Source organism: Paenibacillus sp. LPE1-1-1.1 (assembly GCF_040676435.1).
Taxonomy (GTDB): Bacteria; Bacillota; Bacilli; order Paenibacillales; family Paenibacillaceae; genus Pristimantibacillus.
This window is the reverse complement of record NZ_JBEGHY010000012.1, coordinates 230,687-288,357: the sequence shown is the minus strand read 5'-3', so window position 1 is coordinate 288,357 and position 57,671 is coordinate 230,687. Positions and strand designations below refer to the sequence as shown.

The window sequence follows — 57,671 nt, the reverse complement described above, 5'->3', positions numbered from 1 at the left end:
GCGCCCAAAGAAGCCCAATAGGCGCCTACGCCTTCTTCATTTGCAGCTAATAAGAAATTTTGCACGAAACAAGAGGCAGCCATAACATTCTCGTCACGTTCAAACGAAGTGGGGGCGGATTTGGACAACACTGCAAGAACGACAGGGGCACCCCCAAAGTCCGTTTTATGATTTAATTTCGCTCTCGTTTCTGCACCGATAAACAGGAGCTCCCATGGTTCGTTCAAACGATGATTAGGCGCATAACTAGCCGCTTCCAGCCAAAATAACAAGTCTTTTTCGTTAATCGGGACCGGCTTAAACTGCTTAATATTTCTTCGGGATTTAATGACCTCAATTATTTTCATTTTTTGGATTACCGTCCTCGCTTTTAATGTCGTTAGTAGCTGCGTCTTCGTTAGAAGCTGTGTTATCCGTAGAAATTCTATCGTCAGAAGATAGCTCATGAAGCTGAAACATATGGATAAACTCTTCGATGATCGCCTCTGTTGCTTTTAATTCACCGCTAATGACTTGTTTAATGGATTCAAACTCCGGCTCATTTAACTGCCGCTGCAAGGTCGAACGGTTTACGTTAAGCTTATCCAAAAATGCTGTAGCCCTGCCGCGACGAAAGGTTTGAGCGCTTTTGGGATGATGGTGCCCATGCTCTCGATGTTCCCTATGCTCTCCATGACCGTGCTTGCCTTTGTGTCCATGTCCTTCACGCATATTTTATCCTCCTTATTTATTTTGCTGTATACATTTGTATACGCGAACTCTGTTGTATACAAATGTATACAGAATGGCCGATCTCTGTCAAGTTTTATTCTTAGTAATGCTTTTCCCATCGATCAAAATTTCACCATCACTGATCTGAATTAAGCCAACTACCATACGGATCGACGTTGTTTTCCCAGCGCCATCCGGCCCAAGAAAACCGAATGTGATTTGTTAATCGGGTGGGTGTGCGGGAGAAAGAAAAAGCCCCGGCCATGGTTGCCATGGCCGGGGTTAGTATTTGCGGGTATTTTATAAAAAATCGAGGTCCTTGGCCCGGCGGACTGCTGCCCGGCGGTTGTTCACCTCAAGCTTGTCGTAAATGTTCTTAGTGTGAGTCCGCAGGGTGTTCAAGGACACCCTGAGTTCTCGGGCAATGTCCGGGCCGCTCAAGTCAGTTCCGAGCAGCCGGAGCACGTCACGTTCACGTTCGCTCAGCGGCTCGCTACCAACTTTTTTGGCAGACGGTTTGAGATCAGCCTTGCCAAAGGCTGTCTGGAGGTGACGGGCATAATTCAGGGCAATCCCCTTTTTCACGGCTGCATCCAGCAGTTCCGCCATGGGTCGGCCTTCGTCCACGAAGATGCGGACGTATCCCTCCGGCTCAGCCAGCGTCAGCACGCGTGCCAGCGGCACAAGCGCAGCAGGGATGTTGCCTTGCATATGGTGAGCAAGTGCCTGCAATACCAGGATTTCAATCGCACTTCCCGTCCTCTCACCTTCTTCCGCCGCATGGAGGAGGCGCTCCAAGAGTCCCATAGCCTCAAGCATCGATTCGTCTGTACGGTCACTCTTATACTTGGCCAGGAGCACCCTAGCCAGGGTGATGTGCTCGAATTCGCGCAGATAGCTAAAGTCGTCCCGGGCGGACAAACCTTGCTCCCGCGCCCAGTCGAGAGCTTCACCCAACCTCCCCTGCGAAAGCCACATCCGTGTCTTCATTGCCGCAATAGGACGCACATTTGGGAAAAAGTCGCTCACATACAGCTGCTCTGCCTCGTGAAGCAGCTCGAGCGCAGTGTCCAGATCTCCTTGAGCCTCCCGTATTCGAGCCATTGCGACGGACCAGCGATACCCGTTTTGCGGAAACCCGGTGTGCTCGCCCTGCTCCTTGCTTCGCAGCAGATGCTGCGCAGCGGCATTCAGGTCGTCATGTTCACGGCAGAGCACACTTATTCCCACATACATGTCCGCCGTTCCCCGCATTGCAGGCTCGCCCTGTTCCGTTGCAATCTGCAATCCCCGCTCATAGATACGCCTTGCTTGGCGCAGTCTACCTTGCGCAATCCGTATATCAGCCAGAGCGATTGTGCCCCCGATTGCATCAGAGATACCTCCGGCCGAATGCACACTTGCCATGCCATCGGTAAACGTTTGGTAAGCCGCCTCGAGATCTCCGTTCGTCCAGGATGCTAGTCCGAGGAGCGCAACTGCCGACCCGCGACGGAGAGGGTCGCCCTCCGGGACGAGGTCGAGCACCCGCCGGGCGTATTTGATGGTGGCGGGTATATCACCAAGCGCCTGAGCATGTGCGGCACGGTACAAAGCGATCGTAGCCGGGAGACTGCGAAATCCTTCTTCGTCTACGACTACCATCACGGCCAGCGGGACTTCCCTTCGCTCAAGCAAATCTGCCGTCTCCTCCAACCACCGTTCTGCATCTCGCAATTTTTCCTCAACGGTATCCAGCTCATTGCCTGCCAGTAACGCCCAGGCATGCCCAACACTAAGAACAGGCCTGCAGCGGACCAGCTCATATGGGAGTTCCTTCAGCCAGCCCAGGACGGCAGCCTCCTGTCTGCTCCTCTGCATGGCTGGCATTGCCAGCTCCACCAGGGCCGCCACCCGCGCGAAATCCTCAGCGGCCAACGCGTGGCGGATAGCATCTGTGGTTGAGCCATGCTGTTCGTACCACATGCTAGCGCGCCGATGAAGCTCAGCTACCTGATTAGGCTGATCCGCCCTCAAATGCGCAGAGAGAACCTCGGCAAAGAGGTGATGATAGCGATACCAGCGGCGCTTGTCATCCAGTGGAACGACAAAGAAGTTGCCTCGCTCAAGGGCATCCAACTGTATGCTGCCTTCCTCCTGCCCGGTGACGGCATCGCACAGCGGACCATGCAACCGGTCGAGAATGGAGGTCTGAAGCAAGAAGCTTCGGACATGGCCGGGCTGTCGCTGCAGGACCTCTTCGACCAGATAGTCCACAATGTACCGATTCTCTCCAGCGAATGCCCGAATAAACGCAGGAATGTCCTCGCGCCCGCGCATCGAGAGCGCCGCCAGCTGGAGCCCCGCAATCCAGCCTTCGGTGCGGGTTTCGAGCACAGTAATTTCGTCGTGCGTAAGACCAAAGCCCATCACCTGGTTGAGGAACGCGGCCGCTTCGCCGGGAGTAAAACGAAGATCGGTGGCACGGAGCTCGGTCAATTCGCCCCGAGCGCGTAAGCGGCCCAGGGGAAGCTGTGGATTTTCACGGGTGGAGATGACCAAGTGCATCTGTGGCGGGAGATGCTCGAGGATGAAGATGATGGCATCGTCGATCGGTTTGGCATCAATCACATGGTAGTCGTCAAGAACAAGAACGAATTTATGCGGCAGGGCTGAGATATCATTGATCAAAATCGTTAGAGCCGATTCGTTTAACGGAGGTTGCGGTGAGTTGAGCGCACTAACCACGCCCCCTCCAATATTCTCCGCAATCGTCTGCAAAGCTGCGATAAGGTGAGTCAGGAACCTTAATAAGTCGTTATCCCCTTCGTCTAGTGACAGCCATGCGATAGGTCGCTCACAACCAGCGGCCCATTCGCTGACCAGTGTGGTCTTGCCAAAGCCCGCGGAAGCGGAGATAAGGGTCAGCTTCCGGTCCAGCCCCTCGTTCATCCGTTCGATCAGGTACGGTCGTTGGACAATTTTAGTCCGCGGCGTGGGGATATATAATTTAGTGGATAAAATAGGCATATTCATAAATTAATAATACCACGTAAAATACTCCTGCTCACACTATATTTAAACGAAGCCCCAGACAGTGATGTGAGCCAAAATCCAAAAATAGATTCGTGAAGTAATCCGTATAGCAAATAAGGCCTGTCACCATCCTGTGACTGGCCTTATTTGGCTTCAATCGATAAGAATTACTTGTAAATTTTACTAAATATGATATCATTTCAATATCATTTACCGAAGGATACAAAGATTAAGGAGTGAAGCCAAATGGTGAGCCAAGGCTCTATCACAGCAATGATTGTTCAGGTTATTCTAGGAATTGTAATTTCCTTATCTCTGCTCATTTATTATCGCAGTAAGCATAAAATTTCTTACCGTGCGGTCGGTGTCGGAATTCTTATCTTTATCGTTTTCTCGCAGTTATTGGAGCAAGTGCTGCATACCTATATGTTTTCAGGTAACGCAACAACCTCGGCGTGGCTGAAAAATCCGTGGATGTCCGCCGTCTACGGTGGATTAGCCGCAGGTATATTTGAAAACGGAGGACGTTGGCTAGGCTTCTCGTTTCTATTGAAAAAGCGCCAAGAGCGCAAAGACGGCATTGCTGTAGGGATAGGACACGGCGGTATCGAGGTATTGATAATAAGCGTCGGTATGGGAATACTGGGGCTCGTGTTAGCAACATTGATTAACGCAGGAACCTTCGGGCAAGCTTTTGGCGCCCAAACGCCTTCCGAGCAAATTGATCTGTTCCAAGAGCTCAAAGACCGAATGATCCATACACCGCAAAGTGAATATTGGCTTGGCGCTTTCGAACGCATTCCAGCGATATTTATCCAAATTGCACTTTCATTAACGGTTTTGTACGGGGTTCGGGCACGCAAGGCGGTGTACTTACTTTATGCGGTTTTGATTCACGCTCTAATCGATTTTTTTGCGGGTCTGTATCAAGCAGAGATGTTACCGCTGTGGGTAATCGAATGTATATTGTGGACGTGGGGAGTCGGTTCCGTATTTGTGATCGTGAAGTCAAGGGAATGGTTTGCTAAATTGCCGCCTTTTTCAGAGAAATATATATCCAAGAAACGATTACAGCAACTTTCCAATGGAAATAATAACTGATGCGGGTAGGAGCTGCACCGCTTATATTTCGACTGAGACAGCAAGTACATAAATCGAGAGGTAACTATGAATAAAATTACTGTCTATCAGTTATTTGCGATGACTTTTATTTTCCAATTGGGCACTACCATTATATTCGGCTTCGGAGGCTCGGCCGGCCGGGATGCGTGGATTGGCGAACTGATTTCCTGTTGTCTGGGTATATTCATTGTGATGATCTACATCGCTTTAATGCGTATGAATCCGGGGCTAACCCTTGTACAATGGTTTCCGGCACAACTCGGACGCTGGATCGGGACGCCTCTTGCTTTTCTGTATCCTCTAATGTTCTTGTATATTGTGGGACGGATTATTGCGGATATCCGAGATATGGTTTCAACAACAGTATTGCCTAGTACACCACTTCTGCTAATCTCAGGTTTATTTGCCTTCATCATTGCTTATTGCGTATATGGCGGCATTGAGATCGTTGCTCGACTGGGAGAAATGTTCCTTCCCATCGTATTAATCATGTTTTGTATTGAGGTCATTCTTCTTTGGAGCTCCAGCGTCTTGCATATCAATAATTTACTGCCCGTGTTTGAAAACGGGTTGGAGCCCATTTTGAAGGTCGTATATCCACCGGGCATTACTCAATCCTTCGGGGAAACGCTCGTTCTTGCGATGTTCTGGCCGGAGACCAAACGTCCTGAAAAAGTAATGAAGATTACGCTTCTTGCCATTATTCTGTCCGGAATCATGATAACCTGCTTTGACGTGTTGGCTATTTTAGTTTTTGGAGGTATGTTTTCCGGTCTTCTATACCCTCTTTACACCTTGTTGAGTTTGATCAGTATCGGACATTTCATTGAAAACTTACAGATGTTCGGCGTGCTCTATTTTTTGATGACCGCACTTTTAAAAAGCGTCGTTTATATGCTTGCCGCGGTAAGAGGGATTCAGCAACTTACGAATATGAAGAGTTACCGGGTACTTGTCATCCCGGCTTGCGCTATCTCACTTTTCCTTGGAATGACCATGTCCAAAAACATTGCCGAGCACATTTATCGTCACCATTTTGAAATTTTGGTGCCTTATGTTTGGGTACCCTTGCTCTTAATCGTACCCACGATCCTTCTCATCGTTACTTGGCTGCGGCAATTGAAGAAATGAACGTTCATTTCTTAATCTCGTTTGGGTTCAATTGCAGCGATGGCCCCGTTACACCAATCTGTCGAACCGTCAAATCAGCGTTCACGGAAATTTCGGCTTCCCGAAACTTCGCTTCCCAGTCATTCTTTACGGATTTCCACAACGGTAAATTTTCCCTTCGAATGGCATCGCTGAATCCGAATACATCTGTCCCGTACTTTTGTTGCACTTTGGTGATCGTTTGAAGTACGGTTTCTTCAACGTGTTTGTCCAGCGCTTTTTGCAAAAGGATAATATTATTCATCTGCGTAAGATCCAAACTAGTGTTATTTTCGCGAATCGCTCCTTGCCCAGTTAGCGTGACAAGTATTTTCAACTTGTCCCCTTGGATATCCGGTTGAATCTTATTGCCTATCTTGTAGATGTCTATACTGACGTTGCCTTCCTCTTGCGGTATCTTTGCCGATACCGTTAGCTTATTTAGAACCCCGGCCACCCATCGCATTGACCTACCCTCGTCTACATTCAAAAATCCAACCAATTTCAAATCTTTATTAAATAATGCAGGCCCCGAAATTCGGAACCCTTCCTCATTGGAATTTTTCTGTTTTCTTTCATCTTGTGAAGCAGAGTTCATTCCGATCGTAACCGAAGGTACTGCTGGACAAGAGCCTTCGCTGGTCGCAGAGAGCAGAAAGTTTAATAACCCTATTTCCGTGAGTGTTCCCATCTGGTTATACTCTCCTAAAACTCCCTGACTCGGAATATTTTCTAATGGGTACGATGTTTTTAAGAACTCCTTTGCGGAAGCTCCCCTAACAATAAATATATCGGTTCGCAGCTTGAGGTTCGGATCTCGGGTGTAGGTATCGAATACATCCTTAATTCCTTGCCTAGCCATGGATTCCCCAATCACAATAACCCGCCGATGACCGCGAAACACTAGCCGGGAAAGCTTAGTCTGCATCCGCTGTATCGCATCAAGCGTATTCATCCCATCGCTCGATACGACAAAATAAGGTTTTCCCTTGCTTAATCCACCTGTACCTCCACCCTGACCGCCGCTTATTTTCGACGGGATGACTACCTGTGCACTAATCTTGACTTTATTGTTCGGAGCTTTGTCGATCCCCCACGCGAGTTCAATGGCTATATCGTTTACTTCCGTACTATCCCAACAGCCCGTTGTGAAAAAAAGAGAGAGAATCAGACCGAAATATACCCTCCGTTTCTTATTCATTTCCCTGCTCTCCCTCGCTTTGGACTTGGTTGTTGGCCTTCCGGGATGCGCTTCTTATTCGCCCCGGAGAAGAATGCAGGACGCTCATTCATACTCCATCTGGGTGCGCGTATGAATACATCCTTCAGGTTTTGAGAGATTAGCGGAGCTACCGGACTCATATACGGAATTCCAAACGAACGTAGGCCAAGAAGATGGATGATCATGAGAAGTAATCCGCTTATTATTCCGTATAAACCTAGCATTCCCGCCAAGATCAACATCGGGAATCGAAGAAGCCGGTAGGCTGCCCCGAAATTATATCGTGGGATGGCAAACGAAGCGATCCCGGTAGTGGCTACTACAATAACGACAGGGGCCGATACGATGCCTGCTTGTACGGCGGCTTGTCCAATAACCAGCGCTCCCACAATACTAACGGCCGAACCAACGGCTTTAGGCATGCGAATTCCGGCCTCCCGGAGGCCCTCGAACATAAACTCCATCAACAAGGTCTCAACAAACGTCGGAAAAGGGACTCCTTCCCTGGAATTAGCGATACTGACGAGCAGGTTCGTAGGAATAAGTTGTTGATGGTAGGTAGAGAGCGCGACGAACAAAGACGGAAGCAACAGTGCGATATTTAATAAGGAGTAGCGAACGAATCGAACAAAGGTCGTATAGATGGAGCGTTCGTAATAATCCTCTACCGCTTGCAAGCCAGTCCAAAAAGTCATAGGCAGGATCAGCGCGAATGGGGTGTTATCGACGATAATCGCGACTTTCCCTTCAAGCAGACTGGCACATACGATATCGGGCCGCTCGGTATTTTGAATTTGCGGGAATGGGGACCAAGGGGTATCTTCTATAAATTCTTCGATAAAACCCGATTCCAGTACCCCGTCAATTTGAATTCGCTCGATTCTTTTACGGACTTCCTCCAAGATCGTATTCGAGACAATTCCATCAATATATACAAGCACGATATCGGTCTGAGAAACTTGACCAATCGTAACCGATTCCATTTTCAGCTTTGGGCTGCGGATTCGTCTGCGGATTAAACTTGTATTGATTCGTAACGTTTCCGTAAATCCGTCCCTGGGTCCGCGGATAGAAGCTTCGCCCGCCGGCTCTTCAACAGTTCGTTTTTCGAATCCTTTGAGATCCGCGATTAGAGCCTTATTTTCACCGTCCACTAATAGGACAATATTCGCTTTCAGAATCCCATCGGACACATCGCCCACTGTAGAAACCGTTTGAATTTGCGAAATGGCAACCATTTGCTCTTGGATGATCCGTCCGGAAGTAAGATCACCATTCAACCCGCGGGTAGTTTCATTAAATAGGATTGGCGATAACACAACTTTATCCAACGTTTTAGTATCGATTAAACCATCGGTGTAAATCAGCAGCACTCTGGGGTTGCTGCTGATTGGACGAAATACGATATCGGAGCATGCTTGAAAAATTTCTCTAAGCATCTCCTCGTTTTCTGCGAGTTTTGTGCTTAATCCTTTATTTTGTTCATTAGGGAGTGAGTGATTTGGCGATTCAATATCGTTCGAGCTATGGTTACTAACCGAATATTTCCGACGTTTTATCCGCAGCAAACGTATCTCCCTCCTTCAATAAATTAAGCGGTGCTTCCAGTTGTGTAGTATTTGTGTAGTATATCCAACGAGTTCCAAGATTAATAACGCCCCAACGTGATGAAGGACTTACCTGAATGAAGAATCCAGGATTACATGACCTTAAAGAAGCATCTCTACCTTACTTAGTCAGGATTTTATATAGAACATTTGAATGCACTTGCTTCTGTTAACAATTACAAACTTTATTGGGACTTTTCGCGGAAAGTAAACTACCACAACTACCAACTTGGGATTCCGCGGTAGACATCAATCAAGGAGCTCCATTCTCTGATCGATTAATGTTGTTAAGACATCAATGATTCTTGTGGCCACGGCAGCCTAATATGGAGCAGCTGCTTCTGCAACGCTTCGAAAAGATCTAGGAGCTACATTTGTAAAACTAGCGGGCCAGATGCTATACGCTGAAGACAAAGGTAATCTCATGATCAAGTACGGAATGCTGGATGAAGCCCCTGCAATCGAGCCCGTATCCGATGTATAGGAACGAAAGGGCATAGCCCCGTTGAGACATGGGAGTGAGCTTGAAAAATGATTCATTTCGAGGGAGTTCAATGACTTGTAACCACCACAGTGAAATAATTGGATACTCGGATAGAGCGAAGGAAGTTGGCGGATTAATTGGATAGTATTGTAAATGATATGAATGATCTTCAAGGGGAATATGCTCATTTAGCGATTGAAAATTGGCTTACCGATGGACTATTTACTTGGACAGCAGTAAACCGTCCCCGCGAAGCGTATCGATTCCTCGGTCGGTTTATGGCAGCAGAATTGCGAACACAAACAAAACGCCCCCTTGTTACGGGGGCGCCTTGCCCGCACGGCATCAAATAAAGTTGAGCTTTTCCAGAAGCCGATTGATTACAGTCGCTGCCTGCGCACGATCGGAAGTCTCGCTGGGTGCGAAACGGCCGTTCGGCAACCCTTGCATTAATCCCATGTCAAGCGCCCCGCTGACGGCATCTTTGGCCCAGGAGCCGATTAACCGGCTGTCGCTCAAACGCGTAAAGACTTCAGAGGAAGGCGAGGTTGTTTGACCGGCGAATGCCGCGGCCCGGTTTACCATGACGGCGAGCTGCTCCCTCGTAATAAACGCGTCTGGTCGGAACGTGCCGTCCGAATAGCCCCGGACTAGGCCGGCTTGGACAGCGCCGCCGACGGCGCCCGCGAACCAGTCTTCCGCCTGAACATCCGTATAGCGACCCGCCTCTGCAGTATTCGGCGCAAGCCCGAGCGCCCGTGCAAGCATCGCCGCAAACTCGGCGCGCGTAACCGATTGATGCGGCGCAAACCGGCTGTCGTCGATTCCATCTATAACCAGCTTGTTCGTAAGCCGCTCTATGTCCGTCCGCGCCCAATGTCCTTCAAGGTCGTTGAATGTTTTGTTTATCTCGGCAACGGTATAAATACTGTTCCCATTTCGCTTGATCGTCACGACCGTCTTGCCATCTTTAGTGTCGAATACGGCCGGAACGAACGACATTTCGCCCGTGTCCGGATCTACGACGACCGCCGTCATGCTGCCGTCGGTTTGCCTCTCCAGCGAAATTGTCCGTGTCACGTACGTGCTGCCAAAGTCGTTGATTTCGATGCTTCCCTTATCCGATTCGGCGATGATGCTGAAGTCGTACAAGCCGACGATGAGCTTGAAACCGGAAGTTTCCGCCTTGGCGCGGATTTCGTTCGCTTGCGTTCCTTCAAGTTGCTCCATCTTGACCGAGATGCGGACATTATCCACTTTCACGCCCAATCGCGCTGCGACGGAATCGACGTCGACAAGGGTGACCGGGAGCATGTACGAGGCCATCTTGGATTTGATGACGATTACGGCATTCGGCGTGCTGGCCGCCGCTTGCGCGAGTGCCACAGCCGAGATGGTTACCTCGGCCATCGAACCATCCCCACCTACCTCTATCTCGTACACTTGCGACTCTGCAGGCTGTCCGTTTAGCTTATCCAACGCTTCGCTTAACATCGTACCGTCAACCTCGACGTGCGCCGAATCCCGTGTATCGCCCGTTATCGGCGCCGTGCTTCCCGGGTTCGTCGATCCCGTATCCGTGCCGTATAGGTCATTCGGAAGTTCGTCCAATGTAATCACATATTCACTGTTATAAACCTTATCGATATGATCGGACGCATTCTGCAATCCGTCCCGAAGGAACTTACCTCCCCATGTCGTAAAGTAGCTCCAATCTGCACGGTAGGACTTAAGGAGATCCGGATCTGGGATAGAGCCGTTTTCCGCCAGCGCGACGATCTTCTTGTCATCGGCTAGGGAGACCAGGCTGTCGTACTTCGCGATAAGGGGGTTGTAATCACCGTTCGGACCGTAATAATCGATGGTGACGATGTCGACCACATCATCACCCGGGTACCATTCCGGCTTCTCAGAGTTCCATACCCAAATCAGGTTGTCGAGTCCGTGATGATTCGTCAGTCGGTCGTACATTAAGCGGTACAATGCTTTCACCGGTCCGGCCCCTTTGGCTCCCCACCAGAACCAGCCGCCCTCCGCTTCGTGAAGCGGCCGCCACAGAACCGGGACGCCTGCATCCTCCAGACGTTTTAATTGTGCAGCGATCACATCGATATCACGAAGCAGCAGTCGGTACTCTTCCGATTCCGGGTTATTCATTGCGTACTCGACATCGAAATTCGTTGCGTCTGTATAGAATCCCCGCCACCACTCTTTACCGGGCACGTCAATCAGATCCTTCGGGGCATTCCAATGCCAGGCCAATGCGACGATTCCGCCCCTCTTAAACCACCCGATCATTTTCTCTACTTCCGTCGATGTGGCGCCTCTCTCCGTTCGTGAAGGCGAATAATCCATTAAATCGGAGCCGAGGATAGCCGGATACTTGCTCGTCTTTTCGTAAATCCATTCCGCTTCTTCCATCTCCTGCTGTCCGGAAATAATGTTCTGGCCGTAGCGGTCGACCAGGTAGTCCATTAGCTTCTTAGTCGCCGGTGTGGCATTCGGATTCACCAGCGTGCCCCCCACATCGTGAGCTTTCGGCACCGCGGCGGCCGTTAGTTTTACGTAATCAATGTTGTACCAGCCCCAATTCGGGGTGAACACAATCGTATTATTGCCCGCGTCCAGCATCGCTCTGCCGCCTGAAACCTCGACGAATGCCGTTGTATCCGCGAATGCGATTTCGCTCGTTTGTCCGTTCAAGGCTAGGGTCGTCTTCTTCTCGCCGTTCGGCGAGCTGTATCCGACGTCGATGTCGTACATGCCTGCCGATGCGGCAGTGTAAGTTAGCGTTAAAGATCCATCCTGCTTAAATGCCGCATAGCCGTTGCCGGAATATCTGCTCCCTGACGTGCCGATCGATACGCTTCCGGTCATGATGCCGTCCTCGGCCTCCAGCTTGCTGCTTGCCGCTGGCGGGTTGTCCAACTCGACCTCTATGTATTCGATACCGTAGTAACCCCAACCGCGGGAAAATGTGACCGTATTGGCGCCGGCATTTAGCATGACCTTGCTCGCCATTTTCTCTTCTCTGACAGTTCCCGCTGCAGGCGCATCCAGCACAACCGCTCCTGCACCGGCACCGTTTACCTGAATGCCCGTTTCCTTGCCGCCGTAGCCGGACGGGATGTAATAGCCCACGCTCAGCTTATAGAGGCCGGCCTCCGCCACATTGACATGAAACGTTGCTGTACCGTTCGGTTCGGTCGCATCCGGTTCCTCGGCATAGTAGAAGGAGATGTAGCCTTCACCGTCATACAGCGTATCGCTACCCTCCGGCACTGAACCGCGCTTCTGCACGCCATAGCCTTCTAGTACAGCATCCTGGGCGGTAACCTTCACAACGCCCACCGAATCCTCGGGAGGCGTTGTTTCCGTTCTTGCCTTCAGCCGGATATTGTCCACGTATACCGGTCCGGTATACGTGACCGCTGAATTTTTGGCCAGCTTGATGACAAGTTGCTTCTGCGAAGCTCCTTCCGGGATCGATGCCGTTTCTTGTACGACAACATATTGTGTTCCGTTGATCGTCGTCTTCTGGGCCGTTGCAACGTTGTGTTCACTCGTCTTAAGGTCCGCCCAGAGTTGATTGTTCAATGCTGATTGGGTTACGAAAACGCCGCCGAACGCCGAGGGAATGATAATATCGTATGATACCGATTCATAGCTCCCGAGCGATTCCGCCGTATCCACCGTCAGAACGGCCTCTTCCCATCCCTCACCGGCGTAAGAGGAATTTATCCGAAGCGAGAAGTTGTTGCCCGCTGCGGCCAAATCGCCGCTCACGCCCACCGGGTTGTCGCCTTCGAATCCTTCCCCCCAACCTTTGACCCATCCCATCGTCGTACCGTCTTCGAAATCGTAAACGGTATCCGCAGCGGCCTCAGCAATGCCGATTGAACCTAACGAACTAAATAGATAAGATAACAGACAAAAACATATAATTGCAGAAATCTTGCTAAAAATCGCCTTTTTCACCCTTTTTCCCCCTAAATTATTGTACAGTACAAAAGGAAACGCCCGTCGCCAGGTTCGAAACGGGCGTTGTCGTTTTATCTCGTAATCGATTTGCTCTTCAATCGATCAGAAGTAGGCTCGTACGGCATAGATGCGTGTGTCAGGCCCTTCACCGTAAAGGTGAACGTTCCATTCTGTGAGTTGTTGAACTGGTTCGTATCAAAAGTCACTTTACCGTCCACACCTGTGACGCCCGACTCAGCCTCAGATAGCGCGCCCGACCAAGTGCCCGTTACAGTTACTCCGCTCACCGGGGTACCGAGACTATCTTTCACAGCGACGACGGCCCGCGCCCACGATTTACCTTTAACCGATTGAATTGTGAGCACAATATCGTCTACATGGACCGTTCGGACAATCGAATGCGGCTTGGCAATCACTTCGGATGTTGTCGCAACAACCGTGCCTCCGGCCTTGGCTTGCACGACATAATAGTAGGTCACACCGTTCGTGACGCCAGTATCGGCGTACGCATCTCCCGATAGGGAAGCGACAGTCGTGTAAGGGCCACCGGGCATCGTCGAACGTTTCAAGTCATAACTTGCTGCGCCTGGGGCCAGCGTCCAAGTTACGTCGACCTTTCCATCACCGGCCGATGCGGAGACGTTGAAGGCGTAAGCCTTCAGGTTGGGCAGCTCATCAAGCGTGACGACATACGGATGGTTGTATACATCGATGAGATGTTGCGTACTGTTGTGTGAACCGTCGTTTAAAAAATCACCCGTCCACGTGCAGAACCAGCTCCAGTGCGCGCCATACGAGACAAGCAGGTCTGGATCCGGAATGGCACCGTTTTCGGTAAGTGCAACGATTTTTGTATCCTGTACAAGAGAGACGAGCGCTTCGTACTTGGTGATGACCGGACTGTAATCGCCTGCAACCGGGTAGTGATCCGCACTGACTATATCGACTACATCGCTGCCCGGGTACCACGCTGGATCGATCGAATTCCAAATCCAGATCAGGTTGTCGATCTTATGGTAGTTGGTAAGCCGATCATACAATAACCGGTAAAGCTCCTTCGCGGGTTCGGGGCCTTTCGCGCCCCACCAAAACCAGCCGCCCTCCGCTTCGTGAATCGGACGGAACAGTACCGGGATGCGGGCGTCCTCCAGCCGTTTCAGTTGCACGGCAATAGCATCCATATCACGGATGAGCAATTTGTATTCTCCGGAGTTCGGATTAGCGAGTGCGTAAGCAACGTCGAACGTCGTGGCATCAGAATAGAACCCGCGGTACCATTCCTTGCCGGGCTCGTCGATCAGGCCGGTCGGTGCGTTCCAATGCCACGCGAACGTAACGATACCGCCCTGCGAATGCCAGTTCAACGCATTCTCGATTTCTGTTGAGGTTGCGCCGCGCTCGACCCGAGACGGGGAATAATCCATGAGGTCGAAGCCGACGACGCTCGGTTTCTTGCCTGTGACGGATTGGATCCAACTAACGTCTGAAAGCGTCTGCTGGCCGGAAAGCACAGCATGCCCGTACTGGTCCGCCAGATAGCGCATCAGCGTTTTGGTCTCAGCTGAAGCATTAGGATTGACGAGATTCGCCGTAATGTTATGGTCCGTTGAGACAACCGATTTCTCTAGTTGGATGTAGTCAATATCGTACCAGCCCCAGCCGCTAGTAAACGTAATCGTATTGGTGCCGGCGTTAAGCAGTAGTTTGCCAGCGGACGTTAACGTAAAACCGGAAGATGCCTTTAACGACACTTCTCCCGCCGGACTGCCGTTCAGGAAAAGCTGCGTGAACTTGTCCCCGTTAGGGGCATTGTAACCGACTGATAAATTGTAAACAGCCTGTTCGGGGGCATTCACCGTAATTTCTAGTGAATCCGTAGAAGCATCAAAACTGGTCACATAACCGGTACCTGAATAACCAGCCGCAGACGCGGCCACGGTTACACCGCTCAGGACACCTGACTCCGCCTCATACTTCACGACGGGTTCGGTGTTTGCCGACAATGAGACCGGTATAAGCGACATGCAAAATACGACCAAGAGGAATATAACTCCCAATTTCTTCAATACGCATAACCCCTTCACCGATAAAATAAAAAAACTTACTCGGTCTGTCCCATCATCACAAGACCCCTCTATCACTCCTTTCAGGGGAGCGACGTGTTACCTATACTTTTATAAGCATCACCACCTTTCAGGGAAAGTGCATGTGCATAAATGAAGGTAAATGTTAAGTATTGATGCCAAAGTTTATTGTGTATGCGCTTACAAATTTCTGGAAAGAAACACCGATTCCGTTAACTCCAAACAGATGATCTCGACTCGCAACCCGATTCTCTTGACCGATTTACATGCAGCCGATCTTGTTTTGGTTCTGGCTATGCTAAATTGCGACGTTATTCATTTCGGTACGCTCATTGATAGGAGTCTGCTTTAATGAGCAACTGAAAATAGCCTAAAAAAGCCCCCTATAGAATTATTTTTCATCCTTAACTATAGGGGACTATCATTGCGATTAGCTTCCGCCATAACGTCTCGCTGAATTTGTTTCTATACCGAAGTCATTGATTATCCCTGGACAGTGAAGATTTCAATCAATAAAGCTTCTTTTGCATACATCAACGTACAATCGCTTTTAAATGAATAGAAGTGCTGCCATAATCGCCATGAATTTCAGGAATCCATACGCCGTCCTGCATAAGACGATCGCCTCCGTATAACTCCTCCATCCCTGCGATAGCGTACTCAAACGAAGGATGAAGTCCGTTTAGCTTGAGTTTTCGTTCCGGTGCATTCGGTTCAGCCAGAACCTTGAAATAAAACACCAGCGCTTCCATTTGATCCTCGGATACGAACATCCACGCCGTTTCATTGCCTTCGAACGGACTTTTCAGACGATACAAATCTCCCTGCTGAACAAGCGACCGAATTGCTTTATACTGCTCGACCTGCAATTTGACAATCTGTTTCTCTTCGTCACTGAACCTTGTCAAATCAAGCTCGTAGCCAAAGTTGCCCGACATCGCCACGTCCCCTCTAGTCGTCAAAGGCGTAGACCGGCCGACCTGATGGTTCGGACATGCCGATACGTGAGCACCGATCGTACTGATTGGATAGACCAGGCTTGTTCCATACTGGATCTTTAAACGTTCTACCGCATCGGTATTGTCACTGGTCCACGTTTGAGGCATGTAGTAGAGCATACCCGGATCAAAACGCCCGCCTCCGCTGGAACAGCTCTCAAATAAAATATGCGGGAAACGGGCCAGAAGCCGTTCAAGCAGCTCATATAACCCAAGCACGTTACGATGCGCGACCTCGGTTTGACGCTCAGAGGAGATTGCTGCAGATCCGATTTCCGTCATGTTCCGATTCATATCCCATTTGATATAAGAGACCGGCACTTCCGTAAAGATTGCACTAAGTGCATCAAAGATGTAATCTCGAACATCTGCCCTCGAGAAGTCCAGCACCAGTTGTGTGCGCGCTTCCGTCCGTCTTCTGCCTTCGACATGAATGCACCAGTCCGGATGCTTGCGGTACAGATCGCTGTCCGGGGAGATCATCTCCGGTTCCACCCATAATCCAAACTGAAGCCCAAGCTTGTTGACACGGCCGGCCAAATCTGCAAGGCCCTCCGGCAGCTTCCTGCGGTCTACAGTCCAATCGCCAAGCGAGGATCTATCATCATTCCGTTTGCCGAACCATCCGTCGTCCAATACGAACAATTCGATGCCGAGCTCCGATCCGGCCTTGGCAATCGATTCGATTTTCGCTGCATCAAAATTAAAATAGGTGGCTTCCCAGTTGTTGACCAATATGGGTCTGACACGATCCCGATGAATGCCTCTGCACAATCGGGTACGATACAGCTTGTGATAGGTTCTGGACATCTCTCCAATGCCTGCCGCGGAATAGGCCATGACCGCCTCTGGTGTCTGGAATGATTCGCCCGGTTCGAGAAGCCAACCGAAATCAAACGGGTTGATGCCTATAGACACTCTTGCCGTCTGAAAAGGATCTACCTCCGCCTGTGCTGCGAAATTCCCGCTGTATACAAGACTAAATCCGTATACCTCGCCTTGATCTTCTTTGGCGTTTGGTTCGACGAGCGCAAGGAACGGATTCATCTGATGGCCGCTGGCCCCTCTGCGGCTCTCAATTGATGTCCCGCCTGGTCCAATCGGTCTGCGCTGTATGTTACCTTCCCGGATCCATGCACCGGATAAATACATTATTTCGTAATCCGGCTTAGGCAGATCAACGCTGGCGCTTAGTGCCCGGTTCAGCCGGAGCGGCTGATCTCCTCCGTTTATAAAACGGACGGAGCGTGCAATAGCGTTAAACGCTGCAAAAACGGTATAGCTCAGCAGCACCATTAAGCCGCTGTAGGAGTCAAATAGTATAAGCTCCAAGGTTTGAGCCTCTGAATCGTTCTCACAGTAGACGGCAGGAAGCGAATCCAGCTGAGGCTTTCCTTGTATAATCCGATGCCCTTTATAGGCCAGCTCCGTTATTCTGCTTCCATCGGATAATTGAACCTGATAAGCCGGACACCGGAAATCGCCTGAGCCGTATTGCGGATACTCCTGTGGTAATCGGTCAAGCCCTGTATTCTTCTGCGTGTTCAACAATCCTGTTAGGTTCCCGTTTTCGTGAAGCTTCTTGCCCCAATAGACATGCGCAGGCGTACCGTTTACGAGCTGTATGATGTAGCTCATTGCTTTGGATTGTAAATGAAAAATGCCTTCTGCTTCATGAAATTGAACTAACATACGAATATCCTGGCCTCCTGCATCATTTTGCGTCTTATCTTTCCTAATTAAACAATTAAAGCTAAAGACTGCCAGAATGTTAATCCTGACAGTCGCTTGCTCATTAATCGGCGCAAGCCAGAAATCATGAAAATCAGCTATTCATTGAACAATTCGATCCGTTCTTTTAATAAACCCTCGAACTGCTTTTCCAGCTCATGCACGCCTGCTTGCTCCAGTTCCTTTTGGAAGGAGTCCCATAGGCCATCGAATACGTCGGGTTTTGACATAATCATCTCAGGAATCCGCTTCCGGACTAAATCCGTAATTTTCTGCATAGTAATGGCTCCGTCGGATTCCTGCGGAATATTAATTTGCCATGCCGATCCCCAAGGCTTCACCGGGAATTCCGATACCTTTGGATAAATATCCTTCCACATCGTTGCCCCATACTTGGCTAGAACTTCCTTCTCGGTTGCCGTGTAATCGTCAATAATCTGCTGCTCTGTTTTCACGGTATAAGGCTGCCCGGAAGGATCCAATACGCCATCGCCATATTGCGGGAAAGGATACCCATACACACCGATACCGGTTTTCTTGCTGAATTGCGGATCTTGTACACGTTTCTCCATCTCTTCCTTCGAGATCGTGCGTTTGCCGTCTACGACCGTATAGTTAACACCTTCGATACCCCAGTTGTTCAGTATTTGCGCTTCATCGGAACAGAGCCAATCCAAAAATTTGATCAGGCGTACCGGATCTTTTGCACTTTTTGAAATACCAACGCCTACGCCGCCGGAATAGCCTGCACTTTGGAAGTTCCGGTTCTTGAACGATTCGTTCAGAACGATCGGATACATACCGTACATTTGATCTTCCTTGCCTTCTTGTCTTAACGCCTGCTCCGGCTCACGATACTGCCACTTGGAGTCGATAACCGCAAGTACGCGTCCCGAAGCGATCTTTGCTTTATATTGATCGTATTTTTGGATAAAACTTTCCGGATCGATAAGGCCTGAATTGTACATATGATTGAGCCACTTGAAATACTCTTTCTCTTCCGGGCGCGTGTAGTGAATAACAGGCTTCTGGGTCTTATCGTCAATATACCATTCCCCATCATCGGATCCGCCTGTTGAGAAAAGAGCCGGATTGGTTACGGATTGCGCAATACGCCAATCATCTGCCAATAAGGATATTCCAAGTGTCGGTTGTCCATCGGTTGTCGGGTGTTTCTCGATGTAAGCGCGGATCGCCTTCTCATAATCCTGTACCGTCTTCAACTGCGGATAACCTAATTCTTTCACGACGCGATGCTGAAGCTGAAAGCCGTCGAGCGGTTCCCATTGCTGCTGGTTGACGCCGTAGGTACCCAGGAAATAAATGGACTTATCATCCTTACTCCATCTTAATCGCTTCAAATAATCGCCATACAGCTTCTTGATATTAGGCCCGTATTTGTCGATAAGCGGCGCAAGATCAATCAGTCCGCCGGCATCGACGATAATATTCGCATTATTGCTGGCGAAGATCAGATCCGGATATTCATCACTGGCAGCCATCAATGATATCTTCTGCTTGGGATCTCCAACCGGAAAGTCTGGCTTGAGTGTAACTCCTGTCATTTCTTTAATCTTTTGGCCGACTGGGCTTTGCATATCATCCCATTGTGTATTTTGGGAAGCGCTGAACATCGTAACTGTGATCGGCGACTTGTCATCTGTTACCGCCTCGTTGGTTCCGCCTTCTTCTGCATTCTTTTGAGTACTGTTCGAGCCCGTGCAGGCTGACATAACAAGCAAGCCGGCAAGCATAATAATCGTGAGCAATTTTGTTCTCTTAAGCATTTCTTTAACCCTCCTGTTTAATTTTGTAAGCATAAATAGTTGTCTATTTATAGCAAAATCAGCTTTTCACAGCACCCAGCGTCAAACCTTTAACGAAATATTTTTGCAAAAACGGGTACACGAGTAGAATGGGGAGCGTTGCAACAATCGTAATAGCTGCACGGATGGATTCCGGTGATACCTTGTTGCTAATTGAAGAGTCACCCAGCCTTGATATATCCGAGCTTGCCCCAGCCTGTGTATTGGACAAGATTTTCATAAGTTCATACTGCAAAGTTGTTAAATGTGCTTCGGTGCTGTTGTACAGATAGGTATCAAACCAGGAATTCCATTGACCGACGGAGATAAACAGTCCAATCGTTGCGAGTACCGGCTTGCAGAGCGGAAGAATAATTTTAAAAAAGATGGTCAGATCGCTCGCTCCGTCAAGCTTGGCGGATTCCTGCAGACTATAGGGAAGACCATCCATATAGGACCGGACAACGAATACATTCCACGCATTGACCAATCCTGGAAGAACATACACCCAGAATGTATTGATCAAATTAAGATCCCGCATGAGCATATAGCTTGGAATCAATCCGCCGGAGAAATACAGCGTCAGCACGAAAAATAAGGATACCTGCTTTCTCGCAATGAAATCTTTCCGGCTCAGCACGAACGCGATCATGGATGAACTGAATATACCGAGTAAAGTTCCGACAAGCGTCCGGATGACGGAATTTTGAAAGGCGATAATTAGGTTGTTATACATAAAGATCTGTTTATAATTCTCGAGTGTAAATATACGAGGCCGTAAATATATGCCCCCTCTGACCGTATCAATGGAATCATTTAGAGAGATGGCCAGCACGTTAAGAAACGGATATATAGTGACGATGCCAATACACAGCATGAAAGTGTACAAAAACACATTGAATATAAGATCTCCTGGTGCTGTTCTCAGTTTTACATTCATTTCCTTGCCTCCTAAATGACACTCTCGTTGGTCAAACGCTTGAAGATCCGGTTTGAAACCAGGAGCAGCACAATCGCTACGAGAGAGTTTACAATTCCGACCGCTACACCAAACGAATAGCGACCTAAATTGATTCCGTAATTCAACACATAGAGATCGAGCACTTCGGAATAATCCTGCACAAGCACATTGCCTAAAAGAAACTGCTTCTCGAACCCGATGCTTGTCAGCCAACCGATCGACAAGATCAACATAACCATCATGGTTGGACGAATACCTGGCAGCGTGACATGCCACATACGTTTAAACCTGCCGGCACCGTCTACTTTTGCGGCTTCATACAATTCCGGGTCGATGCCGGAAATGGCGGCCAGGAAAATAATCGAGTTCCAGCCCATCTCCTTCCAAAGATCCGATATGGTGACGATTCCCCAGAACCACTCCCCCTTTGCCATGAATGCGATAGGCTCATCGATAATGTTCAGGGCGAGAAGCACGTCATTGACGATTCCGCCATCGGTGGAAAGCATTTTCGTAATAATGCCTGCCGCAACAACCCAGGACACAAAATGAGGCAGATACGATATCGTTTGAATACTACGCTTAAAGAATGATACCCGAATCTCATTCAAGAGAATTGCAAAAAGAATAGGGACGGTATATCCGACAGCCAAACCCATCAAGCTCATGGCCATCGTGTTGCGGAGCACCATGTAAAAATGCGGTTCTTGAAATAATTTGATAAAGTTCTCGAATCCTACCCAATCCTGCTCTGTGAAGGAACGTCCTGGCTTGTACTTCTGGAACGCCATCAACCAGCCCCATAAGGGTAAATAGCTAAAAACAAATACCCATACTACGAATGGCAGCGACATCAGAAAGAGATAACGCTGCTCCAGAACAATCCGCCATTTATTTCTCCGCTTTACTTGAAGCGAAGCGGCAGAGGTTGTCTGACTTAAGGTCTTCATGTTTCGTTATGCTCCTTTGCTTAAAAGTAAACCGTTTACATGACTAATTATAAAAGTGTTGAAGCGTTTGCAATAAGCTGTGAATACGACATTATTCATGTAAAAATGAGAGGTTTTAAACAGATTCGGGCTTTCAGCGCCACTTTTCTCTGTAGACGGATGGCGCAATACCGACAATTTTTTTGAACTTTAAGTGAAAATAATCCACACTGGAGTATCCGACTAAGGAAGCCGCTTCATAAACCTTCGCCCCACCCGCTAACAACAGCTTAGCTTTATCTATTCTGACCTGATCCAGATAAGCATTGAAAGAGATCCCCGTTTGTGTCTTGAATAACTTTCCGAGATAGGTACGGTTATAGTGAAATTGTTCGGCAAGAGACTCGAGCTTCAATTCGGACGCGAAATGGGTATGGATATAGGCTACTATGTTAGCAAAATTATTGTTTTTCTTTTCTTTCCCCCATTGCTGCAGCAAATCATGCAGCAGCTCCTCTATATATAGACGAAGCGCAGGCAGCATCATCTTGCCTTCAATACCTTCTACCGTTTTCTGAAGAGTAGGGAACACTGCTTTCATCTTGTCATCCATTTGAAATAAAATGCTCGTTATCTCGGTATATAGCGCAATATAACTCGCCTTAATCTGATTTTCCTGCCACCCTAGCGAGAGCATCCAGCTTTCGGCACTCGAAACGATCCTCAAAATATCCGCATGACTGCCCAAACATATCGCACTCGCCGCTTCTTCTGCAAAATGCTTTAACGCATCACCTGATGGAAGGCTCTGCGCTGGTTCCTTTCTGCTCTGCGCGATCACGAAACCGTCTGTTTTTTCCATGAAAAACTTGTCTTTCATCACGGAATAAGCGGATTCGAAAGAGTCCTTGATCTTCAGCAGCTTATCTACCTGTTCACCGACAGTGACAACCAAATTCAAGCCATACTGCTGCGCCGCAGCAAGAATGCCGTCCCGCAGATCTTGCACATTTACCTTCTCCGCCAAAATGCAAATATAGCGTCGAAACACAAACGCTATACCGTTTATGTCCGACCCTTGCAACCACGCTCTCACACTGCCAACTAAACCGTTAAGCTCACCCGGTTCCATATCCCTGCCTTCGTTATCGACTAGTAAGATCACATAGGAGTGCCAAGGCAGATGTAAATAAGCTGCCGCGTGCTTCTCATCCTCTTTCGTTCCGATCACGCTGTCACCCGTCATCAATTGAATGATTTTTTGTTCCATGAGCAGACTGCGCGCTTCCTTCAGCTCCTCCTTCTCTTTGTAACGATCTTTCCATTCCTCCCGGAACAGTTTTATTTTTTGGATCATTTCGGTCTGTTCGATCGGTTTGAGCAAATAACAGCGCACCCCGTATTCCGTCGCCTTCTGTGCGTAGGCGAACTCTGAGTATCCGCTTAATACAATAAAGTCAATGTGCAAGCCTAGTTTCTTCGATTGCTCAATGACCTGAAGCCCATTCAGTCCCGGCATTTTTATATCCACGATTGCGAGATCCGGCTTCTGCTCCTGACAAAGTCTCAGCCCGTCGATCCCATTATCCGCTTCGCCGCAAAGCTCGATGTCGTAACTGGACCAGTCGATTATGGCACGCAGACCTTGCCGAATGAGTGGTTCATCATCAATAATTACTAATTTATACATTTAATTCCTCCTGTAAGGGCAAAATAATTCGAATACACGTTCCGGCACCAATTTGACTCGTGATCTGCATCCCGTATTCTGTTCCATAGTACAGCCTGATCCGCTGCTCAACATTACGAAGTCCAATCCGGTGCTCTAACCGATCCTCTTCTTCATAAATCTCGTGAACGATTTCTCGTAACCGAAGCGGCTGGATACCGACTCCATCATCCTCTACAACCAAGCATATTGTTGATTGATCCCGGATGATTTGAAGATGAATGTGTCCCTTTCCAAGTTTGTTCTCAATGCCATGAACGATCGCATTCTCTACAATTGGTTGGAGAAGCATCGGAAGAATTGTAATACCTTGCGCCTCCTCCGCACATGGCAGCGTGAACGTCAGTTTGTCCCCAAATCGAAAATGCTGGATATCCAAGTACATCCGAATAAGCTCAATCTCTGATTCAAGCGACACCGGCTCTTGACCGATCTCCAAGTTATTCCGCAGTATTCGACCCAATGACTTCACAACATTGGCAAGATCTTCTTCACCTGCCACGTAGGCTTTCATCCGAACGGTCTCCAGCACATTGAAAAGAAAATGAGGGTTGACTTGGCTTGCCAACATTTTAAACCGGACCTCTTTCTGCTTCAGCTCAAGCTCGTACTGGAGGCTCTTAGCTTCATTAATTTCTCTTACGAGTTCTTCAATACTTTCGACCATGTAATTGATGTGCCTCGCCAACTGGCCAATTTCATCACTTCCTTGCACGGCAGATCGAAGCGAAAGATCCCCCATCGCTACTTTTCGCAAGTCCTGACTCAAAAGCTGAACGCGACTGCTTAACATGCCGGAGAAAATGAATATAAAAATACTGGATAACAAAAGGCTTCCTCCAATAATGAAAAACGCGATCATACTGACCCGCTCCGCATCCTGTAGAATCGTCTCCAGCGGGATCTGGCTTACTATTCTGAGTGATTGGTCACTATTCTCAAGCGCCAGTGATTGAACAATAACTTTCATCGGCTTTCCTTCTACAGTCACATCCTTAATAACAACAGCTCTTTTCTTCAGATCATGGTCTGACTCCAGCAATTGTTCGACTGCTTTCACATGATGTGATGAAGTGTTCGAAGTGATTACACGGTCTTGATCGGTTAAGATATATGTATTAAAGGGCTCTTGACTAATAATGGACTGAAATTTATGCGAGTTAACCGGGATTACCAGCATGCCGCAGTAAACCAAATCCGCCGTATAGAGCTGACGGACCAAGCTTAAATAGTTATTATTTTCTTTCGTAGGGTCCGGTATGGAATACCACCCGATTTTTCCGCGTTTCTTTAGGGATTCGATATACCAATCCGATTTCATCAGCTCTTCATTGATTTGAAAAAACGTCCAATTCTCCAGCATTGTCTTGTTAAAGACATAGATCCGAATTCCGCTGATTTCTGGATACAATTCCATGAAGTCAATAAAATCCGTATAATCCGAATAAGCCCGGTACACATCGAGGTCACTCTTGTAACTTGTGGTCACTAACCTTTTCAGCTTTTTATCGAAATAGATTTTGCTCGACACGTCATTTGGTACCGCAAGTGTTTCTTCAATTTGTTTTTTGACTTTCTCTACATTGTTGACGGACTGCTCAACCGCGTGTTGAACCGACTGGTCCCGAAGTGATTCAGTGAGCAGAAGCCCAACGGTCATAACAGGAAGAAACACGACGAATACATAGCTCACGATCAGTTTTTTGCGTATAAGAATGTTGTTCATAATTGCTGAGATATGAGACATAGATGCACCGCCTATTTGAATTGCCGGCATTGCCGGTTGTTAAGGTTTCAGACAGTGGTTAAAAAAACAGAAAAGCATACATCTTGTCGATGAATGCTTGAGGAATTCGCGGTTGTAAGCTAGCTATTATCTATAAAATCCCGGCAGCTTATCCAACGTTATGGCATAATCGTGATGATAAGCTTTATACAGCTCTTCTTTGGAGGTCCATTCATCTGTCGATCCAAAGTCGTTCGACCATGTCATATACCATGCCCATGGAATCTTCGTCTCTGACAGCTGTGGGATACTTGGAATAACGCCAATTTCGCCAAGCGCAACCAGCTTATTCGTCGGCGTAATTTGGACGAGCTCGTCAAATTCTGTTTTCAAGTCCGAATGCGTATGCTTAAGTGGATATAAATCCCGGGAGATGACGTCTACCACATCGTCTCCGACATAACCCTCCGGCAGCGGCGAATTCCATACCCAAATGAGATTGTGTAATTGGTGAACATTCGTATATCTGTCGTACATGATGCGGTAGAGCTGTCTTGCTATATCGCTGCCTTTATGCCCCCACCAGAACCATTTCCCCTCAGACTCGTGAAAAGGGCGCCACAGAATTGGAATCCGTTTCTCGTAAAATGGCTTCAAATGCTCAGCCATATGGTCCATATCCGAAATCAATGCATTATACTCATCCGTCCCCTCGATGACCGCTTTCGCTGCGTCAAAGGTGGTATTCTCTGAATAGAACCCTTTATCCCAGCTGCCAAAAGGCGAAAACCAGTGCCACGTAAATGTGATCAGTCCTTTTTTATTCAATACCCAGTCCCAGGCATTATCCAGCGTGTTTTTATTCTCGTTAACTTCCAGAAGACATTCCTCGCTTGCGTTCCCATAGTTGATATTCGGGGAATAAGAAAGCAGTTCGAACCCGCAAAGCGCCGGGAGTTTTCCTGTCACCTCCTGGATATAAGCAAGCTCTTTTTGAACCGTAGTTTGGGTGTGTTGCCCCGTAATTATTCCTTTTCCCGAAATTTCACTTAGGTATTTCAATACTGCTTTGACCTCATCTGTAGCATTAGGATTGCAAGGCACTTCATTTTTATAGATAAACATAGTCGTTTTTCTCCTATCTCAGGTAACTTCCTTCATATGTATTTTTTTGTACTACCAGCTATGATAACATGTACTCTGACTTCCGAAGAGTTGACTTGTTTATTAGTAATTGGTCATATCGATAAGTCTTACTATTAATTGGGCCATCTCAGCACGGGTTACAACGTCTCGAGGTGCGAATGCTGATTGCATCTTCCTCGAAAGATCCCTACTAATAACGGACAATTTATACAATCCCGCCTCGGCTACATTGACAGAGTTTTTAAGCCGTACCGATTGGCTCTGTCTCTACCTGCTCATCGGCAAAGAAGAAGGAGATATATCCGTCACCGGAATAGAAGTATCGCCAGTTCCAGCCACCCCATCGTCGACCCATCTTCGAAATCATAGACTGCATCTGCTACTGCCTCTGCACTTGTTGCAAAACCAAACAAAAACAAACAAAACAAATTAACTAACAATTAAAAATATAATTCCATAGAAATAGCTCTATTTATCCTGTTCCCCACACCTCTTTCATGATCTCTTCTCATAAAATTTTAAAGATAACTTGTTTATCATAGTTCCAAGCGCAATTTACGTCAATATTTGTTAGGATAACTAATCGAACAAAAATGCATTTTCGATAATATATTATGCATATTTGTTATTTTGTTATCTTGTTCGGAAGAGCGCCAGCCTCTTACATCGCATTGGCCATATTTATTATCACCTACAGCCGTCACCGTGCCGTCCGAATTAAGCCCGACGGTATGACGAAAACCCGCCGCGATGGTGGCCAGCCCGACGGCCAGTGTGTCGCATCTTTTGGGCGCAACGGTTTCCATAATCGAATCCCCCTCCGTGCGATCGGCGCTCCTACTTTATTTTCTGATCAATGTTTCGCTTATGACTATCTGCAAGACTTAGTCTAAATCTTATTTTTTAATATCTCTGGACTTTCGACGTCCTCAATCGCGTCAAATTGACCACATGGATCTAAAACTTACAGCACAACAAGGCTGCCGTTTAGTGCCGGCAGCCTTGTCCTGGTGCTTGCTATGTTATATTTTACCGGTAGTTCAATAAATCACATCGTTATCGTAAGCTTTATTTCTTTGCTTCTGAAATATGCCAGCATACACCAGAAGGATCTATTAGGTTAATCTCGCGTTTTCCCCAAGGATACATTGTGGGTTCCTTGGCCCTAATAGGATATTTATTCTGTAAAGTAACGGATTGTATGAGTGTCCACCAACCATCTAAATCCTCAACTACTAGTTCTACCATATAATTATTTTGAAATTCTTGATTATGGAAATTTTGAAGAAAAAATTCCTGTTCCTCCATTCGAAAAATACTCAATCCTTCGTCAGAGTATATTTTCTCAAAACCGAGATCTTCAAAAAAATTCTGTGCAAGTATATAATCTTTGCCTGATGGAATAAATGGTCGAAGCTTAGTCACTTTCATCAGTTTTCTCCCCTTTGGCCTAATAGGCAGCCCTAATCATCCTCGAAAGCCTTTGATTACATAATTATACAGGCAACTTTCTTAAAATACATCCTAACTCCAACGTTAAGCTACCCGATAACTTAATAAAAAAAAGAAGAACACCCCATGTAGTATTCAACTATCGTTACTCGCTAGTTTAAACCGCGTTGCACCAACTTAGGAAGCTAACGTTTCCTGTATAGATTTTTTTGAATCTAACGTTTGTTGACTATAGTATCAAGTTTGTTATCTAGAAGCATCGAATCCTCCTGCTATACAATGAACTCAACAAATGCAATACAAGCGAGAAAACACCGAAAGGAGCGAAAGGCATGAAATCGACAGTCGAACTCCAAAATAAAAGAAAGCGCTTACGAATTCGTTGGCACAAGCAGGACACAGAACTCACCCTCTTGGCATTGCCTACGACAATTTGGTACATCTTGTTTTGTTTCTTACCTATGTTCGGGATCATTATTGCCTTCAAAAACTTCAGAATTAGCGGCGGCTTCTTGAGCAACGTGTTTAACAGTCCTTGGGTAGGCTTCAAAAACTTTGAGTTCTTATTCAAGTCGAATGACGCTTGGATCATTATTCGAAACACCATTGGATACAATATTATTTTTATCGTACTAGGCATTGTGCTGCCCGTTCTATTCGCTATTATGATCGGACTGCTCCACAGCCGCAAAGCAAGTAAAGTCTATCAGACGATGATGTTCCTCCCCTATTTCCTATCTTGGGTTGTCGTATCTGCTGTAGGCTGGGCGTTCCTAAGTTTTGATAAAGGGATTCTCAATCAAATGCTCGTCAATATGGGCAGCGATCCTGTTAACTGGTATATGGAGCCTGCATACTGGCCATACATCCTGATTCTCTTAAATGTTTGGAAAGGCTTGGGCTATGGCATGGTCATTTATCTGGCGACCATCACAAGCCTTGACAGCACTTATTATGAGGCAGCTGTTATTGATGGCGCTTCGATTTGGCAGCAGACGAGATATATTACATTGCCAATGCTTAAACTCGTTATCGTCATGCTGTTCATTTTGGCAGTTGGACGTATATTCTACACCGATTTCGGCTTGTTCTATCAGGTCACGCGAGATTCCAATTCTCTGTTCAACGTGTCTACCACAATCGATGTCATGGTATATAAACAACTGAAATCCGCTACATTGGGGATGGCAGCGGCTGCCGCATTCGTACAGTCTGTTCTGGGTTGTGCAACTATTCTAGGCGCTAATTGGATTGTTCGCAAAATTGATCCTGATAGCGCGATGATGTAAGGAGGTAAGTGCATGTCAACGAGAACTACTTACGAAACGGGCCTTGAGAAATTTAACCGTACAAGCACAGTCGTAAACATCTTTTTCAACCTGATATTTATCGTCTTGGCGCTGATCTGTGTCATACCAGTAATTGTTGTTCTATCGATTTCCATTTCCAGTGAGGACTCCATACGTGAGACAGGATATCATCTGTTGCCGGTTGCATTGTCAAGCGAAGCTTACGCCTATGTCGTCAAGCAGGGAACGATGATTCTGCGGGCGCTCGGCGTATCCGCTCTTGTTACTGTCGTTGGTACAGTGCTCGGCGTATTGCTTACCACCTCCATGGGCTATGTACTCTCTCGCCCAACCTACAAGCTGAATGGCTTTCTGACCTGGGTCGTATTCATCCCAATGATATTCAATGGCGGTCTGGTATCCAGCTACTTCATTAATACGAATTTATTAGGGCTAAAAGATAGCGTCTGGGCACTTATTCTTCCGCTGGCCGTCTCATCGTTCAACGTTATTATTTGCAAGACCTTCTTTAAAAGCACGATTCCCGACGGGCTGATTGAATCTGCTGAAATTGATGGGGCGAGCCAGCTGCGAATCTTTTTCTCAATTATCCTACCGATCTCCTTGCCGGTTATTGCAACCATTGGACTGTTCCTTTGCTTCTCCTATTGGAATGACTGGTTCCAATCGATGCTATATATCGACAACCAGAACCTATATTCTCTGCAGGCACTGCTAAATAGCTTGATGAGCAATGTGGATGCACTTGCCAAGAATGCTGCAAGTATGGGCGTTAGCTATGCCGTGCTAGTCGCAACGATGCCGAAGGAATCTGCCCGCATGGCTGTAGCCATTATCATCGTTCTGCCTGTAGCTTTCGCCTACCCGTTCTTCCAGAAATATTTCATTTCCGGACTAACGATTGGCGCTGTCAAAGGATAACCAACGAAATAAGCCAAGCTAGCTTGGTTTATGATAGATCACTGTACGACTCTTACGGTGATATAACTTCAATAAGGAGGAAATGAAATGAAGAAATCTTGGAAGCTCATCTCTACGCTTTGTATTCTCACCCTGCTGGTTACTGCCTTAGCAGCCTGCTCCGGCTCGAATTCTTCATCTGCAGCTAATGCAACTAATGCAGCTACAGATGCACCACAGGACACGGAAACACCTAGTAAAGATATTCCGACGTTGGTCTGGTGGACCATCGGCGGTCAAGTACCGAATAACTTCAGCAAAGCTATTGATGCCATGAATGCATACACAGCCGAGAAGATCGGTGTGAAAATTGACATCAAGGTAGCCAGCTGGGGCGAATGGGACACCAAAATAAACACGATTGTGAATACTGGCGAACCATTCGACATTATGTTTACAAACAGCGGTAAATACAGCAAGCAAGTGGCAATGGGAGCTTTTGCCGATATCACTGATCTGGTTCAAAGTGAAACTCCTGACTTATACAAATTGATTCCTGAAAAGGTATGGGATGGCACGAAAATTGGCGGCAAATATTATTCTGTTCCTACCTATAAGGATTCTGCGCTAACGCAATATTGGGTGTACGATGATAAATACGTGCAAAAATACAATATCGATATCAACAACATCAAAACACTGCAGGACCTTGATACACCTCTGCACAGCATAAAGTCTGGCGAAGGCAAGAGCTTCTACCCATTGCCAATGACGCAAGGCGAAGGCTTGAACGGTTTCTTTAACAATTATGACGATCTAACGCTAGGCTTCTCTCCCATTGGCGTAAAAACAGACGATGCATCACGTACAGTTGTCTCTGTTCTTGAGCAGCCTGATATTATGGCCGATCTGAAGCTCCTGCACCAATGGTATCAAGATGGCATCATCAACCCGGATGCTCCGACTAAAACAGAGAACGACAAAGGCAGACCATTCTTTGCAGCACAGGCATTCCCAGGCGCGGAAGTAAGCTGGCAAATCAATGATGCTGTTCAAAAGTATGATATGGTTCAGCACTTCGGACCTATTTATACAACGAGTACGATCCAAGGCTCCCTGAACGCCATTTCTGCGAATTCGAAATACAAGAAAGAAGCATTGAAGTACCTCGAATTAGTCAACACAGATCCAAAACTGCGCAATATGCTGGCATTCGGTGAGTTAGACGCAGACTACAAAAATATCGACGGCGAAAAGGTAATCGAGCGTACTTCCGATACTTGGCCGCTGGCCGCCTACTCCCAAGGTACATTCTTCAATCTAGCGGTTACCAAAGGTGCTCCTGAGGATCAATGGGAACAGGTTAAAAAGCTGAATGACGCAGCGACATCTTCCACTGTACTAGGTTTCGCACTGGACATCAGCAATCTTCAGACAGAAATAGCGAATTGCCAATCGGTATGGGATAAATACAAATATGAACTCATTACAGGCGCATCCGATCCCGAGAAAGTGATTCCGAAGCTTACAGCTGAATTAAAGTCCGCTGGCATGGACACGATTATGAAAGCTGCTCAAGAGCAAATTAATAACTACTTCAAGTAAGATAAAAAAGCATCCCTTATTGAGATACCTCTGTATGGGATGCTTTTTTCTTGCTATCTATGAAGCTTTGCTTAATCATGTTACAGTGGTATGGTAAACGCTTACTTTAGAGCATGCAGCTGCAATTGAGGTGTCGGATGAGCTCTTTTTTACAAATCAAAATTTATCGTTATAAGTTTATTGCCTATGTCATCTTCGTCGTGACCATTGGACTCGCGCTTGGCATTCTGACCTGTGCAATGCTGCTGAATCAATGGATTGGCGATGCCCGTTTAGAGGCTGCTAATGCTTTCACGGGTGTAGAGAATGAGCTCCAGTATGATGCTGACCGAATTGAGGCCTATATGCAGCGTATATACTCCAATCATAGCCTGATGGATGATGCTCGCAGCTTTTTAAGCAGCAGCGCTGAAGGATACTTAACCAATAGCCTGCAAAACAGCCAATTCTCACAGCCGCTGGTATCCTTTCCAGAGGATATTAAAACCTACCTGTACAGCTGGGCGCAAGGTGGAATAACGCAGGTTAGTCTGCATACCAACCAGTATGGCAATGTCGTACAATTTAACGGTAATGGAATTGCAAGCTTCAAGTTCGGTCTCCCAAATACTGACGAAGCTTTCCACGATACCATTCTAAAGGGATTCGTATATCACAAGAAGCTATCGGATCCTTCACTCGGCTCTAAGGAATTAGGGGAGCTGCGCTTCTTGGCCAGCAGTGATCAAATTTTTAAATCTATACAAAAATATCGTTTGGGAGAGGCTGCTGCAGTAAGCGCTTCTGGTGAGGTATACCTTATCGGTAACGGACAGGACCAAGACTTGAAGGAATTATCCCGTCTAGCGGCGGCGTATGGACGCAGTCATGGTTATATTTCGAAGGGATTTTTTGATCATATCTTTTTTATCACCTTCCCGTCCACCAAGTTTAATTTCAAATTCGTTAGCATCGTTGATTTATCTATGCTAATTCGGCAGCATGCCAAAATGCTAATCACCATCTTTCTGATCGTAATAACGACCATGATTAGTGTACTACTGCTCATTGTGTACAATATGCGGGATGATTCCCGTTTCCTGCACCGCATCATTCAATCGATTGGACGCGTGAAAACAGCCAATTTCACCCCTAATCGCCCTGCCCGTTATCGTCGCAATGAATACGGCATGATCGCAAGGGAATTAGACGATATGATTCAGCAATTAGATAAGCATATCCGTAATGAATATTTGCTTAAACTAAAACAGCAAGAAACCGAAATGAAAGCGCTTCAACATCAGATTAACCCTCATTTTCTCTACAATACGTTAGAGGTTATCCGCTCCACCGCCCTGGTTAACCAGGACAGGGATACCGCTGATGCCATCGCTACCTTAGGGGCGCTCTATCGTGAAATTGTCAAAAAAGAGAATATTATTACGATTGCAAGTGAACTGGAATTGCTGCAAAAGTACTTAGAGATTATGGAGTTTAAGTATCCAGAACGTTTTTTTTATCAAATCAATGTAGAGCCGGCGTTACTCTCGATCCCTACCGTGAAATTCTGGATGCAGCCTTTGGCTGAGAATTTTTTCATCCATGGCTTTAGCGCTAGTAATGAGTTTAACCTGTATATCGTTAATGGATGGGAAGCTGAAGAACATTTTGTATTAGAATTCGTGGATAATGGGCGTGGTATTCATGCAGACCGTTTAAATGCAGTGAGAAGCACACTGTCCAACCATGACGATACCTCTTCCGAGAGTATCGGTTTACGCAACGTATACACAAGGCTGCACTTCTTTTATGGAAAAAGCTTTGCTATAAAGATTGAGAATAATGAGGAAGCTGGTGTTAAGATTTCTGTACGGATTTCAAAAGAGGTGATTGAACATGTACAAACTGCTGATTATAGATGACGAACCTCAGATTTTGGAGGGAATGAAGCGAATCCTGGACTGGAAACAATACGGTTTCAGTCGGATCGATACCTGCGAATCTACGGAGGCGGCCATGTCCAAGGTTGTAGATCTGGTGCCAGATGTCGCCATTTTTGATGTCTGCATTGGCAAGAATCTTGGCTATGAAACGATCTATAAGCTCAATGAGCTCCAAATCCCTACGAAATATGTGATCATGAGCGGCTATAGTGAATTCAAGTATGCCCAAGAAGCCGTTCGTTGCGGTGTCAAAGACTATCTACTCAAGCCTGTAGATCGCACAAAGCTGCAGCAAGTTATTGAGAAGATTATTGTTGAAGATCTGGGTGGTACGATAGGTAATATAAGCTGTGAGAGTTTGAACAAGGATCCCGTACTGGGTGTAAGCTATGACAGCTTATCCAAGCTGGTCAACCGCATTCTGCTGATGATCAAGACGGAGTATGCTCACAATATCACCTTAAAATCAGTCGCAGAGCGCTTCCAGATGAACAGTACTTATCTTGGACAATTATTTCTCAAAGAATCCGAAATGAAGTTTTCAGAATACCTAATGGCTTACCGAATGCTACTCGCACAAGAACGGATTCAATCGTCAGATGAGAAGATTTCTTCTATCGCGCTTTCTGTCGGCTACAACAATCTCAATTATTTCTATACGCACTTTCAAAGCTTTTTCGGAAAATCTCCCTCTGATCTGCGGGGAAAAGGCTAACAATAAGCTCTGCGGAAAGGAGGATATTGATGCTAAAGTGCTCTAGACACAGCTGTATCTTCATGACAATCAGTATTATACTGCTGCTCACAGCGTATACGACCGGTTGCTCCCGGCAGCCTAGCAAAAACAACGATTATAAATATGATGGTGATACTGTAAATCTGATTTATTACACGATTGGAGAGCCTGACAAGGATCTGAAGCTCGTAAATGATAAAATCAATGAAATCATGGCTCGTAAAATTGGCGTGACTATCACCTATATCAAGATTGGTTGGCAGGAGTATGAAGACCGGCTGAACACACTTATATCCGCAGGCACTCCTTTCGACATTGCTTTTGCGCCCAACTATGCAACCACCACTATGCGCGGAGCATGGCTAAGACTTGATGACTATCTTACGAGTCTGGGTAAAGATTTGTACGACACGATAGACCCAACCTTTTGGCAAGGGGCACGAATGAATGATGGAGGCATTTATGGGGTGCCGACCAATAAAGAACTGGCCGTGCGTGATCATTGGATGTACCCTGCTTCCATAGTGAAGAAGTACAATATCGACATTACCAAGTACAATACGCTTGAATCGCTTGAACCTTTGCTCCGGATGATTCAACAGAATGAGCCAGCATACATACCAATGGAATTAGATCGGGATTCACACAATTTTTTCGCTCTCTATGGCTACGAATATATTGTGAACCATAAAGTTCCCTTGATGGTGAAATCACTGGACCCTAACGCAGAGGTCGTGAATATCTTCGAAACAAAGGAAGCACGGCAGGTTTTAGATACATTACGGCGTTATTATAAGGACGGCTTCATTAACAAAGACGCCGCGCTTCGGGAGCCTGGCGGACTTAAGCGCGGGGATAAAGTGTTCTGGAAGTCCTCAGGCGGCGGACCACTCTCGGAGACTACCTGGAGTAAAGATCGCGGCTATAAGGTTGTATCGTATCCCGTAACCCCTATCGTCGTCACCACGGAATCAGTCCGTGGCGGAATCATGGCTGTTAATGCCAACACCAAGCATCCCATTGAGTCTATTAAGTTTATGAATCTACTCAATACCGACCCTGAATTACGAAACTTATTTAATTATGGTATTGAAGGGGTCCATTACACGCTGAGTGAACAAGGGCAAGCGATCCCCATTCCCGGCAAAGACAGCCATGGTGAGCCAATCCCGGATGCACCAGCAAGCTATGCAGGAGTACAGTATACACAGGGCAACTGGTTTATCCTGAAAACCATGGGCGGCGATAACCCGGAACCCCTCGATAAATGGGAGCAATTCCGCAAATACAACGCTGATGTAATCAAGTCCACCGTTCTCGGCTTTACTCCTGATCTATCCAAGCTAACCGCTCAAACCGATAACATCGAGATGGTTTGGAAGAAATACTATTCGAGCCTCATGACTGGCACCGTCGATGTTGACACGATCCTCCCCAAGTTTAACGAGGAGCTAAAACTCGCAGGCATCGAGGAGGTAAGGAAAGAAGTACAGAGGCAGTTGGATGCGCGGCGGGGCGTAAAGAGGTAAGTTCTCTAGCGGCTCCCGCATCCCGCTAGCGGTGTACCTCTTCCATGAGCTTCCCAATTCGGATTCCATAAAATATTCTTAATTATGTATTTATGATCTGTTCCAAACAATGCAATACCTAGGATTATTCCTGAATTACAATCAGTTGAAGCACTTTTATCTCCCCATTCATATAACCTTGAAACCAAACTGCTGCTTGAAATTTTATAACTTAGTGCCGGTACGAACTCCTTAAATAGACTCTTTCCAAATGAGCAATCTAATATGGATTTTATCTGACTTTCATAATCATTACATGGTAAATGTAATAATCCTAAACTAGCAGCCTTAGCTATGTGCCAGTTATCTGAAGGAATTAGTGATACAAGGGTTTCTGTACACTTTGTATATTCAAGATATCCTAAAACATGTAAGACTTCGCATGGCATTCCTTCCCTTAGATCTTTTTGATAAAAACAGCAATCATAAATTTTTTTCATGAAATGGTATCCATCATGCTAAACTTCCCTTTAGCTTAAAAACAACAAGGAGTAGCTGCCATGGCATACTACTCCTTGTTTTGTTTTACTAACGTTACCCGTTAGCTTAATGCCGTAAGGTAGTTATGGTTGGATAGCTTTACACAGGAAAGCTTTGATTAAAGGATGAGCGATAAACCACACGTCACTATATAAAAACATTACTGATCAGTCATCGAAAAATCTTCACTGAAGCATATTAGCTCCAAGACAATCATTTTGACGTTCGCAATAGTTACCATGGGAGCGGTTCACGTTTGTGAAAGAACCCGCCTGTCGGTCCATCTTTCGGAAGTGTAGCCAGCCATACAGCGCTCTCGGCGCCCTCGCGGATCTCCATCGGTGCGCCGGCGCCGCCCATATCGGTTTTGACCCAGCCTGGATGACAGCTATTCACTTTAATCATCGTGTCGCGGAGTGCGATCGATAACTGCACCGTCCAGGCATTCAGCGCTGCCTTCGACGTAGTGTAAGCGGGAACAGATCTTTCACCGTACATGGGATTAGTGAGCAGTGTCCCCAGCGATCCAAGAATACTGGACTGATTGACGATTCGGCCGGCTGGACTTGCCTTAAGCAACGGCAACAGCGCTTCCGTAAGTGCTTGAGGACCGAAGAGATTGACTTCAAAGCTGGCTCGAATAGCATCGATATGAGTTCCCAGGTGATCCGTATAAACGCCTGCGTTGTTGACAAGAATGTCAAGCCTTCCAAAATCGGACTCCATTTTATTAACGACTGCTTTGATTTGATCACTGTTCGTTACGTCCAGCTCGACACCGTGTGCTTCAATATGCTCCCCCTGTAAAATATGAGCGGCAGCCTCTGCCTTGGCCCTGTCCCGAGCGCCGAGAAGTACAATAATGCCCATCTGCCCTAGCTGACGTCCGATCTCAAGTCCCAATCCTTTGTATGCTCCAGTAATTAATGCCACTTGCTTTGTCATGAGAATACCTCCAAAATATGTATTGTACCAATCAGTACATAATTATGAAAAAAAATTAGTCGAGCAACTTGATGATTTGATCAATGGCCTGCTCGACTACCGAACGGTCCGGGCCGGATTTCATCGTGACGGCTAGGCCTACAGCGGCAATGACAATGGCATTTGCCAAAGCCGGCGCATGAAGGTCCTGAGATAGCTCCCCTCTGTGCTTTCCGTCCTCGAGAATCGACTGTATCAGCTCTGCTACCTGCTGCTGGTACTCCCTAGTGAACTGGGTAACCCCTTGGTGATGCGGCGCTAGCTCTACGATCGTATTCACACACAAGCATCCTAACTCCGGCCTGCGTCCATCGGCGTTGCTAACAATTCCCTGCAAATACAGGAGTACGGCTGCCCTAGCTGAAAGCGCGCCTCCCAGCTTTTTGCGGATGAAGGTGAGACTGCTCTTTGCATAGAGCTCTAAGGCAGCTTGGAACAACAATTCCTTCCCTCCGAATGTACCGTACAAGCTCGGTCTTTGAATTCCCATTGCTCTTGTCAAATCGCTCAGGGATGTGGCCTCATAGCCCCTTTCCCAAAATTGCTGCATAGCAGCAGTCAATGCTTGGTGCTCATCAAATTCCCGTGGTCTTGCCATAATTTCTCCCTTTTCTGTACTGATCGGTATATAATGAGAATATACGATCCACTATTCCTTGTCAACGCGACCCATATAATAAACCCTAATTTATTTAGTTTCCTCCCTAGACTCCGCTTCGCTATCCTGTCCATATAGTTGAGGGGATTGCTGTTAAACGCCAAAAGCGATGGATCGCTCCATCGCTTCGCTCTTGTGTCCCGTTTGCTTAATCCATCTAGATAACTTTTAAGACGAAATAATAAAAAGCTTCACCACGAGATTGGTTCTCTACATGTACATCCATCCACCATACTCCGTATGAATAAAAATAAGTCCCTTTTTGTGTAGGTGAGCTAGCGGTAGCCGGGGGGCGAACGTATCTGCCCGTGGGACTTGGGTCCCGAGAGCTATTCCGTTCATCCCCCTACTTGTTAAACCATGATTAGGCTGGTTGGGACATTAATCCCGAATCACATGCGATACTGTGGACAACAAGAAGGCTAGGGGTTGCCGGCGAATATGAAATCAGGAGTGGTTGAATGAACCCTGTCATTGGTTTGGATGTACCTAAAGGAGAAAGTCATGCACAAGCTTTTGTAGACCGTGGAACACCTTACGGCAAAAAAAAAAAACGAGGTCAGTATCTGATGAATCTCCGTTACTTGACTCGGCAACATGAGTCTCTGACGGATATGAATGTTCAAGCAAAGCTACAGTTTCAAGCGGTGCTGGATCAAGTCTTTCCAGAGTATTGTGGCGTTTTTGGTGACCTATATTCCAAGGCTTCGATTTCTGGCTTTGCATCCAACAGTTGATTAAATGCTACAGCTGTTCACCGATACTGCCGATCACTCCCTCATTTTGCGGCATGTGATCAATCACGGGAGTATCTAAGATGCACTGTAACCTCGATACTCAGGTAACAAGGGGGCGTCGGGTCCGACCGATTTTTTAAATATTTTTTTGTTTGAACAGCAGGAATTTGGGATATAGATCACCCCCTCAGCTCCGCGCCATCGCATTCGAGAGTGCATCCGGAAAGTATTTCCCTGCAAAACGCAATAATTTGGAGAATCCCGGAACGACCCTCTTTTTGTTTTGCTCCATCCCTTGGATCCCATGTTTTACGAGCGTATCCAGACTCATACTAGGAATGCCTCCGCTTGGCATGTCCTGTTGAAGTTTGGTTTCCGCAACGAGGGGTGGGACAAGCTCCATAACATGAATATTTTTTTTCGATTTCTTGAGTTGGATTCGCAGCGCGTCGGTAAACATATGCACTCCTGCCTTTGTAGCCGAATAGACGGGATGAACGGGTGAAGTGACGTAGGAGAGACCGGAGCTTACGGTTACGATCATGGCTTCGTTTTGTCGGGCCAATTGCGGGAGCAGCGCTTCCGTCATCCAGATGGTCCCGTTTAAGTTCGTTTCGACCTCTGCGGTAGTCCGCTCCAAATCGAGGTTATCGTCCATCAATTCGAATGCGCGCATAATACCTGCCGAATTGAATAGGATCGAGACTTCAGGGTAGCCGTCACGAATGAATGCGGCCATTTCGCGAACGGAGTTCGCATTGGAGACGTCGCCTTGCAGCCCGATGAGCCCTTTATGTTGTTGCGTCACTTGATCGAGGGTTGCTTGATTCTGTCCAATGACGATGACTTTATTGCCGCGATTCAACAATTCCAAGGCGAACGCAAGACCGATGCCCGAAGTGCCGCCTGTAACGACGATTGTACGATTTAAAAGCATCATAAAAAGCTCTCCTCTTTTAGTTACGTTTTTTAAATTTTGTAACCTGCGATAAGAATACAATGAAGAGTTACAAAAGTCAACAATTGTAACCCGTGGCTGCAATCAGTATAATAAAACCATGAAAACTTTAAGTAAAGAACGCATTTTGGAAACCGCACATCGAATGGTTGTCGAACACGGGATGGAGAAAGTCAATCTGTCAAAAGTCGGCACTGAGTTGGGGACGACTCACGCTGCGATTTACAAGTATTTTTCGGGTAAGGAAGAGTTATGGACCGAGCTTTCGTTGTCATGGCTGGACCATGAACTGGCGCGGCTTTTTCCTTTTGATACGGACAAGTACTCGTCTAAGAAGGATATCGTGCACGAATGGCTATGGATATTAAGTCAATCGAAATATGAAGCTTATGTGCGTGAGCCTGAAATGTTTAAGTTGTATACTACCTATATCGATCGAAATCCAGCGGTACTCACTCGGCACATCGGAGATTTGGTGGACAGTTTAAAGGCAGCGAGCGGCATTGAGGACGTTGGGCGGCTGTATGCCATTTTGATGGCGTTTTCTTATTTTTCCGCGCCAGCTTATGCAGACAATTGGCTGCGTATGGATTTCAAAGCAGAGTTCGAAGCGGTCTGGAAGCTGATTGAAGTGGGGATTGTGGGTTAGTCGTATCAATTAGCGGAGTATAGCGAAGTCAAAGGGTGTCTTCGAAAAATCTCGCAGCAGACTTGGATTGGCGCATTGCTAAGGATGGGTTGGAGGGCCTTTCCCAGTTGATAATATACCCAGCTAGGCGAGCACACTATTCTGCCCGTAAACTCAACGAGGCTGCCGGTTTATACCGGCAGCCTCGTTCTGGTGATTTTTAGACTATCGTTTCCCGTTAGTTCAAAACCATGCTGTATAAAATCAATTTTGTTCCTCTGTAATGTGTTTCGACAATCGGGCTTAATTACCCTTAAATTTCCTCATTAGATGTTTAACGTACCTTCGACACAAGTAACTGCATGACCACCGATTAAGATTTTTCCGTTATCCTGAAATCGAACTTCGACCCTTCCATTTCTCCCTACACAATATCCCTGACTAGCAACATAGTTCGATTTTTTTATAAGTTCAAACTTTTTTATCAGTGTTGCCACGCATCCATTACCGCTACCACACACAGGGTCTTCATCTACTCCTTCGGTAGGGGCAAATGACCGTACCTCAAGATTAGACTCTGTATTTTCAGAATCTAGCCCAAATACGGTAACACCTGTTACTCCTGACGGAATCAATGTAGAAAGTTTCGCCATGTCGGGGCGCATGCTTCGTACCTCATATGCATTAGATACTTGTAGTGTAATCCATACTGCTCCAACATCAATCGTTGCACTTGCTTTAACACTATTCGAAGGGACTCCCAAAGCATTTGCAAGTTCAACTAAATCTGCTGATTGTATGCTTTGTACTTTAGGCTCAGGCAATGTAAGGAATAGTTTGTCTTCATCAATAAAAATAGAGACTAACCCGCTACCACATTCCTGTACTATGCATCCTTCTGTCTTCGGTTTTTGACCATGTTTAAGTATAGCAAAAGCAGACCCTATAGTAGGGTGTCCTGCAAAAGGAAGCTCATTGTTAGGGGTGAAAATGCGCAATCTATAGTCAGCCCGTGGGTCTGTTGGCGTGCAGACAAAGGTGGTTTCAGATAGGTTCGTCCAATTTGCGATAGCCTGCATCTCCTCCGTTGACAGTTCATTTCCATCGAGAACCACGGCAACGGGATTGCCCTTAAATGGAACAGCAGTAAATACGTCTACTTGTTGGAATGGAACTTGGTGATTCATTAATTATTTCCCCTTTCGAATTAAAAAATTGTTTAGGTTTGTAAGTAAGGTGACCACCGTGAATAATTTTGGGGCAAAAAAAAGCAATGAAATATTCGTATGGAGCAACGGTACCATATAGTATATTATTGCAGAAATTCAGCTTCTCCCGCCATGGATCTAAGTGGCAAAAGATATTGTTGTTCCTTGTAACTATCCTGCCCATATCTCAACGAGGCTACCGTTGCCGGCAGCCTCGTCCTGGTGTTTGTTATGCTATAGGTTTACCCGTTAGTTCAACAGGAACTAGAGTTAATGACTATTCGTCAGAGAACGATGAGTAGATTATTCAAGGCTCTGCAAATAAAGCTCATACTCGATTGTAAACTCAAGCGCTCGGGAAAATTCGGGAGAGAGAGCAGACAATGTTTCAACCACCGCTTCCTTTCCCACTTCTCTTAATGCCAGGATTTCTGGCTGCCGAGGTACTTGAAATTGTGTGTGATCATGATAGACAATCGTGACAATAGTGCCGATTGGCTCTTGGTGCGGACCATAAATTGTGCTCCACATCCAGCGCTGCTGGTTATCCTGCAGATCATTGCCCCATTCCCGTGAAATGTCAAAATCTCCTGGGAACCGGGGCTCCGGATTAAGACCGGCCTCTTTAAACTGACGGTGTATGGGAAGAAACAACAGGTTCAAATACGTTCCATAGGCCACGTCTCCTGCTTCCACGTAAGCCTGTTGCAGTTTATCTCGATGGTTCACCAGCACTTTATCCCAGTTAGAGGAAATATGCTCCTTGATATAGCGGGAAATGCTCTTGATACGAGCTTCGCCGCTCTCTTCCAATACAATTTGTAGCAAGTTTGTTGATCCCATCTCAAAACATCCTTTCATTTGAGATTCACTTTCCCTTCTATCTTATAACATTCATGCAAATCCAAAGGTTATAAAGAAAAAACATTGCTGGTATTTGAATACAAGCGAAGAACCTTAGCATATGGTTTAAACTTTTACTGAATAGTTTTTTGGATTTATTATCAACGAGATCATTTACTCTCGTACGCTTTGTTGAGCAAATCTGCAAGTTAGTTAAACGAGGCTGCCGTTCTATGCCGGCAGCCTCGTCCACGTGATTATTAAGCTAAAGTTCCCCGTAAGTGTAAAAAAGGACTAGTGTTTTTTTCTATATGGAAGTAAAATGCTCTCTACCCATTCATAAAATTTATTTTCTGCTTCTTCGTAGTCACGCACCATGAAAATCACAGCACCAAACAATTGATGTCTTGGCTTAGACTCTACAAACAAGCCTGTATCATGACTATCATCGTAATAAACAACCCATTTGCCATCTTCAAAAAAACCAACAGCTTCTATATCATTGCCATCCTTGTAATACCCCAAATGCCAATGGCTTATTTCCATTAATTCATTATCCCCTTCATTTCGGAATAATTCACCGCGCAATATAGGCTCTAAACTCGATGTCCTTATTTCTTGGATTTAAGAATTACCCACTCGACTATAATCATGTTAAGAATTAGACCTACCCCTATATTTATATTCAAGACCTCTTCGACCATTTTCTCTCTCCCAGCAGGAAGGGAAAATCCATTTAATGAATAGTATGTTAAAAGTAATACAGGCACTAATACACGTCCACTAACTGCAACCAACGTTACACCAAAACAGCGAATCATCCAAGTACGATGTTCGTCAAACCTTTTCATTACAGCTGCACGGTAACCTTTCCAACAAGTAAATAACCAAATAAGAGATAAAACAAGAAAAGCAGTTGCTTTCGTAAAATTTTCAATATAAAAAACAATCACTAAAGCAAGTAATCCACTTAAAAAGACACTGCAGACATATAGCTTTCCGAAATATCGATGGACTTTGGGTGTCTTAATTCGGATGCGATCTATGAATTGAATAAAACCTGATATTAAAGCAATGAATGCAAAACCAATATGAGCAACTAATAGAGGAAATTGCACGTTTTTCGATGTAATAGGCACACGGCTATTGGCTGGCTCTAACGAGAAATAAGGTGCCAAAAAAGGAATTATTACTCCCAGAGATACAACGACTAATAGCCACCAACGCCAACTTTTTTTTACTTCGATAATGATCACACTCCATACTCCACATCGATTATGTTCAATTATACTTAATAACTCATCGGAATTGAAAACCCTGACCTTGCCCTGAAAAAGCGGCAGACCAAATTCTGGTTTGCCGCTTCAATGATTCTATCTTTAGCTTAATACTTGAACCTTCCCCAATTACCCAATAGTTGTTCCATTAGGTAATTCAATATCTGGTTTCAAAAGGATCACATCACCCTTTTCCGGTATTCCTCCAAGAACTAATACTTCTGATTTGAAACCCGCTATACGTCGAGCAGGGAAGTTAACTACAGCTATTATTTGTTTCCCTATAATATCCTCAGCCTTATATCGTTTTGTTATTTGCGCACTTGAAGTTTTAATTCCGATATCTGGTCCAAAATCAATTCGAAGTTTAATAGCAGGTATTTTTGCTTCTGCAAAAAACTCCGCTTGAATAACAGTTCCTGCACGAATATCGAGATTCAAAAAATCATCAATTGTTGCCATTATTCGTTCCCCTATCCAACTAAAATGAATTCTTAAATAATCAGTTGCTATTTTGAACATTGTACTTTAATGATTTTGACCAAAAATACATTCCCATACCGATTAAAGTCATCATACCGCCTAAGAACTGAAAGAAAGTAAATGTTTCTCCTATTAGTAGATACGCAAGAATAATGGCAAGAACAGGTTCTCCAATAATGCCTACAGAGACAGTAGTTGCCCCAATAGATTTTAACAAAAGATTAAAAATATATTGTCCGAAAATAGTTGGGATTATCGCAAGCAACAAAAAATAAGTCCAATCAGATGAGTCATATTCCACTAAAGAGAAATTATTTAACAAATTGTAGACGAGCATGACGGTGCCGCCAATAAAAAAAACGATAATGCTGTACACATTGGCATCGATTTTACGACTCACTTTCTGCCCCGCCAACAGATATGCTGAAACGAAGAGTGTGCCTATTAACGATAATCCGTCTCCAATTAGCGCTTCTCTCGAAATCCCTATGTCTCCCCAAGCTATAATGATTGAACCACAAAGAGCAACGATCAAGCAAAACACAGTTAGCAGATTAGCTTGTTCCTTGAACAAAAGGCAAGAACCGATCATTACAAATAATGGCTGTAACGACAAGATGACCATGGAGCTTGCAACTGAGGTATAGACCAATGATTCCATCCAGAATAAAAAGTGTAACCCTAGAAAAAGACCGGCTAGAATAACAATACTCCAGTCTTTTTTATTCATCTCTGAGGAGCGAAGCATTTTCCAAGGCACAAAAGCGAACATGATGATTACGGAAATAAACAATCTGTACATCCCTGCCACAGAAGTGGGTGTATCTGAAAATTTTATCATGATGGAAGAGATAGAAACGGACAATATACTGATTAATAACAAAATAAACGGATGAGAAGGTAACGAAGATTTATTTAATTTAACCATAGTTCCTCCAAGCTAATAAACAATTACCTGTGCACGGAATTGTAATGATAAGCTTAAGCTGGATATAATAATATCATCACCAGCGTCTATTTTGTGTAACTATATCTTTAATTTATATTGAAATATCGTCTAATAAAGGAGCCTGTCCCTTGAAAAAACAATTATACGAAGCCATTCAGTATCCTGACGAGGCATTTCCATACATTATGTACACTCATACTATTCATAGTTCTGTTCCTGAAGGCAGAGGATTTAACGATTTACATTGGCACGAAGAATTGCAAATTACTTTAGTGACCAAAGGGAAGCTAACGATACAAATCAACGGAATCGATTATGATTTAGAAACGGGTCAGGCCATTTTTATCAACAAAAGTGTCCTTCACATTGTTACACACCTAAATCATGACGGTGAATATGTCAGTTTTAATTTCCCGGAGAAGCTGCTCGCCTTTTATTCAGATAGTGCCATGGAAAGAAGCTATGTACTTCCTTTTACTAATTCTTATTTATTATCTTTAGAGATCAAAGGAGATGAGGAGTGGCAAAATCAAATCCTTCAACTACTTTGGTATATGAAGAAGGAATTTGAAATGAAAGAAACCTGGGGATGGCAGTATGAGGTTTCCATCAAAACGGTTCAGTTGTGGCTGATTCTTATATCCAATATCCGCCTATCTTCAGAGGAGTCCTCTAAACATAACCGGCTCCAGCAAGAGAGACTTCAATTAATGCTTAGCTTTATCCACCAAAACTATACAGACAATATCACTTTGAAGGAAATTGCTGACGTAGCGCATTTGAGTGTTTCGGAGTGCACTCGCAGCTTTAAAAAAAGCATTCATATGACTCCTTACTACTACTTGGTTAAGTACCGCATTAAAAGGAGCTGCGAGCTGTTAGAAAAAACTGAATATACGATAACCGAAATTGCCCGGAGAGTTGGTTTCAATCATGTAAATCATTTTATCCAATCTTTTAAAAAACATCGTGATATTACACCTAAGGAATTCCGTAAAATTAGAAATGAACAGACTTCATCTTGACTGAACTCTTGTCTTTCGACAATTACATGTATCGTTAAAATAAAAGAAGCCGCTAATTAGCGACTTTTAAGCATATATGTTCTTGTGACCAACAGGAGCAAATGATGCTCCGAGTGCCGGATAATAGATTTCGTTACCCTTTAACGGCTCCCATCGTAAGGCCTTGTACTAATTGCTTCTGGGTAAACCATCCCAGAATGACCGACGGCAATACTGCGCTTGTTGCCACTGCGGACATCTTCCCCCAAAACAACCCCTCTTGGGTCATAAATGAAGCCATAAACACCGGCATGGTCGAAGAATCGGTATAGGTCAGACTTACGCCAAACAGAAACTCATTCCATGCAAATACGAAACATAGCAGTCCAGTAGAAATGACTCCCGGCTTTACCAAGGGAAGCGTCACTTTAAAAAAGCCTTGCAAGCCAGTTGCTCCGTCGACTTGGGTGGACTCAATCAATTCGTATGGAATATCTTTAAAGAACGAACGCATCATCCAAACGGCAAGCGGTATATTCATCGCGGTATAAAGCATGATAAGGGCCAAGTGCGAATCCAATAACCCGAGTTTTTTGAAAATGATATAGACAGGAATAATGACGCCAACAGCTGGAAGCATTTTCGTTGAAATGAACCAGAATAAAACGTCATCCTCTTTCTTCATACGGAACATGGATAAGGCATAGGCGGCGGATACGCCCAAAATTAAAGCCAGCATTGTAGATATAACGACAATGATTGCGGAATTGCCTAAAAATGTACCGATTCCCGAGCTCCAAACGTTTTTATAATTGTCCAGCGTCGGGTTAAAAAAATGGATGGCGGCATGATGACGGCTTCGCCTTCGTTTTTAAAGCCGGTAATAAACATCCACAGCAAGGGGAAAAAGTAGATAAAAGCCGCCAGATAAGTAAATGCTGTCAATAGAACCGCAAGCAGCTTTTTCATGATAACTCACCTCGGAACGTTCTCCTCAAAAACTTGAAGAGATACTTTAATAATATCAATGTAATAATAACGATAACGACACCAATCGCCGAAGCCCCGCCGATGTCCCAACCTTTAAAGCCTACACGATAGACATAGAACGGGAGATTGGTAGACGAATAGCCAGGACCGCCCGATGTTGTTACATAAATCTCTCCAAAGGTTTGCATAATGAACAAAAGCCCGAGCAGCATCGCAACTTCGATATAACGCAGCAAGTGCGGAAGCACAACAAATATAAACCTCTGAAAAATAGATGCGCCATCGATCATACACGCTTCCATCGCATCCTTGGGCACAGATTGAAGTCCTGCAAGAATAATAAGCATAAAAAACGGGATCCACTGCCAGGAAACCAAAGCGATTATGGTTTGCAGCGGATAAGAACCTAACCAATCTACTGCATCCTGTCCAAACATTCCGGAAAAATAAGCGGTTATACCGAAATTGGGATTCAATATCGCCGTTTTCCATACGATGCCCGCTACGGCAGGCATGACGAAAAAGGGAGCAACAAATATAGTTCTCAACAATCCTTTTCCGAGAAAATCCCGATTCATCAATAAAGCTAATCCGAGGCCTAATATCAGGCATAACAAAAGCGTACAAGCGGTTAGAATGAACGTATTTCCCAGAACCGTATAAAATTCAGCCCCCGATCAATATGGCATGGCGCAATTATTGCATCGCATAGGTAACCACACCGAGGCATTACAGCTATCACAAAAAACGCTTGCCATCATTGACTCCTGGGAGAGAACGATCTGGCTCCGCGAAGAAGTGGAGCGATTTCACATGATGTTAACCGATGCTAATTAGTCAACTCATTCCATGTTGTATCTAACACCCGAGGCATACAATAACTTAAAACGTAAAAGCCCTTGCTTTCTTAAAGGGCTTTTTTCTTTTCTATAACCACATTTCCCTCCCCCTAAGAAATCAAATCAGCGACGGTCTTGATTGAAAAATATAAATATGTAAAAATACTGATTTTCTGCATAGCACTTTAAAGTTTTACTGTTTGAAGAACTTGATCCCATTCCCTGCGCGAAAAAGCAAAACAAGTAAAACAAAAAATCCGCTCTATGGAAGACATTAGATTAAGGTAAATCCGATTAATCCGAACAAAATTTTGTTAATATTATGACTGTTATTGATTCTGTTTGATTTTAAATGAACTATAGTTCCCCGTTAGCGTAATGAAGTATTTAGTCCACCAACAGCATTCTTTGTCTAATATCTTCGTATTTTGCGGAGTGAAAACACTGATAAGGCAAGCCCAATTATATTGAACCATACCCATCCCTCGTTAGAAATCATTAATAAAATTTCCCAAGTGTTTGATGGTCCTGAATTGGGGCCGTCGTTATAGGGATAAGCAAAGACAGGTATTACTCCAATAACAAGTAGAGCCATTCCAAATATAAAAATGAAATATAATGAAACTCGCTTCATAAATGTCACCTTTAACCTCATATCAAAACTGGGCTCGACGATGGGATGAATATCGCGGGTCATTATCCTAGTTTAGGCAATTTACTATTGTTTTTGTATCCTGAATCGTATGCGCTCTTGATAGCGTCAGCCAATTCGGGCGTATATTTCCGGATTGTCAGTCTTCCTCGTTCTATGGCCGCTTTAGCGTATTCATCAGAGTAATACAGGGCATCATCCATTACATGCACTAAATAGTATTGTCGTTCCGGACCAACTTTACGGATTTTTACTTTTGTATTCAAGATCTTTTTAGCCCTACCCAATTTAGCACCTTCATGGATGTCAATGCCCCAGATCTCCTGACTGCTATTATCTAAAACCTCGTAGCCGACAACTACTCTGCGTTCTAAACTTTCGGATAAAGTAAGTAATTTAAGTAATGTACAATCTGTTTCCGGTTTAAATCTTCCCTTTGCAGTTTTAGAGGATAACTTTCCAGTAGTTACGCCTTTGGGGACTTTTCGCACTTTCGTTTTCTTAACTTCGGAAGAAACTTCCTCATCACTATTCGTTGTAGCCTTTTTCAATTTTTCCAATAGTTCTTGTTCCATTTCCTGCTTAATCTTTTGCATACCCTTCGTCATTTTCCGGGTTAAATCCTGCTCCAATTTCTTCTGCAATTCTAGGCTGCTTTCGGCCTTGGATTTAGTCGTCGTCTTTGTAGAGGTGGTTTTCCGACTCTTTGTTTTCTTGGGGAGGCGTTTTGGCCTCGTGAGAGAATGAAGTGTTTTCTTTAACTCCTGCATCAAGGACTTTTTCACCTTTCGTTGCCTCGTCATATTCGTCCTCCTTCTGGCGGATCCGTAGGAGTCACGCAGATGTGTGCGCCCATGCTATTTATCTTCTATTCTTGTGTTTTACCATCATTTTATCATTACCACCATTTGATTTAAAGATAAAAACGTTGTATAGAGTCTCTTCATTGGACTAACGTTATCCGTTAGCTTAACGAGGCTGCCGTTCTATGCCGGTAGCCTCGTCCTCGTGATTGTTAAATCATTATTCCTTTCGAAATTGGACGATTCCAGTGTGATTAATACACCGTCCCCCAGAACTACCTGTTCTCCGGTGACCCTTCGGAGTTTTTACAGCGTCTGCTATCACGCTTTCCAACAAGTTCACGGGAACTTCACCTCCGGGTACTGCGGGCTCGGTCCTTTCAGCAGTTCCCCGTTGCCCGTTCCCTTCAGATGCTTGTCGAAGAAATCTAGCACATATGCATTGACCAAGTGGGCCCCGCGATTCCCCTTGATCGGGCCGGTCATTCCGGTCAGGTCGAGCATCTCCGTAAAGAGCTGCAGATCCGTAAAGTTGTAATGGCTGGCTCCCTCCACGGCGATCATCGTCCCCCCATGGTCAACCGCGCGGCCGATCGTTGCCAGTTCGGCCGACAGATGCTTCTGAATGGCGGGATCGGTGACTTCTCCCTGCTCGAGCTTCGTTTTCCACGTCAGAAAATCCTCTGATTCCAAGAAAAGGAACGGTTTGTCCATACCATCCCGTTCTCGAATTCCATATAGCGTGCCGTCCATATTGATGCCGACGCGGATATTTGGAATGTCGTTTACTGCCCGGAATGCCGTCGCCCCGCCGAACGAATGGCCCAACATGCCGATCCGGTTCATGTCGATCCTCCCCAGGAACCCGCCTCTGAAAGCACCGTCATTCAGCTGCTCCAAGCTGCGGATGACATACGCAATGTCCTGCGTCCATACGGCGCCGATCCGAGCGGCCCGGTCAAAAAAATCTTCGGCCGTCCCACCGCTGTGGACCGTATATCCGCTCACCCGACCATCCGGAAAAGCCGTGGCCAGAGTGCTGTACGTGTGGTCGATGCCGACGACGATATATCCATGGCTTGCCAAATTTTCCGCTTGCGAGATATGTAGCAGCCTACTGGTCCCATCCCCATGACTGATCATCACGACAGGGAAAGGCTTACCCGAGGAAGCAATCGGCGTCCGTTCGTATGCGTTCGTCTGGAAGTACTTCCAGTAATCAAACACGTAGGCAGGCAGGTTCAATTCCGCTGCGTACTCCTTGGTATATGCCTCGAACTGCTGTCGATCCTCCGGGAATAACGAAACTCTATTGCCCGCGGGATGCGTCTGCTGCGCCGGGTACCAGATCTGAACCATCAGCTCGCGTTTATCGTCCGGATCCTCCGTGAACGTCTCCTCGCGTTTCCTGTCAACGAGGTGAAAGGTCTCCGTACCGACCGCATACTCTCCCTCCGGCTCGGGCATCCGAAGAACAGGCATCGCAGATGCCAGAAGTGCGGATGCGACCAGCAGAAGGCAGCCCGTCCCGTAACCAAGGTATCGGAGCGGCTTCCAGACCTTGCTGCCGTTCTCGTCTTGCGAGCATCTAAGGATAACGATCAGTATACCTGCCAAAGTCAGCGTATAAGGGACAACCATCTGCCATCTGTACCCCTCGAAAATCAGGTGAGCTGCCAATGCCCCAGCGCCCGCCAGCCCGGCTGCTCTGGAAGCCTTCCGCGTGCGTAACATCAGCGTCAGCAGCTGCAACGCAACGCACAGAACCAATACCATTTCAATGCTTCTCATCCCGCATTACCTCCGCTTCAATGTTGGTTTCACCTAAGTGGCCGACTTTCACAATTTTAGCGGTCGGAGGTTAAGTTCCGGTGAGGCTACAGTTTAAATTTCGTTTAAATCTAATGCTAATCGCTATCTGCCTGCCTAGATGAGAGCGATGCCGTGCTACACTGCGACCACGCAAACCTGCCCGTTAGCTTAACGCTCAGCAGTACATCTGTACCAAATACCCTATTTTGTGAAGAAGCAAAAGGAGCTGCCGCGGCAGCTCCTTCTTCGTTTGTATAGGGTTCTTCATTGAACTAACGTGTCCCGTTAGTTCAGGCTATTAAGATGTGACCATCCAGGGTTGGTCTTCATTTCATAGATTTTTTGGAGAGTATGGACATGCTTCGTCTTCTCGTCATCAGCCTCTGTGTGGAGATACCCCTCTACAAGCCTGTACCCGAATATGAGAAGAATTATCTCATAGACACAATGATCGGCGATTCGGGTTACATGTGCATACTCCGAAAAGCCTTTGTAATACGCGGGGACGCATCGCTGGTAGTATTCGACCATGTGATCGATATCCGGTTCATCTGCGATCAGGCTTGCGAGATCCTCGCCCAGGTAGCCCCATCCGCTGGTATCCCAGTCGATGAGCGCGATATTCCCTTCAGCATAGATCAGGTTGGTTACCCAGAAGTCCCGGTGGCATAGCACGAGGGGCAATTTTTCGATACGAGCGAATATCTCGTCTGCTTGCTCATCGATGTCGATGAGCATTTGCCGCACGTGCAGCGGGAATCCGCAATCCTCCGAGCGTATATAATCGTAGACGACCGGCCATGACCGATAATGCAGGTACGTATTCTTCATGAGATCCGCATGGCTTAGATTGGTCAGGCTCTGCAGCACGGCGGGCTGCTCCGCATACAACTTGCCTTGAAAGCGCCCTAACTCCAGCGCGGCCTTTTCATACATGTCACCGGTCAAGTCTAAACCGGTTACGCCATCGATATATTCCAGCCATAGCTGGTATTCATTTTCTTCGGCATTGAGCTCGGCGTGATAACATGTCGGCCAGCTGAGGGCTTGCGAGAACGTCGCTCCCAAGTCAGACGAATAGAGATCATATTCCCGACGCCATGAGCCCGGATCACCGTAACGCTCCCATTTTTTCTGGATTTTCAGCACAATACGGTACGGCAATTTTTTGCCATCCACGCTTTCGGCGATCCCCGTTACCAGGTACACATTTCCCACAGTTCCGCCCTGTAACGGCATAGTTTGGCAGTCGGCAGAGATGATATCCGTCTTGAACTGTTGGTTTAAAGCGTAAATCAGCTTTTCAAGTTCAATATTCATTTATTCCTCCGTTTTCTCCGTTTGCTTACTCCACATGGCGAGAGTTTTGTTTCGAGTTCTCTTGTCGATGAGGTAGCTCGTATTATCCTAGATATACTCGTTATCACCCTGCGGGGCATGGAAACCCATCTATTGAGAAGACGACAGCCGTTAAACCAGCTGCTTAGATGATTATATCAAATGTAATCCCCAATTTTTGGAATACTTTAGTTATAACTATTCTGCCCGTTAGTTCAACGCCCAGCAGTACATATGTAGTAAAGATGTAAAAAGGGGAAGCCGCAGCAGCTCCTTCATCGTTTATATAAAGTCATTCAAGCGCAATATCATAGTCGATTAACCAGAGAGCTTTCCACTCGACTGGAATATATAGTATGCTAAACCATATGAGAGGAGAGGAATTTATGGTTAAACAACTGATCGTCGGCGACGCAACGCATGAACTGAAATCTACGCGCCGCATTCTGGAACGCTTGCCCGAGGAACATATGTCGTGGAAGCCGCACGAGAAATCGATGACGCTCGGCGGGCTGGCCACGCACCTGATTAACCTGCTGAACTGGCAAATCGCGATTTTCCAATACCCGGAGTTCGATCTTTCGACCGTCCCGCTGCGGCGGGAGTCTTTGGAGAAACGCGCTGACGTTCTGGAGGAGTTTGACGCGAACGTCGGCAAGGTTGAAAAGTTGCTCGCCGAATGCGACGAGAAAACACTCGGCGAGGAATGGACGCTGCGCCACGGTGACCATATCATCCTCCGCGAGCCGCGGGCGATCGCGCTCCGCACCTTCGGATTAAGCCACATGGTCCACCACCGGGCGCAGCTCGGGGTATACCTGCGGCTTCTCAATATTCCGGTGCCGGGCATCTACGGTCCCTCGGCCGACGAGGAAGCCCCATGAACTAAGTTTCTCGATCCGACACGCGCCAAACAGTCGCAGGGCACCGGCATAACCGACGGTACTCTGCGATTGTTTTATTGTCATCGAATATCTGTGTAGTCCCGCAAACAGCTGGCGGTGAGAATGGAATTATCCTGCCCGTCACCTCAACGTCTTAGCGTAATGACTTGTCGAAAAGCTAATTTGAGTATTAAAAAAAGCACCTACCAACCAAATGGAGATGCTTTAACTTTTTAAATTCCACTAAAACTTAATCCAAATGGGAAGTATTAAAAAAATTGTCGTAACAATCACGCTTATCGCAAGCATAAACTCGCCAATCCTATTACTCACGACTGCCCCAAAATCATTTACGTACCTTTTGGAAACCAGTACTGCCGCTAACCAGAACGATATTGAAGCTAAAAAAGGATAGTGAAAACCATCAGTGCCGTTTGAGTATATATCTAGTCCTACTATTTTAAAGAGAGAATGGCTTACAATCAAATCATTCCCAAAATTCCAGTTTATTAAGAATCCCGAAAGCAGAAGAAATAAAGAAAGTGATCCATAACCAATGCGCTTTCTTACTCCCAAAATGCATCAACCCTCCGCAAACATTTTATCCATATTATACCATGAACGCCTAAGTGATGATATTCATTTTAGAAAGAGTACGCTGTGTCAGATGCTAGGACTTTCTGCACTCCCCTGTATGTTAGTTTAATAATTGGTTAAATCGATCATGCCAACAACTTGTTTCGCAATCGCAGCATAGGATTCGATCTGGTCCGGACTTCGATCAATAGCCCACCTGAGGTTATCGAACGCTCTTAATAGCAGCAAATGTCTCATATCAGCAAGGTCTTCTACACTTATGCCGTACCCGTCTAGAAATGCTTTGAGTTCTTCTATAGTCGGGTCTCCGTCTAGGATTTGGCACTGCATCAAATTAATAATATCTCCATGCGGTACCGTTTTTACTTCTGCATTGCCCCAATCCAATAATATGACTTGTCCTGTATGATTGACAATCGTGTTCTTCAATGAGAAATCTCCATGGATTAAACCGAAGCGGAACGTTTCTTTCTTCAAATTCTCAAACAGTTTTCGTACTCTCTGCGATTTCATCTGAGTGATTACTCCAAGCTCAATCAACCGATCATACTCTGTCAAACTATTGATATTATACTGCACATACCCTAGCCAACTGCCGTCCGATCCTGCATGAGAAGGTGAATGAAACTCACCATTTACTGGATCAATCAGATTTTCCCCATATCCCTTTACTTGGATCGAATGAATTAGTTTGGCATATTTCCCAAGTTGCCTCCAAACATCGGACTTGAGAACCGTACTGTCTAACCCGTTGTCTCCGTCAATAAAGGATTGAATCATATATGCGGTTTCATCAACTATACCAATGGACAACACCTCAGGTCCGGGAATGCCAAATGCGGCAGCTTGTTCAATACACCATTTTTCTTTCACATAACTTGGATATGTACCTGAATCGTTCATGCGAACAACGACTTTATGACTCACTGTTTCGACTACGCAAACCTGATTTACGAAGCCCTTTCCTATGATCTGATATGAAGTTTTTACTTGTTCCAGAAGAAAATCGCCTGCAATTCGCTCTGCTTGTGTAACTACGGAGTCTTCCATAGTTTCTTTCATCCCCCTCAAGTGTCTCTTCGAATAGTTTACCACTTACTTTTTCGGAAAGTACGTTTATAACTAAACTATACTGTTACCTGTCTCTCGGTTTAGTTTAACGAATGAATTTGTTGGGGATTCACTTTAGATTTTTCTTTGCATGGTACAACACAACAGCTTGAGGCTTATTAAGAATTCCACCATCTTCTTCAATCGCTTCTTTGATTTCCCCAAACAATTCAAATCGCACATTGTCGGGAAGTAATCTATGTCTGGAATTAGTGTTTAATAAAGAGATATATTCGTCAGCTGTATAGGTGTGATTACAAATGTATTGCTTTATTTTTAATTCCTTAAACAGCCCATCCTTTAGAGTTAAAACTGACCTATCATCGATAATGGTTTTTCGAATCATCTAGTTGGGGTGCATATCTATTGTAACTTTCTCGAATTCGATTAGAGACATCATCAAAAGACGGAATATGGACGGTCCAAAAGAATGCTATAAAGCCTTCGTCGTTGAGCAATTCGAAGACCTTGCGATAACCAACTTCTTGTGGCTGAATAAAGTGAAAAGCTGTACCGGATATAGCCAGGTCAAAGTTTCTCTTTTCACTCTGCCAAGTTTCAAATGGGGAATTGATAATGTTAACATTTGGTTTGTTTTTAAATTTGCTACGAGTAAGTTCCACTAAATTTTGACCTAATTCAATGCAAGTTACATTATCAAAACCTAAATCAACAAAACCTTTCGTTGCCTGACCTGTGCCACAGCCGATTTCAAGTATGGAATCGTCCTGCTTGATATCCGTCAACTCCAAGATGTCAGTAAATAATTGTTCTGGATATCTAGGTCTGTACTTATCGTATTCCCTAGCAATTTCGTTAAAAGTGTTTTTTCTTTCCATTTCAAAAACCTCCTATATTTACTTTTGTGATAAAAAATAAAACTCCCGCCCCGTAAAGGGACGAGAGTTAATACTCCGTGTTACCACCCAAGTTCATCAATGAATATCGCATCGAACTCTTTTCAAGTACGGCAACTTTAATTATGTTGCTTTTCTATTTTCTTCATTCTTATGCCCAGTATGATGAAGGCGATATAAATTACGATAGCAATTGAATCGATTAATGTATCCGAAAGTGCCGAAACGTCATGAAATGCCGTTATGCCAAGAATGACTATCAATCGAACGATCAGCAGCGACACGATCGTCCATGCGGCAGACCGGACCTTCGATCGCTCGCTTTGGAATGACATGAAAATGAATACGATGCCGAAGACCAGATTTTCCGCCGTGATGATATGCCAGACATACGTGAATACTGTCCGGGTATCCATGGCTATCGCACTCACGTGAAGCGTAGGCAGCACAGCGGATTGCCCGTTCCATGCGTGCGTTACGGCAAACAGTATCGCAAGAATGCCTGCAATCAGATAGTAAAAATTCCTAACCTTGATGTCCATTACATCCCTCCTCGAATATATCCGTTTTCTCCTTTCGAATAGCCCGATAAATCTCGCGAACGATCTCTGCAAGCTGCTGGTCTCTTTCATGATTAAAGTCTCTTAGCGTTTCGGATGCTGCGTCGAGCAGTTGACTGACCTTTTGTAGATGGGCAATCTTCTTGCGTGTCTCTTCATTCTTTTCATCGAGGAACGCAGCAACTTCCTGGCAGTAAGCAGGGTCTACATTCTCCATCCTGTGGAACCCAAATTTACCCTTGATTTCGTCAAGTGAAAAGTCCGCATACTGCATGATTTGAATATTCATTAAATCGATGAGGTCATTCTTCGAATACCTGCGGTACCGATTGTCTTCCCGGGACGGCGATACGATGCCAATCCGGTCATAATACCGAAGCGTATCCTTCGGGATCCCAAGTTTCCGTGAAACCTCTTGTATAGAATAAAGTTTCTCCATGAATTCAAATTAACATTGGAGTGCCCTCCAATGTCAAGTCATTTTTCATCTCGGTATCCGTTGTACTTACGTGGTTGTATATTCCATAGAACAATAGACGTTTCATTAACCTAACACAAGGCCAGTCGTTAGATCGGAACTGATTGAAATAAAGGTTATATGATTTTAGACGCTGATCTGGAAGATCCCTTCTTCATAACGTTAATTTGAACAGGATGGGAAATGATTGATCAATCTGTTCGGTGCATGCCATCACGCAGTGATGCCAAGTGATTTTCGATAGACCGAAGCCGTGTATCGATTGTATGCAGCTTCTCCTGAATTTCAAGATTTTCTTGTTCGGCTTTGTAGTTGATGGCGTTATCCAGCATTTGTTCCTGCTTGTCCTTTACGGCTTGCCTGATTTGGCTCATTTGAATCATAGCGGCTTGAAAAGCCGTAAAGACGGAAAGACAAAAGCTGAGCATAAATAAAGATGTCCGGCTGTTGTCATACGTGAGCCATAGTATGACAATCAAACACAGTGTGATAACAAACCGCCAACTGCCACCGAAACTCGCCACCCAATCCGCAAGACGGTCCCAACGGCCTGCCTTTTGTTCCTGCTGTTCATGAAGGCAAGCTTTGATATTGCCTTTGTATTCATTAACCATTGAGGCGACTCGCTTTATGTCGTCTGTGTTTTGTT

General features: G+C 45.7%; 49 protein-coding genes and 3 pseudogenes (2 of these 52 running past the window's edge). 12 read left to right on the top strand and 40 right to left on the bottom strand.

Annotation, left to right across the window (positions count from 1 at the left end; translation table 11 throughout):
* The 4 genes and pseudogenes from MRBLPE1_RS11980 to MRBLPE1_RS11965 all read right to left on the bottom strand — a co-directional run.
* Positions 1-347, bottom strand: the 5' portion of a protein-coding gene (locus tag MRBLPE1_RS11980; protein ID WP_364145538.1) for a nitroreductase family protein. 139 nt of this gene lie to the left of the window's left edge; the window shows 347 of its 486 coding nt (coding positions 1-347); its start codon is at positions 345-347; its stop codon lies beyond the left edge, outside the window.
* A complete protein-coding gene (locus tag MRBLPE1_RS11975) occupies positions 334-711 on the bottom strand; it encodes a hypothetical protein (protein ID WP_364145537.1) in 378 nt (125 codons plus the stop codon). The genes MRBLPE1_RS11980 and MRBLPE1_RS11975 overlap by 14 nt, the downstream gene beginning before the upstream one ends.
* A gap of 96 nt (positions 712-807) precedes the next feature.
* A pseudogene (locus MRBLPE1_RS11970) lies at positions 808-930 on the bottom strand (ATP-binding cassette domain-containing protein); the annotation flags it as partial.
* An 81-nt stretch (positions 931-1,011) separates the two neighbouring features.
* Positions 1,012-3,726, bottom strand: a complete 2,715-nt coding sequence (locus tag MRBLPE1_RS11965) for a LuxR C-terminal-related transcriptional regulator (RefSeq protein ID WP_364145536.1) — start codon at positions 3,724-3,726, stop codon at positions 1,012-1,014.
* A gap of 246 nt (positions 3,727-3,972) precedes the next feature.
* Between MRBLPE1_RS11965 and MRBLPE1_RS11960 the strand changes: the two genes are divergently transcribed.
* Both MRBLPE1_RS11960 and MRBLPE1_RS11955 read left to right on the top strand, forming a co-directional pair.
* On the top strand, positions 3,973-4,827 hold the full coding sequence (locus MRBLPE1_RS11960; protein ID WP_364145534.1) for a YhfC family intramembrane metalloprotease: 855 nt from the start codon (positions 3,973-3,975) through the stop codon (positions 4,825-4,827).
* 66 nt (positions 4,828-4,893) lie between these two features.
* The gene (locus MRBLPE1_RS11955; protein WP_364145533.1) at positions 4,894-5,979 is read left to right on the top strand and encodes a GerAB/ArcD/ProY family transporter; all 1,086 of its coding nucleotides are present in this window, start codon (positions 4,894-4,896) and stop codon (positions 5,977-5,979) included.
* Positions 5,980-5,983: 4 nt separating this feature from the next.
* On the opposite strand, the gene MRBLPE1_RS11950 is transcribed toward MRBLPE1_RS11955, so the two are convergent.
* The 14 genes and pseudogenes from MRBLPE1_RS11950 to MRBLPE1_RS11885 form a co-directional block, all read right to left on the bottom strand.
* The gene (locus tag MRBLPE1_RS11950) at positions 5,984-7,198 is read right to left on the bottom strand and encodes a Ger(x)C family spore germination protein (protein WP_364145531.1); all 1,215 of its coding nucleotides are present in this window, start codon (positions 7,196-7,198) and stop codon (positions 5,984-5,986) included.
* The gene (locus tag MRBLPE1_RS11945) at positions 7,195-8,784 is read right to left on the bottom strand and encodes a spore germination protein (protein ID WP_364147239.1); all 1,590 of its coding nucleotides are present in this window, start codon (positions 8,782-8,784) and stop codon (positions 7,195-7,197) included. Before MRBLPE1_RS11945 ends, MRBLPE1_RS11950 begins: the two co-directional genes overlap by 4 nt.
* A gap of 871 nt (positions 8,785-9,655) precedes the next feature.
* Positions 9,656-13,288, bottom strand: coding sequence for a glycosyl hydrolase (locus tag MRBLPE1_RS11940; RefSeq protein WP_364145530.1), 3,633 nt, complete (start codon positions 13,286-13,288; stop codon positions 9,656-9,658).
* Between the two features lie 74 nt (positions 13,289-13,362).
* On the bottom strand, positions 13,363-15,357 hold the full coding sequence (locus MRBLPE1_RS11935; RefSeq protein WP_364145528.1) for a glycosyl hydrolase: 1,995 nt from the start codon (positions 15,355-15,357) through the stop codon (positions 13,363-13,365).
* Positions 15,358-15,908: 551 nt separating this feature from the next.
* Positions 15,909-18,065 carry an alpha-galactosidase gene (locus MRBLPE1_RS11930; protein WP_364145526.1) on the bottom strand — a complete coding sequence of 719 codons (2,157 nt, stop codon included), beginning with the start codon at positions 18,063-18,065 and terminating at the stop codon, positions 15,909-15,911.
* A gap of 137 nt (positions 18,066-18,202) precedes the next feature.
* Positions 18,203-19,891, bottom strand: coding sequence for an ABC transporter substrate-binding protein (locus tag MRBLPE1_RS11925; RefSeq protein WP_364145524.1), 1,689 nt, complete (start codon positions 19,889-19,891; stop codon positions 18,203-18,205).
* 58 nt (positions 19,892-19,949) lie between these two features.
* Entirely contained in the window at positions 19,950-20,849 is a 900-nt protein-coding gene (locus tag MRBLPE1_RS11920; RefSeq protein ID WP_364145522.1) for a carbohydrate ABC transporter permease, read from the bottom strand.
* A gap of 11 nt (positions 20,850-20,860) precedes the next feature.
* Positions 20,861-21,820: an ABC transporter permease gene (locus MRBLPE1_RS11915; RefSeq protein ID WP_364145521.1), complete on the bottom strand. Its 960-nt coding sequence runs from the start codon at positions 21,818-21,820 to the stop codon at positions 20,861-20,863.
* Positions 21,821-21,953: 133 nt separating this feature from the next.
* Entirely contained in the window at positions 21,954-23,489 is a 1,536-nt protein-coding gene (locus MRBLPE1_RS11910; RefSeq protein ID WP_364145520.1) for a response regulator transcription factor, read from the bottom strand.
* Positions 23,482-25,275 carry a sensor histidine kinase gene (locus MRBLPE1_RS11905; RefSeq protein ID WP_364145518.1) on the bottom strand — a complete coding sequence of 598 codons (1,794 nt, stop codon included), beginning with the start codon at positions 25,273-25,275 and terminating at the stop codon, positions 23,482-23,484. Before MRBLPE1_RS11905 ends, MRBLPE1_RS11910 begins: the two co-directional genes overlap by 8 nt.
* Positions 25,276-25,401: 126 nt before the next feature.
* Positions 25,402-26,379 carry a glycosyl hydrolase gene (locus MRBLPE1_RS11900; protein ID WP_364145517.1) on the bottom strand — a complete coding sequence of 326 codons (978 nt, stop codon included), beginning with the start codon at positions 26,377-26,379 and terminating at the stop codon, positions 25,402-25,404.
* 262 nt (positions 26,380-26,641) lie between these two features.
* On the bottom strand, positions 26,642-26,776 hold the full coding sequence (locus tag MRBLPE1_RS11895; protein ID WP_364145515.1) for a hypothetical protein: 135 nt from the start codon (positions 26,774-26,776) through the stop codon (positions 26,642-26,644).
* A gap of 277 nt (positions 26,777-27,053) precedes the next feature.
* Positions 27,054-27,206 (bottom strand): annotated as a pseudogene (locus MRBLPE1_RS11890) (RCC1-like domain-containing protein); the annotation flags it as partial.
* A gap of 262 nt (positions 27,207-27,468) precedes the next feature.
* Positions 27,469-27,831 (bottom strand): hypothetical protein, encoded by a 363-nt coding sequence (locus MRBLPE1_RS11885; protein WP_364145514.1) that lies wholly within the window; start codon positions 27,829-27,831, stop codon positions 27,469-27,471.
* Between the two features lie 353 nt (positions 27,832-28,184).
* Between MRBLPE1_RS11885 and MRBLPE1_RS11880 the strand changes: the two genes are divergently transcribed.
* The 6 genes from MRBLPE1_RS11880 to MRBLPE1_RS11855 all read left to right on the top strand — a co-directional run bounded on the left by MRBLPE1_RS11880 (position 28,185) and on the right by MRBLPE1_RS11855 (position 35,854).
* Positions 28,185-29,141 (top strand): ABC transporter permease, encoded by a 957-nt coding sequence (locus MRBLPE1_RS11880; RefSeq protein ID WP_364145512.1) that lies wholly within the window; start codon positions 28,185-28,187, stop codon positions 29,139-29,141.
* A gap of 12 nt (positions 29,142-29,153) precedes the next feature.
* Positions 29,154-30,083 carry a carbohydrate ABC transporter permease gene (locus MRBLPE1_RS11875; RefSeq protein ID WP_364145510.1) on the top strand — a complete coding sequence of 310 codons (930 nt, stop codon included), beginning with the start codon at positions 29,154-29,156 and terminating at the stop codon, positions 30,081-30,083.
* Between the two features lie 87 nt (positions 30,084-30,170).
* The gene (locus tag MRBLPE1_RS11870) at positions 30,171-31,667 is read left to right on the top strand and encodes an ABC transporter substrate-binding protein (protein ID WP_364145508.1); all 1,497 of its coding nucleotides are present in this window, start codon (positions 30,171-30,173) and stop codon (positions 31,665-31,667) included.
* 137 nt (positions 31,668-31,804) lie between these two features.
* Entirely contained in the window at positions 31,805-33,568 is a 1,764-nt protein-coding gene (locus MRBLPE1_RS11865; RefSeq protein ID WP_364145507.1) for a sensor histidine kinase, read from the top strand.
* Positions 33,543-34,304 carry a response regulator transcription factor gene (locus MRBLPE1_RS11860; protein WP_364145506.1) on the top strand — a complete coding sequence of 254 codons (762 nt, stop codon included), beginning with the start codon at positions 33,543-33,545 and terminating at the stop codon, positions 34,302-34,304. The genes MRBLPE1_RS11865 and MRBLPE1_RS11860 overlap by 26 nt, the downstream gene beginning before the upstream one ends.
* Positions 34,305-34,366: 62 nt before the next feature.
* Positions 34,367-35,854, top strand: a complete 1,488-nt coding sequence (locus tag MRBLPE1_RS11855) for an ABC transporter substrate-binding protein (RefSeq protein ID WP_364145505.1) — start codon at positions 34,367-34,369, stop codon at positions 35,852-35,854.
* A 5-nt stretch (positions 35,855-35,859) separates the two neighbouring features.
* On the opposite strand, the gene MRBLPE1_RS11850 is transcribed toward MRBLPE1_RS11855, so the two are convergent.
* The 3 genes from MRBLPE1_RS11850 to MRBLPE1_RS11840 all read right to left on the bottom strand — a co-directional run bounded on the left by MRBLPE1_RS11850 (position 35,860) and on the right by MRBLPE1_RS11840 (position 37,955).
* Positions 35,860-36,333, bottom strand: a complete 474-nt coding sequence (locus MRBLPE1_RS11850; RefSeq protein WP_364145503.1) for a hypothetical protein — start codon at positions 36,331-36,333, stop codon at positions 35,860-35,862.
* Positions 36,334-36,607: 274 nt separating this feature from the next.
* A complete protein-coding gene (locus MRBLPE1_RS11845; RefSeq protein ID WP_364145501.1) occupies positions 36,608-37,318 on the bottom strand; it encodes an SDR family oxidoreductase in 711 nt (236 codons plus the stop codon).
* Between the two features lie 55 nt (positions 37,319-37,373).
* Positions 37,374-37,955 carry a TetR/AcrR family transcriptional regulator gene (locus MRBLPE1_RS11840; RefSeq protein ID WP_364145499.1) on the bottom strand — a complete coding sequence of 194 codons (582 nt, stop codon included), beginning with the start codon at positions 37,953-37,955 and terminating at the stop codon, positions 37,374-37,376.
* Between the two features lie 521 nt (positions 37,956-38,476).
* On the opposite strand from MRBLPE1_RS11840, the pseudogene MRBLPE1_RS11835 reads away from it, so the two are divergent.
* Positions 38,477-38,728: pseudogene (locus MRBLPE1_RS11835) on the top strand (hypothetical protein); the annotation flags it as partial.
* Between the two features lie 211 nt (positions 38,729-38,939).
* Here the strand turns inward: MRBLPE1_RS11835 and MRBLPE1_RS11830 are convergent.
* Complete coding sequence (locus MRBLPE1_RS11830; RefSeq protein WP_364145497.1) at positions 38,940-39,692, bottom strand: SDR family oxidoreductase; 753 nt, start codon at positions 39,690-39,692, stop codon at positions 38,940-38,942.
* 118 nt (positions 39,693-39,810) lie between these two features.
* Here MRBLPE1_RS11830 and MRBLPE1_RS11825 point away from each other — a divergent pair, with 118 nt between their 5' ends.
* A complete protein-coding gene (locus MRBLPE1_RS11825; protein WP_364145495.1) occupies positions 39,811-40,359 on the top strand; it encodes a TetR/AcrR family transcriptional regulator in 549 nt (182 codons plus the stop codon).
* A 305-nt stretch (positions 40,360-40,664) separates the two neighbouring features.
* On the opposite strand, the gene MRBLPE1_RS11820 is transcribed toward MRBLPE1_RS11825, so the two are convergent.
* From MRBLPE1_RS11820 to MRBLPE1_RS11795, 6 genes are all read right to left on the bottom strand, one after another.
* Entirely contained in the window at positions 40,665-41,525 is an 861-nt protein-coding gene (locus MRBLPE1_RS11820; RefSeq protein ID WP_364145493.1) for a PhzF family phenazine biosynthesis protein, read from the bottom strand.
* Positions 41,526-41,849: 324 nt separating this feature from the next.
* On the bottom strand, positions 41,850-42,389 hold the full coding sequence (locus tag MRBLPE1_RS11815; RefSeq protein WP_364145491.1) for a DUF6022 family protein: 540 nt from the start codon (positions 42,387-42,389) through the stop codon (positions 41,850-41,852).
* A gap of 294 nt (positions 42,390-42,683) precedes the next feature.
* Positions 42,684-42,935 carry a DUF3986 family protein gene (locus MRBLPE1_RS11810; protein WP_364145489.1) on the bottom strand — a complete coding sequence of 84 codons (252 nt, stop codon included), beginning with the start codon at positions 42,933-42,935 and terminating at the stop codon, positions 42,684-42,686.
* 65 nt (positions 42,936-43,000) lie between these two features.
* On the bottom strand, positions 43,001-43,645 hold the full coding sequence (locus tag MRBLPE1_RS11805) for a DUF2306 domain-containing protein (RefSeq protein ID WP_364145487.1): 645 nt from the start codon (positions 43,643-43,645) through the stop codon (positions 43,001-43,003).
* Positions 43,646-43,795: 150 nt separating this feature from the next.
* Positions 43,796-44,128, bottom strand: a complete 333-nt coding sequence (csaA, locus tag MRBLPE1_RS11800) for a chaperone CsaA (RefSeq protein ID WP_364145486.1) — start codon at positions 44,126-44,128, stop codon at positions 43,796-43,798.
* 40 nt (positions 44,129-44,168) lie between these two features.
* Positions 44,169-45,077 carry a DMT family transporter gene (locus tag MRBLPE1_RS11795; RefSeq protein ID WP_364145485.1) on the bottom strand — a complete coding sequence of 303 codons (909 nt, stop codon included), beginning with the start codon at positions 45,075-45,077 and terminating at the stop codon, positions 44,169-44,171.
* 149 nt (positions 45,078-45,226) lie between these two features.
* On the opposite strand from MRBLPE1_RS11795, the gene MRBLPE1_RS11790 reads away from it, so the two are divergent.
* Positions 45,227-46,123, top strand: a complete 897-nt coding sequence (locus MRBLPE1_RS11790) for an AraC family transcriptional regulator (protein ID WP_364145484.1) — start codon at positions 45,227-45,229, stop codon at positions 46,121-46,123.
* Between the two features lie 133 nt (positions 46,124-46,256).
* On the opposite strand, the gene MRBLPE1_RS11785 is transcribed toward MRBLPE1_RS11790, so the two are convergent.
* From MRBLPE1_RS11785 to MRBLPE1_RS11760, 6 genes are all read right to left on the bottom strand, one after another.
* Positions 46,257-46,841, bottom strand: coding sequence for a carbohydrate ABC transporter permease (locus MRBLPE1_RS11785; protein WP_364145482.1), 585 nt, complete (start codon positions 46,839-46,841; stop codon positions 46,257-46,259).
* A gap of 32 nt (positions 46,842-46,873) precedes the next feature.
* Positions 46,874-47,071 (bottom strand): hypothetical protein, encoded by a 198-nt coding sequence (locus tag MRBLPE1_RS11780; RefSeq protein WP_364145480.1) that lies wholly within the window; start codon positions 47,069-47,071, stop codon positions 46,874-46,876.
* Entirely contained in the window at positions 47,068-47,709 is a 642-nt protein-coding gene (locus tag MRBLPE1_RS11775) for a carbohydrate ABC transporter permease (RefSeq protein ID WP_364145479.1), read from the bottom strand. Before MRBLPE1_RS11775 ends, MRBLPE1_RS11780 begins: the two co-directional genes overlap by 4 nt.
* 918 nt (positions 47,710-48,627) lie before the next feature.
* Positions 48,628-49,386 (bottom strand): hypothetical protein, encoded by a 759-nt coding sequence (locus MRBLPE1_RS11770; RefSeq protein ID WP_364145477.1) that lies wholly within the window; start codon positions 49,384-49,386, stop codon positions 48,628-48,630.
* A gap of 339 nt (positions 49,387-49,725) precedes the next feature.
* Positions 49,726-51,177, bottom strand: a complete 1,452-nt coding sequence (locus tag MRBLPE1_RS11765) for an alpha/beta hydrolase family protein (protein ID WP_364145475.1) — start codon at positions 51,175-51,177, stop codon at positions 49,726-49,728.
* Positions 51,178-51,483: 306 nt separating this feature from the next.
* Positions 51,484-52,518 carry an aminoglycoside phosphotransferase family protein gene (locus MRBLPE1_RS11760; protein WP_364145473.1) on the bottom strand — a complete coding sequence of 345 codons (1,035 nt, stop codon included), beginning with the start codon at positions 52,516-52,518 and terminating at the stop codon, positions 51,484-51,486.
* A 404-nt stretch (positions 52,519-52,922) separates the two neighbouring features.
* Here MRBLPE1_RS11760 and MRBLPE1_RS11755 point away from each other — a divergent pair, with 404 nt between their 5' ends.
* Positions 52,923-53,420 (top strand): DinB family protein, encoded by a 498-nt coding sequence (locus MRBLPE1_RS11755; RefSeq protein ID WP_364145471.1) that lies wholly within the window; start codon positions 52,923-52,925, stop codon positions 53,418-53,420.
* 243 nt (positions 53,421-53,663) lie between these two features.
* On the opposite strand, the gene MRBLPE1_RS11750 is transcribed toward MRBLPE1_RS11755, so the two are convergent.
* The 6 genes from MRBLPE1_RS11750 to MRBLPE1_RS11725 all read right to left on the bottom strand — a co-directional run.
* A complete protein-coding gene (locus MRBLPE1_RS11750; RefSeq protein WP_364145470.1) occupies positions 53,664-53,996 on the bottom strand; it encodes a hypothetical protein in 333 nt (110 codons plus the stop codon).
* Positions 53,997-54,122: 126 nt separating this feature from the next.
* Positions 54,123-55,079 (bottom strand): phosphotransferase family protein, encoded by a 957-nt coding sequence (locus MRBLPE1_RS11745; protein WP_364145468.1) that lies wholly within the window; start codon positions 55,077-55,079, stop codon positions 54,123-54,125.
* Between the two features lie 368 nt (positions 55,080-55,447).
* Positions 55,448-55,966 carry a class I SAM-dependent methyltransferase gene (locus MRBLPE1_RS11740; RefSeq protein ID WP_364145467.1) on the bottom strand — a complete coding sequence of 173 codons (519 nt, stop codon included), beginning with the start codon at positions 55,964-55,966 and terminating at the stop codon, positions 55,448-55,450.
* Between the two features lie 137 nt (positions 55,967-56,103).
* Positions 56,104-56,526 carry a hypothetical protein gene (locus MRBLPE1_RS11735; RefSeq protein ID WP_364145465.1) on the bottom strand — a complete coding sequence of 141 codons (423 nt, stop codon included), beginning with the start codon at positions 56,524-56,526 and terminating at the stop codon, positions 56,104-56,106.
* Positions 56,510-56,983, bottom strand: a complete 474-nt coding sequence (locus MRBLPE1_RS11730) for a MerR family transcriptional regulator (RefSeq protein WP_364145463.1) — start codon at positions 56,981-56,983, stop codon at positions 56,510-56,512. Before MRBLPE1_RS11730 ends, MRBLPE1_RS11735 begins: the two co-directional genes overlap by 17 nt.
* 230 nt (positions 56,984-57,213) lie before the next feature.
* Positions 57,214-57,671, bottom strand: partial view of a DUF1003 domain-containing protein gene (locus MRBLPE1_RS11725; RefSeq protein WP_364145461.1) — the 3' portion only. The gene runs 97 nt beyond the window's last position; 458 of the gene's 555 nt are visible here — the last part of the coding sequence; its start codon lies off the right edge, out of view — the gene reads right to left on this strand; the stop codon is at positions 57,214-57,216.

Coding starts and splice junctions, on each gene's coding strand:
- MRBLPE1_RS11885 (WP_364145514.1), bottom strand. CDS start 27,831: ATGAAAGTGACTAAGCTTCGACCATTTATTCCATCAGGCAAAGATTAT.
- MRBLPE1_RS11955 (WP_364145533.1), top strand. CDS start 4,894: ATGAATAAAATTACTGTCTATCAGTTATTTGCGATGACTTTTATTTTC.
- MRBLPE1_RS11730 (WP_364145463.1), bottom strand. CDS start 56,983: ATGGAGAAACTTTATTCTATACAAGAGGTTTCACGGAAACTTGGGATC.
- MRBLPE1_RS11930 (WP_364145526.1), bottom strand. CDS start 18,065: ATGTTAGTTCAATTTCATGAAGCAGAAGGCATTTTTCATTTACAATCC.
- MRBLPE1_RS11735 (WP_364145465.1), bottom strand. CDS start 56,526: ATGGACATCAAGGTTAGGAATTTTTACTATCTGATTGCAGGCATTCTT.
- MRBLPE1_RS11860 (WP_364145506.1), top strand. CDS start 33,543: ATGTACAAACTGCTGATTATAGATGACGAACCTCAGATTTTGGAGGGA.
- MRBLPE1_RS11755 (WP_364145471.1), top strand. CDS start 52,923: ATGGTTAAACAACTGATCGTCGGCGACGCAACGCATGAACTGAAATCT.
- MRBLPE1_RS11765 (WP_364145475.1), bottom strand. CDS start 51,177: ATGAGAAGCATTGAAATGGTATTGGTTCTGTGCGTTGCGTTGCAGCTG.
- MRBLPE1_RS11830 (WP_364145497.1), bottom strand. CDS start 39,692: ATGATGCTTTTAAATCGTACAATCGTCGTTACAGGCGGCACTTCGGGC.
- MRBLPE1_RS11965 (WP_364145536.1), bottom strand. CDS start 3,726: ATGAATATGCCTATTTTATCCACTAAATTATATATCCCCACGCCGCGG.
- MRBLPE1_RS11975 (WP_364145537.1), bottom strand. CDS start 711: ATGCGTGAAGGACATGGACACAAAGGCAAGCACGGTCATGGAGAGCAT.
- MRBLPE1_RS11785 (WP_364145482.1), bottom strand. CDS start 46,841: ATGCTGGCTTTAATTTTGGGCGTATCCGCCGCCTATGCCTTATCCATG.
- MRBLPE1_RS11900 (WP_364145517.1), bottom strand. CDS start 26,379: ATGTTTATCTATAAAAATGAAGTGCCTTGCAATCCTAATGCTACAGAT.
- MRBLPE1_RS11915 (WP_364145521.1), bottom strand. CDS start 21,820: ATGAAGACCTTAAGTCAGACAACCTCTGCCGCTTCGCTTCAAGTAAAG.
- MRBLPE1_RS11820 (WP_364145493.1), bottom strand. CDS start 41,525: ATGAATCACCAAGTTCCATTCCAACAAGTAGACGTATTTACTGCTGTT.
- MRBLPE1_RS11745 (WP_364145468.1), bottom strand. CDS start 55,079: ATGAAAGAAACTATGGAAGACTCCGTAGTTACACAAGCAGAGCGAATT.
- MRBLPE1_RS11925 (WP_364145524.1), bottom strand. CDS start 19,891: ATGCTTAAGAGAACAAAATTGCTCACGATTATTATGCTTGCCGGCTTG.
- MRBLPE1_RS11865 (WP_364145507.1), top strand. CDS start 31,805: ATGAGCTCTTTTTTACAAATCAAAATTTATCGTTATAAGTTTATTGCC.
- MRBLPE1_RS11850 (WP_364145503.1), bottom strand. CDS start 36,333: ATGAAAAAAATTTATGATTGCTGTTTTTATCAAAAAGATCTAAGGGAA.
- MRBLPE1_RS11845 (WP_364145501.1), bottom strand. CDS start 37,318: ATGACAAAGCAAGTGGCATTAATTACTGGAGCATACAAAGGATTGGGA.
- MRBLPE1_RS11870 (WP_364145508.1), top strand. CDS start 30,171: ATGAAGAAATCTTGGAAGCTCATCTCTACGCTTTGTATTCTCACCCTG.
- MRBLPE1_RS11825 (WP_364145495.1), top strand. CDS start 39,811: ATGAAAACTTTAAGTAAAGAACGCATTTTGGAAACCGCACATCGAATG.
- MRBLPE1_RS11880 (WP_364145512.1), top strand. CDS start 28,185: ATGAAATCGACAGTCGAACTCCAAAATAAAAGAAAGCGCTTACGAATT.
- MRBLPE1_RS11950 (WP_364145531.1), bottom strand. CDS start 7,198: ATGAATAAGAAACGGAGGGTATATTTCGGTCTGATTCTCTCTCTTTTT.
- MRBLPE1_RS11960 (WP_364145534.1), top strand. CDS start 3,973: ATGGTGAGCCAAGGCTCTATCACAGCAATGATTGTTCAGGTTATTCTA.
- MRBLPE1_RS11815 (WP_364145491.1), bottom strand. CDS start 42,389: ATGGGATCAACAAACTTGCTACAAATTGTATTGGAAGAGAGCGGCGAA.
- MRBLPE1_RS11760 (WP_364145473.1), bottom strand. CDS start 52,518: ATGAATATTGAACTTGAAAAGCTGATTTACGCTTTAAACCAACAGTTC.
- MRBLPE1_RS11810 (WP_364145489.1), bottom strand. CDS start 42,935: ATGGAAATAAGCCATTGGCATTTGGGGTATTACAAGGATGGCAATGAT.
- MRBLPE1_RS11780 (WP_364145480.1), bottom strand. CDS start 47,071: ATGAAAAAGCTGCTTGCGGTTCTATTGACAGCATTTACTTATCTGGCG.
- MRBLPE1_RS11855 (WP_364145505.1), top strand. CDS start 34,367: ATGACAATCAGTATTATACTGCTGCTCACAGCGTATACGACCGGTTGC.
- csaA (WP_364145486.1), bottom strand. CDS start 44,128: ATGGCAACAATTGATGATTTTTTGAATCTCGATATTCGTGCAGGAACT.
- MRBLPE1_RS11905 (WP_364145518.1), bottom strand. CDS start 25,275: ATGTCTCATATCTCAGCAATTATGAACAACATTCTTATACGCAAAAAA.
- MRBLPE1_RS11895 (WP_364145515.1), bottom strand. CDS start 26,776: ATGCAGTCTATGATTTCGAAGATGGGTCGACGATGGGGTGGCTGGAAC.
- MRBLPE1_RS11920 (WP_364145522.1), bottom strand. CDS start 20,849: ATGAATGTAAAACTGAGAACAGCACCAGGAGATCTTATATTCAATGTG.
- MRBLPE1_RS11795 (WP_364145485.1), bottom strand. CDS start 45,077: ATGGTTAAATTAAATAAATCTTCGTTACCTTCTCATCCGTTTATTTTG.
- MRBLPE1_RS11840 (WP_364145499.1), bottom strand. CDS start 37,955: ATGGCAAGACCACGGGAATTTGATGAGCACCAAGCATTGACTGCTGCT.
- MRBLPE1_RS11740 (WP_364145467.1), bottom strand. CDS start 55,966: ATGGAAAGAAAAAACACTTTTAACGAAATTGCTAGGGAATACGATAAG.
- MRBLPE1_RS11770 (WP_364145477.1), bottom strand. CDS start 49,386: ATGACGAGGCAACGAAAGGTGAAAAAGTCCTTGATGCAGGAGTTAAAG.
- MRBLPE1_RS11875 (WP_364145510.1), top strand. CDS start 29,154: ATGTCAACGAGAACTACTTACGAAACGGGCCTTGAGAAATTTAACCGT.
- MRBLPE1_RS11910 (WP_364145520.1), bottom strand. CDS start 23,489: ATGTATAAATTAGTAATTATTGATGATGAACCACTCATTCGGCAAGGT.